The sequence below is a fragment of the Paenibacillus sonchi genome (assembly GCF_016772475.1).
Taxonomy (GTDB): domain Bacteria; phylum Bacillota; class Bacilli; order Paenibacillales; family Paenibacillaceae; genus Paenibacillus_AQ; species Paenibacillus_AQ sonchi.
Genome location: NZ_CP068595.1, coordinates 2,824,302 through 2,881,972, shown reverse-complemented (window position 1 = coordinate 2,881,972; position 57,671 = coordinate 2,824,302). Strand labels below are relative to the sequence as shown.

Genomic DNA, 57,671 nt, shown 5'->3' with positions numbered 1-57,671 from the left:
TCAAGTGTATTGTAGAGAAAATGCGGATTGACCCTGGCTTCAAGCGCCGAAATCTCGCTGTGCTTCTGCTTGATCTCCGCCTTAAACACCCTGTCGATGTACAGGTTCAGCTCGTCCAGCATATCGTTGAAGCTTTTGGAAATCTGGCCCAGCTCGTCTTCCTTCACATCCGCGATACGGGCATCGAGATCTCCGTTCTTTACCTTGCGGGTAAAGCGGATAATGTTATGCGCCCGGGTGGCAAAATTGCTGATGAACAGCGACGGGGTAATCACCGCGAACAGGATGCAGATCAGGCAAATGATCACAATCATGTTGCGCAGGCCTCTGTAAGTTGCGGCAAGCTCCCGCTCCGGCACCGCACTGAGCACGGTAAAACCGCCTTGCGTATGCGTCAGCTTCGTAATCAGCATGCCGTTCACTTTTTCACCATCCGCATAGATGGCTTCGATCTGCTCGGGATATGGATATTTCTTGCCATAGAATGTCCCGGAGCTGTCAAACAATACATCATTGTCCGCCGACAGCACGATAATATCGCCTTTGAAATCCTCCTTGTAATCCCCCATGCTCTTCCAGATATGATCTGCGTCGTAGAAGACCAGCAGCTGGCCGATATTGCGCAATGACTGCTTATCATTGATAGGCACACGGATGGAAAACATGGGGGAATCGGAGAGGGAGATGGTTTTGCGGACCCAGATATTCGGCAGCGTCACACTGCTGGCTTCCTCCAGGTACAACGCATCCGGCACCAGCGAATGCGCCGCGTTGGTGGAGATAATATTGAAATTCTCCCGGTCATTAAATACGTACAGCTGCTGTTTGACAGAACTGTAGAGCAGCAGCCTGCGGATATCGGGATCATCCTCCAGCTGGTTGCGGAAAAACTGTACGCTGTCCGTGGTAGTGCTCGTCTCATTAAGATACCGGTCGAGCCGGTAGGTGACATAATCCTGGTAGGGATGCTCCAGCAGGTAGGATGTATTGGCCGTGAGTTCACTGTCCCGGTACACATCGCGCATCATCGTCTGCACAGCATTGTATTTGCGCTGCATATAGTCATTTACGCTCTCCACGGTCCGTTTCTGGATTTCCAGCTGTCTTTGCACAACAGACTGCGACATCAGAAGGAACATCAGATAGGAGAAGGTAATTGTAGTAACCACAGCTATAATGGAGAAGATCAGGATGATCTTCATAAACAGATTGTTCTTCAAATGCTTTTTGTACCATTTCCCCGGGAACAGCATGATGTGTCTATTCCTCCTACTCATGCAGCCTCATGTTTAAATTCCAACACCTAAGCCCTATATTTTAACCAGATTGCAACATTATATCACGCAGGAAGAGCGGCCGGGCTGTTCTTGTGCAAGGACGGGTGTCTGCACTGGAGACTTGAAAGCTTGGCTTACTTCTATTTCAACAATAAGATAAGCCCAGAAGTGTAAACAGGTTACATTCTAAAGGTTTACTGTACAAATTAAAGATAAACGCTTTCAACTAATCTGCTGTGGTACAGCCGGACACGCCGGGATTTCCCAGGTTCAGACACGGCCAAGCCAGGAATGATCCTCCGCAAAAGTGGACACAGTAACAGCAGGTCTGAGAAAACTTGAGCAAATGCTTCCGAAGCGAGTTTTGCTTGGAGCAATATCAGGGAAGCAGATGCTCGCAAAACGTTTAGGAGGATGTCAATGGACACTCATGAGTTCGTGGAGAAGTTTCAGGAGAACATGAAGAAGGCGGAGAAAAACAAACGCCGCGGCAAAGGCTCACCGGAAGCCAGACTGGCCACCAAGCAGCACGGCACAAATAAATAGTCTAAATCATAAGGGGATGCCCGCAAGCCGGTCGGCTTGGACGGACATCCCCTTTTCACTGCTCTGTGCAGCAATTTGGTTATTTGCTTAGTTTGGCTACACCTGCCGCTACTTGTTCAAGCTGGGCTTTGCTCAGCGTTTTGTCCGGCGAGCTGAGAGTAACATAACGGTCATCCAGCTTAAAGGTCAGCATCGGGATATCCGAAGGCGTATACCATTTGCCGGCAGCCCCGGTCGAAAGCTTTACTGTCGTGCCATCGTACTCATAGGAGTAATCCCGCGGTGAAATGTCCACACTCATGTGGCTGAAGAGAAATCTGACGCCATCGGAGCCTCCGGCCACCTTCTGGAAGCTGTCCCCACTGGTCATTTGCAGCGGCGCATAGGCAGTTTCAAAGCCCTGGAAGGCGGAAAACGCCTTGGTGATGGCTTCTTTTTGGGCGGCACTGTATTGAACGGCAGCTAAAGTGACCGCTGAACCGCTACCCGGTGTCGTTGTTCCCGCTCCAGAACCCAGTACAACCTGATTGGTTGAGGGATCGAAGGTTACCGGCACCTTGAGCGCATCCGCCATCGCACGGACAGGCAGGTAAGTTGTGTCATTATACGTGATTGGCGCAAGCTTCTTGCCATTATTGTCTACCGGTGTGTACGCGGCTCCGTTTACTTTGAACCCGATGCTGTGGTTGAGGTAGGCGCTGATCTTCTGCAGGTTGGTCCCTGCATACACCCCCGCTGAGCCGGTGACTGCCATTCCGAATACCATGGTTGCTATGATCATTTTTTTGCTTTTCATTATTATCGTCTCCTTGTAGGTTCGTTTGTTGTGTATCCCTTGCTATAGATTCATTTAATCATGAACTTGTTTCCAACTTGTATCGTGATTGTAAAGAACTAATTCCAAGGATTAAGCACAATCCGCAGTTAACGGGGGCGGCCAGGATGCGGTATGTTATAGACTTCGCTGTAGAGGATATCCCGGAACCGCCGGAATTCCTGCTGCGCTGCCGGACGGGGATAGGTCATGATCAGCAGCGGCAGCTCCGCCTGCCCTTTCCGCAGTGGGGGCTGCACATAATCAAAGGGATTCAGGTGAAAGCCCAGCCGTTCATAAAAGCCGATTCTGCGCGCAGCCAGCTCATTCACCGGCGGCTCCACCTCCAGCACAACGGGTTTGTCCGAGTAAGCGAGATAATCCTGCATCAGCTTTTTGCCGATGCCGCCCCCGCGGATATCCGGATTGACTGCAAGATGCTCAACAAACCTCAGCTCCGGGAACTCCCATGCGGCCAGAAAAGCCAGGATGCGGTTATCCGCACTGCGCTCGGTGTACAGCCGGTAGCGGGGAAGGCTCAGCAATCCCTTTTGTCCGCTATAGGTTCTATACTCATTGTCAGGAAAGGAAGCCTCCATAATTGCATATATCTCGTCAAACGATGTAGAGTTCATAGTCTTTCCCTTCTTTCTGGATCGTTGCCGCTTCTTGGCTCAGGGTCCTAATATATTTTACCCTTAATTGGGCTTGGTAAAATCGCGGGGAGGTTAGCCCTGCACACTGATTCCATTATTATAGAAGGTTGCTCCGGACAAGTGGTTTCAGCACGAAAAATGAATCTGTTGCACTCTGTACAGCAGAATCGGGCGAAAAAGGTGTATTCCGCGCAAAATCAAAAAATCTATCCTGAAAATAAACCAAAGTTGCTTTAAAGGCCATACGAAACCAAGCCCCTCTACCCTTATTTTTAAAAAGGGGCTACCATAGAGAGTTAAAGCTGTGCTCAACCAACAGATTCGAGTGTAACCTTACAGCCCAAAGCTTCTAATCGTTTGACGGATCGTCGAATGGAATGCTCTCGTTGTCGCTCTTCGAAGTAGTTGGATCCGAGTTCTTTGTAATCTTGCTGCTTGGTTAATAGATGGTATGCAATGAACAGAATACGGTGAGCGACGGCGACCGCCGCCCGGTTGGCTCCGCGCCTAGCCGCCAGCCGCTTGTACATGTTCGACAAGTACGTGTCCTGGGTTCGAGCGGCGGCTCTAGCCGCCTCAATTAATGCACTTCGAAGCTTGGAATTGCCTTTTCGGGTTTTAGCGTTTTTCTGCTTTCCTGCGCTTTCGTTTTGACCTGGAGCGAGGCCTGCCCACGCACAAAGCCGGGCCGCCGAACCAAATTGCTCTTGCACGTTCACACCTGCTTCAGTCACGATATGTTCGGCGGTGCTCCGCCCCACGCCCGGGATGGTATCCAGTCGTTCCAGGTCTTCTTCAAAAGGGGACATGCGTGCTTTCACCTCCGCATTTAACGTCAGGATCTCAGCTTCAAGAAAATCAATATGTCTAAGCTGGATTTGCAGCATTTGCTTTTGGTGCGGACCCATCAGGCCGTGTAAGGCGCGCTGTAACTCGGCTTTCTTGCTCTTCATTCGTTTCTGAGCAAATTCAGATAGCACCACAGGATCCTCTTCCCCAGCAATCATCGCGTCCAGCATCGCGCGCCCCGATTTCCCGAGCACATCGCGGATCACGGAGGAGAGTTTTATATTCGCACCTTCTAGCACTTTCTGAATCCGGTTTGCTTCTCGGGACCGTTCTTCAATTAAACTGCGGCGGTAGCGAATGAGCTCACGCAACTCCCGGTGCTCCCGGGTGGGGATATAGCTGCCTTTCAGCAAACCATGACGGAGGAGACTGGCGATCCATTCAGCATCCTTCACGTCGGTTTTACGTCCTGGCACATTTCGAATATGTTGGGCGTTGACCACGAGTGGCTGGATCTCCTCCAGTTCCAGTAGATTAAAGATGGGTTTCCAGAACGAGGCAGTGCTTTCCATGGCGACCACGGTACATTTTTTGTTTTTGAGCCAGTCAATCAGCTGCAATAAATCGTCGGTCAGGGTAGCAAATGTACGAATTTCCTTCCCTTCGGGAGTGAGGACACAGGCCACGACGTTTTTTTTATGGACGTCCAACCCACAGCAATGGCTATACACAACATCCATCGGGTTACCTCCTTCTACGGCGGTGTAGGGTGGGGATGGGGCTGGTGCAGCAACATGAATGAAGCAATCTATCCTTCGTGCTTCCACAAGTGGAGCAACAATCTGAGGTGCACCAGAGTTGCTGAGGTCTGTCTATTGCACGGGCTCAAGGCACCAAGATTACTCGACCCCTCTTCGCCAGCCGTAAAAAGAGACTTCGACACCTACCCATTTTCATCCTTCTTGGGTGCCGCGCGGCGGCATGGATGTCTATTGCACGAAATACAACTGATCGCGATTCGCCGCAGATTGCCCAGCTTTTATTGCACAAAGTGCAATCACTTAGAACGTATACTCCTTCAAAGGCACTTGAGGAGCCGTATCTTCATACAGCCGAAAAAATAGACACAGAACATTCTCTACTATGATTCCTCCAGTTTAGCATCTGGTACTAGGATAACGTGCTATACTATACCTATTGAAAAAAACCATCACGTTTACATTAGGAGAGATTCATTTGGACAATCAGCAGTGGATTGCACCTGAATTCTACAATCTCACTTCGGAAATGGAGCATCATCCAGCCGATAAGATTGCGCTTAAGTGGCTGCAGGAGAACGGAAATTACGAAGAAATCACTTACGGTGAGCTCATGAAGCAGGCCAACCGCCTGGCGGGCGGAATGTCCGGGCTGGGCCTTACGCAGGGCGACCGTGTGCTCGTTATGGTCCCGCGCCGCATTATTGCCTACGTTATTTATCTGGCCTGCCTGAAGCTGGGGCTTGCCGTCATTCCTTCCTCCGAAATGCTGCGGGCCAAGGATTTGGCCTACCGGCTGCGCCATTCTGAAGCCAGAGCCGTCATTGTCTGGTCTGAAGTGACCGGGGAAGTCAATAAAATCACCGAGGATCTGCCTGCGCTCGATTACCGTCTCGCTGTTGGCGGCAATGAAGAAGAGCTTGGCAGCGGATGGGCCGGCCTGGAGGGCCTGATGGAAGGCCAGCCGGAATCCTTCCCAGCCGTTGCCAGCCGCCGCGACGATATCGCCATTCTGGCGTATACCTCAGGCACCACGGGCAATCCCAAAGCTGTGGTACACACGCACGGCTGGGGATATGCCCACCTGAAAATTGTGTCGTCCCTGTGGCTGGATATCCGGGAATCCGACACAGTCTGGGCCACAGCCGCACCGGGCTGGCAGAAATGGATCTGGAGTCCTTTCCTGACCGTTCTCGGCAACGGTGCAACCGGCTTTGTCTACAATGGGCCGTTCCACCCCGACCGTTATTTGCAGCTGCTCCAGGATCAAGACATCCAGGTATTGTGCTGCACGCCGACCGAGTACCGCCTGATGGCCAAAACTGAAGGTCTGGCGCGTTATGATCTGTCGAAGCTGCGCTGCGCCGTATCTGCAGGCGAGCCGCTGAACCAGGAGGTCATCAACACCTTCCGGGAGCATTTTGACATTACCATCCGTGACGGCTACGGGCAGACGGAGAGCACACTGATCATCGCGGCGCTCAAGGATCAGCCGATCCGGGTCGGCTCCATGGGCAAATCCATCGCTCCAGGCATTGTCGAGGTCATTGACGGGGAGGGAAACCCCCTGCCTGCGGGCGTCGTAGGAGATATTGCCGTACACTTAAGCATGCCAGCCTTGTTCAAGAACTACTACAAGGACCCTGAACGCAAGGTGAACTGCTCCCATGGCGAATATTTTGTCACTGGAGACCGGGCGCGCAAGGATGAGGACGGCTATTTCTGGTTCGAAGGCCGGGGCGACGATATCATCATCAGCTCAGGCTATACCATCGGGCCGTTTGAAGTGGAAGAAGCCCTGATGAAACATGCACTGGTCAAGGAATGCGCCGTGGTAGCAAGCCCTGACGAAATTCGCGGCTCGGTGGTTAAAGCCTTTGTTGTATTGAAGGACCACAGTGCCGGTACACCTGAACTGGTAAAAGAGCTGCAGTCCCATGTCAAAGAATGGACCGCGCCTTACAAATACCCGCGCAAAATTGAATTTATCGCGGATCTCCCCAAAACCGCCTCCGGCAAGATCCGGCGCGTGGAACTGCGGGAGCAGGAAAAGAAGGCTGCGCAGGAATAACAGCTGCGGCAGACACGGAGAATACTCAATAAAACGGGTGCCATCCTCTGGATGACACCCTTACTTATGCCTTTTTATATTTCTGAATGGCTCTAATTAACGAATTGAAATTTTCGTCTGCTGCGTTCGTCCGCGCTGCTTCATCACAGGCACCAGCAGCAAGCCTGCACAGATTGCGGTACTTCATAAACTACTCCGACCAATAGTGTGCCGACGGATTCAGTGCCGCCCCAACTTCCCCTTCCAGCACCAGATCGCAGTCCAGATAACCTTCCTCATCCAAAAAATAAACTTCCTGCTTGTAGAATTCACACAGAGTCTCCAGGAACTTCTCCGGGGAATCGTACATCACAACCAGGTCGCCGTAGTCATGCAGCAGATCGCAGATCCGCTCTGTTCCGTCCTCGCTTTGGTAATAACAGATAAAATCACTTCCGTAATTGGTCAGAACGGGCAGCACAGTTCCGCCGCCGCTGTAGCCCTTTTCCTCCAGAATACTTTCCAGCACCTTGATTTCCTGCGCATACTCCTGAATATGAATCAGCCGGTAGCCCGGAATGAACTCGATCAGACTAGGCTCTTCTTCGTCGCTGCTTGTACCGGAAACCTGGCTGTAAATGGCCTGCAAAAGCTTCGGCGCATCCGGCACGATGTCGCTGACCGCAGGCTGCCCCTCTCCTTGCCCGCTCCCTAAGCTGGCGGTATAGCCGGGGCGCAATCGGGCAGACAGTTCAAGATATTCCTGAAATAACCGCGTTAATGATTCAGTAGCTGAAGATTTATACATGTGATCTCCTTTGCTTGCTTGGATTTGGGAGTCATTTAAAAAAGCGGAACGATAGGGAATTTCCCCGTCACTCCGCTCTATTGCATGACCTATTTTGTGGCCGAAGCCCATAATTTGTGCAGCCAGGCGTCAAAGTTCTCGCCTTTCTCGCCTTCGTAAGCGTCGTAGACGTCGATCCGCATCTTCTTCAGCTTCTCCTTGAACTCTTCATACGAATGGTCCCGCGGAAGACTCTTCTTGATGCGCAGCACAATCTTGGAAATGCCTCTGAACAGCTCGGCTTTGTTCTTCGACGGCACTGTAACCTCTTCACCGAAGGCCTTCAACTTCTCGTATGCAGCTTCTTGAACGGTATATACAGGATCGCTGACCATCAGGCGATTCAGAATATCAATAATTTGTTTGTGGTTGAAGCGGCCAAGCTCCTCCACGGCCTCAAGACGCGCTCTCCAATCGGCGGAGCGTCCGGCAGCCTTCTTCAGTTCCTCATAATTCTCCGGCAGCCCGTTGTTCAATTCTTCATTATTCAAACGTTACAATCCCCTTCTTGGTTAAATCTGCTGGTTGTATCGCAGGCCCGGGATTATGAACCAACCAAGGCGCAGCTTATAAATGCAATTCTACCGTACCGGACTCCTTCATTTCAATCTTTTGGACAAAATATTACTGTCGGTTCCCGGATACCACCGGGGAATATATATCCGGAAATTATCATAATCCTTCAGCGCAAGGCGGCAGCGGTCCATCATGTCCTGAATATCGGCTGCGCCGTAGGGAATCGACCACTTGATGGAATACAGTGAAGTATACGCCACGTACAGTGCCTGTCTTTTCCAAAAGGCCTCCGGCGGCGGTCCGCCGAAATAGCCCTCCAGCTTGCCTGCTGCAAACGGGATGCTCCACTCTCTGTCGAATATCTGCAGCTTATAGAATTCCTCCGCATAATCTCCAATATCCCAGCGGTTGAAATCGATCACACCTATCTTACCTTCAGGGGTGTAGATCAAATTGCCGACATGGAAGTCGCCGTGATGGTACACCTTCTCCACGTTATGGATCAGGCCGATATTCTCTCTGACGAAGGCGGTCACTTGCTGATCCCCCTCCAGGTGATAGGGACAGTCTTCGTATTCCCTGATTCTTGAGAGGATTTTGGATTGCATGTCTGCTTCCCAATGAGGCAGTTCCTCTTCAACCGGGATTATGTGCATCTGCTTCAATATTCTTCCGGCCTCTGCACCCAGACGGTACTGTTCCTCCGGCGGCAGTCCAGGCAAACACTCCTCCAGCGGAACGCCATCCACCCATGTAAGCAGCATATAAACGGACTGTTCCCCGTCTTCGCCTACACCGCATAATCCAAAATCGACAGCCCGGGACATCGGAAAATCCAGCCCGTTAAACCGCTGAATGCCTTCATATTCCTGCTGTTTACGGTGATACGTATTGCCTGCCGAGAGTCTCAGCAGCAGCCTGCGCCCCGCCTGGTCCTGAACGTAGAACTTCCGGTCACTCGACCAGCCTTTCAGCACCGGCTCCACCGTTGTCCACGACTCTGCTCCCGGTATTCCGCTTAGATCTTCCATAATTATGTTCTGCCTCCTTGCATTTCACTGCTTTGCGTCCGGTTCCGCCGGCACAGGTTCACCGGCTTTTACCAGCACTTTGCTGCCCAATAGGAAAAAGCCCTGAATGAACATGAGCAGCCCCGTGAGCATTAGCATCCATTCAATTTTCACCACATCGGCCAGCGGTCCGAAGATCAGCATCCCGAGCGGCATCATGGAGCTTGAGATCATGCCCAGCACGCCGAATACCCTGCCCAGATAATCGGGCTCCACCTTTTCCTGCAGCAGCACGGTGGACGGGGTATTGAAGAATGGCATCGCCAGACCAACCAGCCCCATAAAGAGCAGGTAAATCCAGAACACGGGAATAACGCCCAGTGCAAACGTGAATACTCCAATAGCGAGTGAAGACATCGTCATCGTATACACTCTGTTGCGGAAGCCCTGCCAGCCGGCCAGGATCAGACCGCCAAGCATCATCCCGATGGAGAACGCGATTTCGATCGCCGTAAGCCGCCAAATATCATCGCCAAAGGTCCGTGTGACCTGCAGCGGGGTCAAAAAAGCAACCGGGGCAGCCAATACAAGGAAAAAGGCCATGAACATAAAAAACGTACGGATATAGTTATGCTGCTTAATATAGCTGAAGCCCAGCCGCATGTCGTTGAAATAGCTCAGGGTCTGTTCTCCGGCAGCCTTGGCATGCAGCGGCACCTTCACAAAGAGCAGCATCGCAGCCACCGCCAGCGCCGCCGTAATCACGTCGATGAAAAAGATTACCTCGATGGAAGCCACGGTGAGAAGCGCGCCGCTCAGCATCGGGGACAGCAGCATAATTAGAGCTTGAATACTCCCATTGGTTCCGTTTACCTTCGTAAGGTGCTCCTCCGGCACAAGCTGGGGCAGCATTGCACCTACAGCCGGTGTCTGCACCGCAGTTCCGAGTGCCCGCACCGCAGACACCACAAACAGCAGCCACATCTCGTCATAGCCCATCAGGAACAGCAGCGCCAGAACCAGCGTCGCAGCCGCAATGCAGGAGTCGGAGAGGATAATCAGCAGCTTGCGGCTGTACCGGTCTGCCCATACTCCGGCAAACGGAGACAGCAGAAACGTCGGCACAAACCCGCAAAGAATCGAAATCGTCATCATAAGACCGGACTGGGTATTCAGTGTGATATACCAGAGGATCGCATACTGTACCAATGAAGAGCCGAATAAAGAAACTGTCTGGCTGGTCAGAAAGAGCACAATGTTCTTTTTCCAGTTCGAAGGCATGGGCAGAGGAACACTCCTATCTCCGGATATTTTGCAGCTATTTTAGCATAGATTGGGGAGTTTTGGAAAAGGAAACGGCTCTTCCGGACTTCAGGATATGAGGGGCTGACCAGGGTATGTGTAACGAATGTTGAGGTTGCGGTGTGAACTTAAATATTTTCATTAGGGACTTCGTCGGGACTACGGAGAATGTTTGGACTTCCGGCCGCTGCCCATCTGCAGATTTCTTGATATAAACCGCTGTTCGCGGTGGAAATCCGCAGACTGCCTATGCTGAAGATAGAGAGCTTTCCTACGGAAAGCTTTTAGGCGGACGCATTCGCTCCTACAGTTCCAAACTTCCCCTCCATCCCTTTCCCTTTTGTTAGTTTTTCAAGTTCGCTTTATATAGTTAGAATTTTTCTTAGTACTATCCCTTCGTTGCCCCCGGTTCTCCGTCTCTCGTCGAGCCTGGGGGCAATGAGCTATTTCATCCTCCTATTTCCCGCAGCATTTCTTATACTTTTTTCCGCTTCCACAAGGGCATGGGTCATTACGTCCGGGTTTTGGGTCGACCTTAACTGACTTTTGTTTTAACAGATCGCCTAGCAATTCTATTTTCCCTGAGCTTTCCGGTTGAAAGCACACCCAGTTTTCCATCTCGGCATGGATATCATTAATGTATTGATAAGACTCTTGGGTACTTTTGCGCTGCATCGCTTCGGCTTGACTCATTTGCAGGGTGGCCTTCACCTCATCCAGAAGGATGACATAGGGGTCAAGTGCCTCATCTTTATACAGCTTTTCGATATCTGCGTATACTTCTTCGGGATACAAATCAACTGCAGCGCACACAATTTCCGCATTAAAATAGTAATCAGAATCCACACGTTTACTTGTCAGCAGCTCTTTCACATAGCCTATTGCCGTCTCCCTTAAGATTTGGCCCTCATATACGAGGATAGTAAGCGCCCGAAGCCCTTGCCCCGGGCATATTCACTGGCTTCTCCATTTTCGATCAGCCTCTTCAACAAAGAAAGGTCGCCATCGTAGACTGATCCCAGCATCCTTCCTCCGGCATCCGTCAGAATGTCGTTGAAGATCATATCTAATAATTCCTCCGGGAGCGAGAAAAGCTCAACCAGAATAGGGAATAATGCCGTGACACGTAACTGCGAAAGCAGATAAGCAGAGTACATAAAATCTAATCGCGCCGGGTCCTCCGCCAACTGAGGATGTGCCTGAAGTTCACGCATAATCTCCAGCAGATGGGGAATGGCCTCCTCTTTTCTGCTGATGATCTCCTCAAGCTCTTCGCGGGGAAACCGGCGATCCTTGTTGTATTTGATAGAATCTAATAGATGTTGCATATTGATCCCTCCAGGGAAAAGATATATTGCCTATCCTGGTATTCTAAGTACTCTTCCTAGTCTATCAACCACGCTGCCTGCGTCAATAGTCTATCTGTAATGTTATATACTTTCTAGAGGGATTCCGCAGGAATTCAGGATGTTAAATTTGGCATCAGCCGGGAAATTGACAAATTTCGGGTTTCGATGGTACGCTCACAGTGCGTTCTTTAAACCGAACATTTTTTTGAAGGAAGCTGTACAAATCCAAGTAAGGAGATTTCCTATGACTGACGGGTATGCCCTGGATAAAAAAGGCTTTTCCAAGGAACTGAGGCTTCTTCTTGAAGTGCTCAAAACTGATGACATCGATGAAACGGCAAAACGGAATCCGCAATTATTCACGGATATCGACTGGGAGCTATGGGTACGGTTGTCCCTGCATCATCGTGTATTTCCTTATATATATCCTAAGCTTAGCCGGATGCGTGAAGAACATGTGCCGTCTGCGGTTACCCAGCGCCTGAAATGGGAGTACCGGAAAAACACCGTTCAGATGCTCCAGCTCAGCGGGGAAATGGGCTATCTCGGGGAAGAGCTTGCCAAGCTGCAAATACGCTCCCTGTTCCTGAAAGGACCGGTGCTTGCCCAGGAGCTGTACGGCGATATTTCTCTGCGGACCTCCCGTGACCTTGATTTTCTGGTGCCGATGGCACAACTGGCCGAAACCGAAGCGCTGCTGGTCCGTCTCGGCTATGTGAAGGAGGAAGATTTCGAAAGTATACTGGGGGACTGGAAATGGCGGGAGCATCATACCACGTTCAATCACCCGGACAAAGGAATTAAGGTGGAGGTGCATTGGCGCCTAAGCCCTGGCCCTTCCAAGGAACCGGAGTTCGACGAGCTGTGGAAATGTGCGCGGACCAGCAGCCACTTCGGGCAGAATGTTCATTATTTGGGCAGCGAAGACCTGTTTCTTTTTCTGGCGGCCCATGGCGCACGCCACGGCTGGTCGAGGCTAAGATGGCTGCTGGATATCCGTCAGCTGCTGCTGCAAAAGCCCGACTCCGGCAAACTGGCCGGACTCATACAGCAGTATAATTACGCCGATGTTGGCGGCCAGACGCTGCTTCTGGCTGCCGATCTGCTGGCAGCGCCGGTTGAGCCCGCCCTGGAGGGCTTCACGAAGCGGCCTAAGGCCCGGCGGATTGCCCAGCTGGCACTTTTCTATGTGGCGCGTATGATCAATCTCCATAATCCTCCCCTAGAGCCTGAGGCCGAGCGGCATTACAAATATTATCAACCGGCAATTCTGACGCGCTGGCATCAGTTCTTGTATGTAGCCGGCTTCCTGTACCCTTATGCGGTGGATGCCAAGACACTGCCGCTGCCAAAGCCGCTGCATGTGCTTTATTTCCCTTTGCGCCCCTTTCTGTGGACATGGCGCAAGGTGAGCGGCCAGGAGAAATAGGCGGCTTCAGGGGTAGAAGGCTGGAGCGGCCTGGGCTTAGCCGCTTCGAGCGCGGACGACTGGCCTTCGTGGCTTCGAGGCCGGGTGGGCGGGACATACTCCGCTGTCAATCGCGTCGATGCCCTTAGTAAGTGGTTGAATTGCACTTTGTACAGTTAAAACTTCACTTTATTGAGGCAGCGAGGCTGTAACTGCATTCTGTACACTTACATAGGCTGATACCGACTAACCGGCCTCATTTCATCGTTTTTAATTGCACAAACTACAACTATATCTTGAAATAAGCCTTTACAGCTTATTCTAACTGTAGAAAATACAACTATAGCGGAAGGCAGGCGACTGGCGCGTGGAAATCGGCACGCGGATCGCGGAAAATGCAGCCAGGCGGACGTCCCTGCCGCATCTATTGCAGAATGTGCAGCAGATTTCAACTTTCCGCACGCAAAAAAGGATTCTATTGCACTTCGTGCAGCAGAATCCTTTACTTTTGCCTTTTTGAGGCCATTTGTCCTCATTTGATTGTACAAAGTGCAATAGAATGCAATTTCTGCTCCCTTTGAAGCGGAATCTATTGCACAAAATGCAATCAAGGACCAGCTAAGCCGGCCCTTCTAATATCCATTACATAGGCTACATCGCCTCTTCCTGGCTGCTGAGCAGGCGGCTGAACATGCCGCCTTTTTCGGAGGCCAGGCCACTATACACTCCCTGCTGGATGACCCGGCCCTGGTCGATGACCAGGATCTGGTCGGCGCCCCGGATGGTCGACAGGCGGTGCGCAATGACGATGACCGTAACTGTTGCTTTCAGGCGCTCCAGCGCCTCCTGAATCCGCTTTTCGTTCTCGGTATCCAGCGCACTCGTCGCTTCGTCCAGCACCAGAATCGACGGCTTGCGGATAATCGCCCGCGCCAGCACGAGGCGCTGCCGTTCTCCGCCGGAGAGGCGGACGCCGCGGTCGCCAAGCAGCGTATCGAGTCCTTGCGGCAGCTTGCGGACGAAGTCAGCCGACGAGGCGAACTCCAGCGCCTCCCACAGCTCAGCCACGCTCGCATCCGGCTTGATCATCGTCAGATTGTCACGGATCGTCGCGTTGTACAGAAACGGGTCCTGCGCTACATAGCCGATGGAACGCCGGTAAGGCAGAAGCCTCTCCCCTGTAATCGGCTCTCCGTCTGCCAGAATCTCACCCGATTCCGGCTGCATCAGTCCCATGAGCAGGTCCACAAGCGTGCTTTTTCCCGCACCTGAACGCCCTACAATGGCTGTCATGCGGTTCGCCGGGATCACCACGTCCACACCGCGCAGTGAATAATTCTCCTCCTGCGGGTTGTAGCGGAAATTTACATCACGGGCTTCGAGACCATGCTTCAATGTCATTGGAGCAGCCACAGCACCGGATTCACCGTGTGCGCCATGCTCCGCAGCCTGCAGACATTCCTCCTGCAGCTGCTGCAGGATCTTGAAGGAAGGCAGCACGGAAGCAAGCTGCTCCAGCAGGGTCTGAAGGGAGGAGAAGGTTGGCCACAGACGGGCGAACACCAGAATGACCAGGAGCAGATAAGGTCCCTCCACATGCAGGAAGCGGAACGACACGAAGATGAACATCGCTATCAGCAGCGTGGACGACATTTTGTACAACAGTTGGGAATTCGTGCGCAGCCGCGTATAATCCAGCTGCTCTTTTTTGACCTCATCGGTGAATTCATGCATCCAGCTCAGCCGGGAACCCTCCAGATTGTTGCTTTTGATATCCTTGATGCCGTTCAATTGATCCGTAATCCCGGCCAGATACTGTTTGCCCAGCTCGGAGCTGCGGCTGCCCAGCCTCTTCGCCTTGCGGATGAAACGACGGGAGAATACGGACAATAGAACGGCGCAGACCAGGACGGCCAGAGTCATTTGGGGAGACAGCCAGAACGCAAAGCCGATCTGTACGAGCGTGAACAGCAGCGAAGTCAGGAACTGCAGAAAGCTGCTGATTCCCGCAAGCACCCTCGCGAGCTCAGTCGTCATTACATTAATGAGGTCCGAAGTACGCTTTTTCAGAAAAAAGGACCACTCGGCCCGCAGCAGTGCGCCGTACACTTCATATCGCAGCTGCCGGCTGTAGCTCTGCTGAATGTCCACGTTCCGGATGGCGACAAAACGGGAGATCAGATTCTGGCAGAGTACAATAAATACATACGCGCCAAGCACCAGTGCAAGCGCAGAGGTCTGCGGCAGCTCCGATATGAAATCTAACATAGGGAGATCGATGCCTGCTGCGTTCCCGCCAAGCTGAATCCCAGCCATGCCCAGCATGGGCACCAGCAGCAGTACGGCAGAGCTCTCCAGCAGGCCGCTGATCACCATACCGAGCAGATTCAGATACAATTTGACTCCGGACAAGCGCTGAAGCTGCCGGATGTAATACATTATCGCTTGCATGGAACCACCTCGATCAATCGGCATGTAACACTTTGGCGAATTTCTCCACCACTACAAAGCCCTTCATGGCATCATCGCCCGAGACATAATAAGACCCGCTGCGCAGCCAGGCATGGGCAATCATCCGGCCCTGCTTGTCCTTGGCAACCCCCATGTACAAAGTGCTCTCAATCCCGCGTTTTTCAAGCATTTTGAGTCCCGCTACCGCTCTGACCATGCAGGTGCTTTTCCAGGGCGTAAAGCGGCTCATGACACGGATCGCCTTGGTGACATGCCGAATGCGGGCGGCATCGCCCTCCTTGGATATCATAGGCGTTTCCTGCGCCTGTATGCCCAGCTGCGGAGCTGTTTTGGCGAACGGGAACAACAGTTGAATCCGAACGAGAAAAAGCCTCCAAAGCGCCTCGGGAATGAGCGCCAAGGCGGCTTTATCTACCGTCAGCAGCAGGCGTATGCGCCGTAAGGTCATCATGGCTGGCTTACAATACCCGCAAGATCCTCATCCAGCAGGCTCTGCAAAAAAGCAAATACATCCTGGCGGGCAATCTCCTCCGGAACCTCAAAAGTCTCCCGGATGATCTCCACCACCCGGCCAGCGGTTACAGGCGACGCCAGCGCCGTCCAGATTTCTCCGCCAACCTCACCCAGGTTGTAGTACTTGCCGTTTTTTACATTCAGCATAACCTTTTCGCCGTCCATATTGCTGGCAATATTCCCCTCACGCTGTACCAGCACTGATTCGAGGGACAAGACATCCGCCGTATTCATATTCATGAGTTCATCTCCTTCACTTGTTGCTGCTGCAATGCTTCAAGAATAAGCGACGTTTGCTGCGGAGCGCTGAAGCCCTGCTCAGGCCGGGTCAGCCGGTACATGGGCAGCCGGCCCACAAAAGAAGCCAGCATGCCGAAATGCCACTCGCGGATTCCGATCCGGTCCACAATCGCTCTTTGATAGGTATGATGGTACAACGTGTGAAACCGCTCCATGCCTTGAATCGGCTGCAGGCTGACCGGAGCCTCCGGGGCCGCCGATAATTCGAACAACCCTGCAAGCTGCAGAGGTTCACCGTGGAAGCGGTCATGCACCGGTACGGCAAACTTGGTTTCCCGCTCAAACAGCGGACGGTAGAGGGACGAATTCATTCCCAAATAGTCCAGGCTCTGCTGCCACAGCTTCTGCTGCGGATAACCTGGAACGGCAAATGGATAGCCATTGTGCACCATAACGGGAATAACGTCGTCACTGATCAGCGGATTTCCCTGATCCATCAAATAGGAGGCCAGCGTGGATTTGCCTGCCCCTGAACGCCCAACCAGTGCATAGGCCTTGCCATCAATAACAAGCGCGCTTCCATGAAGCGGAAGAATCTGTTTCTGCATCAGCAGAATCCCCATGCAGCTTCCCAGAATGAAGAGACGGATACAATCCGGATCTGCACCGGGTGCCGGTGATACTGTAATCGTATTGCCGTCCTGAATAGCAAAGATGGCTGTATCCTTAGACTCGAACATGACCTCATGCCCGGATACCCCAAGACTCGGCGTGATCTTCGGAATAGCTTCCCAGCGTTCTTTCAAATCTCCCTGAATCACCGATACACTGCCAATAAGCCCAGGCTCACCGGTAAGCGGAAGTTCCGGCAACGGGAATTCGCTGTGGATGTGCAGACCAAATGCTTTGTAAGCCAAACCTTGAACGGTACTCGCCATGCGATTCACTCCATATCTTCGATTTGCCCGGGTTCGGGAGACTGCTGTAAAAGGATAGCCCTGGTCCCCCTCAGCAAGCCTAGGGAGACGAGGGCCAGGCGAACAAAACCATCCTAGGAGTAGTGTTGTACTTCATCCGGATCATCTTGGAACGCGTCGACGATAGCAACACCAGGTCCAGCCATAGTCATTTTCACATCGAGTACTTCCAATGCAGGCTTGCTGTATTCCTTTTTCATATTTTCACCCCCTTTCAAGCATTCCCTCATCAGGACAAACGCTTCAGAAAACGGTAAAACACAAGTCCACGTGTCAGAAGGCGAAAATCCGAGTTGAAAATCATATTTGGTGCGGGCTCACTACCCAGCCGGTTCAAACATCCGGCGAGCCCGGTATTATTGAGGTAAGCAGAGGTGCGGGGGTCTTGGATCATCTCTCTAAGCTCCTGAATAAAAGCGTCCCACTTCGGAAGCATCCGGTAAATCCCGTCCGCCCCCTGAACACCGCGCCGTTTCCGGTTCAGACGCACCTCGTCCGGCAGCAGTCCCTTCATCGCTCTGCGGATCAGCGAGCGGTCCACCCCATGCTGCACATACTGGCTTTCCGGCACGGACAGGCAGAAACGGATAACACGCAGATCATTCGTGGGATCACGATCCCACACCCGGTATTTCAGTGACAGCTTCGTCGCTATCGTCCCATTCACATTCCAGACATGCGGCTGTTCAAAATGCTTGCGCCGGATATCGTAGATGGTCTGGGAAGAGCCACTGTTAATCCCCAGCGCCTTCAGCCGTTCGTCCACTTCTGTACGCCTTGCGAAATCAGGGTGAATCAGATCAGGCGGAGCTTCGTGCTTAGCCGGCAGCAGCCCAGTCAGCGACGGGAAGGCTTTTTTGCCGACAATTTGAAATACTTTTCTGCGGTTTGCCCCCATCGACTCATTGTACTTCCGGTTTTCCCGGTAAAAGGAGATCCAGCGGAATTCACGAATCAGCTTAGCCTGATAATCCAGTGCAGGGCCCCAGGAAATGGTCCAGTTGCCTCTCTGTCCGCTGAGCAGCACACCGATGTTCTTCATCTGCGCCTGCTCAAAGATCCCTTTGAGCCAATAGGAATTTTCAATAAATTTATAAGGCATCTCCATAATATCCAGCCAATCATCAATTTCACTGTAAGGGCTCAGATCGGGAAAATTCAAAAAGTTAGGCTGAATATTCCCGACATAATCGATGGTTTCCTGGATATAGGGACGCTCATCGGCGATACGTTTGCCGATGTTGAAATCGACAAAGTTATCCACCGGATAGGAACTGAAGGTATGCAGCGGCTGGCCCTGGCGGCGAAGCTCTCCAGCGGCGAAGCTGACTACCGATCCGGAATCGAGGCCTCCGCTAAGGTTGGCTCCAACCGCGCGAAACGTCCGGAGCCTGTCCCGGACCGCTTGCCCGAACACCTCACGAAAGGCTTCCTCATACTCCTGATCTGACCGCAGCCGCAGCTCGGGCGGAGCCTGCAGTGTACAGTAGCGGGAGAATAGGATATTACCGCCGCTTACGGAAATCGAATGGGACGGCGGCAGTTGTTCGATGGACTGATAGACTGTGGAGTACTGGTCCGAAACATCGGTACGCGTATGGATCGCCAGGAACTCGGAGGCCCAACGTTCATTCAGTGTCCGGTCTGCCCCCGGCATCGACAGGAGCGGATGAATGACAGTACAAAAAGATAACAGCCCTCCGGACCGGAGAAAGTACAACGTGCGGTTCCCCGAGAAGTCTCTGGCCCCGAACAGCGCCCGCTTCCGTTCATCCCAGATCATAAAGGCAAAGTCACCGACTAGATAGACCGGTGCCTGCTCGCCCCATTTCTCATAGGCCAGTAAAATAAGCAGACTGTCCGGCATAGAGACCCTATCCCCGCGCGGCACCTGAAGCCGTTCGAACAACTCTTCACGGTTATCAATAATAGCGTCGGCCGTAATAGCCAGCTTCCGCATAGAATCATAGTAAGGAAGCGTCTCTCCGAGGGATTGTGGCGTAACCCACTGCGACAGGCAGCCCAGGAATACATCCGTGCTCTGCCATGTCCTGATCTCATCGGCCGGATAGCGGCTGAGCTGCTGCATAAGATCAGGTCCCTGCTTAGGGTCCAGAGGTTGATGCTGTAAATGATAGATTCCCGCAATCGCGCTCATGGCAAGCCCCCACCTGGTTCAAAAGCCTTCTCCGGGCTGCTGAAAAGCACCCATTAGAGCTTTTTTACTGGTTCTTAATTAAGAACGTTTCTTTATATATAAGATAACGCCCTTCCCTAAAATTGTGAATAACACCACCGACTACTTTTTGGTATCCTTTAGCGTATTGACAATATATTTTATATTTGTTATGAACATAGGCAGAAAGACTATAATCTATTGAATTGAAAACCCTTTCCAGGAGTTGAGACCATAGAACCAGATCAGATGGAGCCAATTTTATTGAATATTCCCGGAAGCTTCACAAGCAGCCGTTTGCTGATCCGTGCAGCACAATGGGGAGACGGGGCTGCTGTTAACGAGGCCGTACACGAAAGTCTTGCAGAATTGCGTCCATGGATGCCCTGGGCACAAATAGCCCCCACTGCTGAAGAATCTGAAGCCAGCATCCGGCGGTCACATTTGCAGTTCCTGGAGCGTAAAGATCTTAGACTGCTTTTATTTAATAAGGAAACGGGACAGCTTGTGGGCAGCAGCGGCTTGCACCGGATAGACTGGCAGACGCGCAAGTTCGAAATCGGGTATTGGGTACGGACATCGTGCAGCAGACAAGGGTATATTAGCGAGGCGGTAGCTGCGATTGCAGAATACGCAATTAGGGAGCTGGGGGCTAACCGGATCGAAATCCGGTGTGACTCACGCAATACACAGAGTGCACGCGTAGCTGAGCGTCTGGGCTTCACCCTGGAGGGCATTATACGTAATGACAAGCGGGATGTGGCGGGAACACTGAGAGATACCCTGCTTTTTTCCAAGGTCCGGGGAGTGGAGTACTAAAGCGTCATAAACTGCCCCTGCCGTGCGAGAAAAGCCTCCTTCTCCTTGTAATCCGGCATCACGCTGCCGAGGCGGCGCCAAAAGGACCGGTCATGATTCATATGCAGCAGATGGCACAATTCATGAATGATTACATAGTCAATGACTTCCATCGGCGCCATGGCGAGCCGGTAGTTGAAGGTCAGCTTTTTATCCGCGCTGCAGCTCCCCCATTTGGTCCGGGATTCAACGATTTCAATGGATTTGGGCTTCACCTTCAGCACCGTTTGATAACGGGTGATCCGCCCGGCAACAATCTTTTTCAGGCTGGCAAAATAGAACTTTTTCAGCTCAAGCTTCAGCTTCTCCACGTCCTGCTCACTCGTGTTAATCAATTCATGCAGCAGATACTCCTTCCCCAGGTACAGGAATTTATCTTCCCTCTGGTACTCCTTCGGAGCCGGGAGCCGGCGGGCCGCCGCATTCCTGCGCAGACTCTCCAGAATCCATTTACCATGCCGCTCTACTGCGCTGCGAATCATTTCTTCACTTGCACCTGTAGGCGCCTTGACTATAATAAGCCCCACCATATCGATCTGCAGGGAAATCTTTTTCCGTCTGGCGTATTGAACATGAAGCTGCAGGGTCTGATCCCCAAGTTGAATCTGCATAGCCACCATCGTTTCTGTAAGATTGATTCCTTAAGCTTAGCATGAATGCTATGTAGATATGAAGTCCAGCCTTGAGCTGTCCCATGTACAAACGACCAAAAGGGGGTGTTCCCGCAGCCGGACAACGGCTTCAGGAGCATCCCCTTTTTACATTAGTTATGCTTTCAGATAGATTAAACCGGTACTACGAAGATGCCAGCGGAAAATGGCAGGCTACCCTTCGTCCGGGTTGCAGTTCTTCAAGCAGCGGCTCCTGCTGGCGGCATTTCTCCTGGGCCAGCGGACAACGGGTATGGAACCGGCACCCGGACGGCGGGTTCGCCGGTGAAGGAACATCACCCTGCAGCACAATCCGGTCCTGCTTCCTTCTTGGGGTCGGCTTGGGAATCGCCGAGAGCAGCGCTGCCGTATACGGATGCAGCGGGGCGGCAAACAACGCCTCCGTCTCTGCGACCTCAACCAGCTTGCCCAGGTACATGACGCCTACGCGGTCCGAGATATGGCGGACAACATTCAGCCCATGCGCAATGAACAGAAAGGTCAGCCCAAGCTCTTTCTGCAGCTTCATCAGCAGGTTGATGACCTGGGACTGCACAGATACGTCCAGCGCAGATACCGCTTCGTCGGCAACAATGAACTGCGGATTCAGCGCAATCGCGCGCGCGATCCCTATACGCTGGCGTTGTCCGCCTGAGAATTCATGCGGGTAGCGGTTTCTCCGCGTAGCATCCAGACCGACCAGCTCCATCAGCTCCACGACTCTGGCATCGATCTCACTTGACGTCATGTTCCGGTGTATCCTCAGCGGCTCACCAATGATATCCTTGACCAGAAACCGCGGATTCAAGGAACCGAACGGGTCCTGAAAAATAATCTGCATCTCCTCGCGCAGCTTCCTCAGCTCCTGATGGCGCAGCGAATGGATATCCCGGCCGCCAAACAGCACCTCTCCCCCGTGGCGCTTTGCAGCCGGAGCAGCACCCGTCCAAAAGTGGATTTGCCGCAGCCGGATTCGCCAACCAGGCCAAACGTTTCCCCTCTGCGGATAGACAGGGAAACACCATCGACGGCCTTCACCTGGCCAACCGTCCGGTTAAGCAGGCCTTTGGTAATCGGGAAATATTTTCGGATCTCCTTCACTTCCACCAGAACTTCGGCGGCGGAGGCAGCATTATTCAACGGTTTAACTGCGGTCTCATTCGTCATGCCTGTCTCACCCCATCTTTGTTGTCAGCTTGGACCGGCTTCCCCTGAAACAGCCAGCAGGCGGTACGGTGATCATCCGTAATCATGAAATCCGGCGGCTCCTTCATGCTGCAGACCTCCATCGCATGCGGACAGCGCGGATGAAAGCGGCAGCCCGGCGGAAGCTGGCCGATCGGCGGAATCGTTCCTTTAATGGTATACAGCTCTCCGCCGCGCCCTCCCTCAAAGCCGGGAATGGATTGCAGCAGACCAATCGTATACGGATGGCTCGGATGATCAAAAATCTCTTCTACTGTACCTTCTTCTACAATAGCTCCCGCATACATAACAGCGATACGGTCCGCAATCTCGGCAGCCACCCCCATATCATGGGTGATCAGCAGAACAGACATGCCAAGCTCTGCCTGAAGCTTGCGCAGCAAATCCAGAATCTGCGCCTGAACCGTAACATCGAGGGCCGTTGTCGGCTCATCGGCGATCAGCAGCTCCGGATTGCAGGCCAGAGCAATAGCGATAACAATCCGTTGGCACATTCCGCCGGACAGCTCATGCGGATACTGTCTCGCCCGGATCTCCGGCGCCGGAATCCCGACCAGCTTCAGCAGATCAATGGCCATTTGCATAGCCTCTTTGGGGCTTTTCTGCTGATGCAGCTGCAGGCTTTCGGCGATCTGTTCGCCAACCGTAAATACCGGATTCAGCGAGGACATCGGGTCCTGAAAAATCATCGCGATCCGGTTGCCGCGGATATCACGCATCTCTTCCTGCTTTTTCACAGCCAGATCTTGTCCATGAAAGTTAATATTGCCTTCAAGAATCATTCCGCCGGCGTAATCAATAAGCCGCATAACGGCAAGCGAGGTCACGCTTTTACCGCTGCCGGACTCTCCGACAAGACATACCGTCTGTCCTTTATCCACATTGATGGAGATTTGGTCGGTCGCCTTCACGAGCCCCTTTTCCGTTACAAAGCCGGTGGTCAGTTTCCGGATTTCGAGTAATTTTTCCGCCATTTGTCCAGCCTCCTCCGGGATTTGGTCAATTGCTGTCTGGGATCCAGTCCATCCCGGATGCCATCGCCGATAAAGTTTACCGCCAGCACCACGAGCAGGATGCACAGACCCGGATATACGGCCTGCATCGGATCTATCAGCATGAATTCCTGTGCGTTGCTGAGCATCAGTCCCCAGCTTGTAGCCGGAGCCTGGATACCAAGACCCAGATAGGACAACGCCGATTCACTTAAAATCGCACCGCCGACCATCAGAGTCGCATTCACAATAATCGGGAAGCTTGCGTTACGGAGCAGATGGCGGAAAATAATCCCCCAGCTCGATACCCCGATCGCTTTGGCCGCCTCGACATACTGCATTTCCCTAAGCTGCAGGAAGTTCCCCCGGACCAGCCGGGCAATGCTCATCCAACTGGTCAAGGCCAGAATCATGATCATATACTCCATCCGGGAGCCGAATATCGCCAGCACGAGTATATTCAGGAACAGCGTAGGAACGGAGTTCATCACGTCCACAATACGCATGAAGACGGTATCCACCCAGCCGCCAAAATAACCTGATATCGCCCCGATAATCGAACCGATGGCTACTGACGCAAAGGCTACTGAAAACCCGATCATCAGGGAGATTCTCGCACTGTACAGCAGTCTGGTGAGTATATCTCGTCCCAGCTCGTCTGTTCCCAGCAGATGCCCGTCCACTCCGGGCTTCAGGTTGGCGAACATCAAATCAATGGCTTCCGGCTTATATTTAGTGAGAAAAGGAGCGAGTGCAGCAATCACTATGAAAAAAAGCAGCACGGCAAGTCCGCTCATGGCGTATGGGTTGTGCGAGAACTTGTTCCACAAGATGGCCCAGGGACCCGGAGGTTTTTTCAAGTCAGCCGCTTTTTTCGTTTCCATTGAAGACAAGGCATCAGCGGGCAATTGTGAAGGATTAGTACTCATGCTGCTTTCCCTCCTTGCTTGCCGAGCTTGACGCGGGGATCTACTATCGCATACAAAATATCTGCGAGCAGATTGCCCAGCACAACCATAACCGCCGTTACGATAGTTATAGCCATGAGCACTGAATATTCGCGCTCGCTTGCCATTTGCACGAACCAGCGTCCCATGCCCGGCCAGTTGAATACACTCTCCGTCAAGGCGGCCCCTGCCACCAATATAGGAAGATCCAGGCCCAGAATGGTAATGATAGGAATAAGCGCATTGCGCAGCGCATGATGGAAGACGACTTTCCGTTCTTTGACACCCTTGGCGCGTGCAGTACGGATATAATCCTGGTCCAGTACTTCAAGCATGCTTGCCCGTGCATATTTCATGTAAGACGCAAGAAAACCCAGTGACAGCACCGTTACCGGCAGCACAAGGTGCATGAGCAAGTCGCCGATATCCCCTTCTTTCCCTCTTGTATGCATATCGGATAGAGGAAACCAGTTCAGCTTCAGGGAAAACCACTGCTGCAGCAGTATCCCGAACCAGAACGTTGGCATCGCAAAGCCGAGATAAGAGATGAAGGAGGCCGACTGGTCGGACAACCCATATACTTTGGTGCTGTTATAGATCCCCCAGGGAATCGCAATGATTAGGGATAACAGCCAGGCTGCCCCCATGAGAATGAAGGTATTGCCGATACGGGGCCATAGCAAATCCGCAACCGGCAGGTGATTTTTAAAAGTATAACCCAGGTCTCCCTGCAGCAAGCCGCTAATCCAGCGCACATACTGCACAGGGACAGGCTGGTCCAGGCCGAGATTATGCGCTTGCTGCTTGAAGACTTCCGGTGAAAGTCCCGGAGACAGCATCATCTGGGTCGGCCCTCCGGGAGCCGCATGAATTAGAAGAAAGGTAAGTATCGTAATCAAAAAGATCACCAGCACCGATTGCAATACGCGACGAATCAGATATTCTGTCATCAAATGTCCTCCTAGAGATGGTAAGGCATAGGATCACGGACCTCTTCAAGACAAAAGGAGAAGAGGAAAGAGAATTCTCTTTCCTCCCCCGCGATTCTATTTCCTGTGTCTGTTCATTTAGTCGGTTACCCACCATTTGATCGCATGGAAGTACTGTCCATAACCCAGTGAAGGTTCAGGAGCGTCTTCCTCTGCCCAGTGGACTCTAGGCCCCGTACCAATGGCTTGCCCATATTGATACAGGAACACGTAAGGCAGGTCGGTAGAGATTTCTTTACCTACTTCTTTATAAATTTCTTTGCGCTTTGCCTGGTCAACGGTAGAATATCCGTCTACCCACAGCTGATCCAGCTTCTCATTCTTATACCAGCCGCTGTTCTGTCCGGCAGGCGGGAAATACTTGGAGGAGAAGACGCTCTCTGAATCCGGGTCAGGAGTGTTCAGGGACCATGCTAACAGCAGGGCTTGGAATTTGCCCGGTGTTACGTTCTGGTCAATCCAGGCCGCAAAGTCAATGGCCTTCGGTGTAACTTCAATGCCGACTTCCTTCAGGTTCTGCTGAATGACTGCAGCAACCTGCTCACGGCGGCTGTTGCCCGCATTATATTGCAGTTCAAAGGAGAAACGGTGCCCATCTTTGGTAAGAATGCCATCCTTGCCGGCAACCCATCCGTCTTCCGCCAGCAGCTTCTTGGCGGTTTCTGCGTTGTAATCATAGTTAACGGCTGCATCGCCCGGATCAGCCCAAGTGTCCGGCAGGAAAGGTGCATTCATCAGTGCGCCGACACCCTTCAGAATGTTGTCGACCATCCCCTGACGGTTCAGTGCATGGGCAATGGCCTGTCTGGTCTTCTGTCCGGCGAACAGACCGTAATTATCTTTGAAGTTCTTGGAATCAAAGTTGAACATTATATATTCATACTGGGCGCCCGGCTTTTGGATGATATGAATGTCTTTGTTGGCGCTGACGGCTTCAACCTGCGTGACCGGAATGGCACTGATCTGGTCCGTGTCACCCTTTAGAAGGGCTTGAACCTCGGTATTCTGGTCAGCATAGATTTTATAAACCAGCTGTGCGATGTGAGGTTTAACTTCGCCCCAGTAGTTGGGATCAGCATCAAGGGTGTGGCTGTCTCCCTGTTTCCATGAAGTCCATTTCCATGGTCCGTTTGTAACGGTTTTAGCCGGGTCGGTACCATAGGGATTAGTTTGCATTTCTTTCGGCTTGACATCCTTCAGAACATGAGCCGGTACAACAGCCTGAACCAAGGCGTACAAGAATGGCGCATACACTTGCTTCATTGTGAACTTCACTGTCTTGTCATCGACTTTCTCAACGGTCTTTACCTTGTCGAATTGACTTGTAAGCGGTGATCCGGTTTCCGGATTCTTCGCCATATCAACCGTAAATACCACATCGTCTGCAGTGACCGGCTGGCCATCGCTCCATTTGATGCCGTCTTTCAACTTCACAGTATAAGTCAATCCATCCGCAGAGATTTCCGGCACATCCGCTGCCAGAGACCAAGGCTCTGCCTTTACATTTCCTTCGCGGTCCAAATTATAAAGTTTGGAAAATACGAATTCCGCTATATCACCGGAAGAAGTGTCGTTAATCATAAGAGGATTAATATTGACGATATCGGAAAATGAGCTCATAACCAGCGTGCCGCCGTCCACCGGGGCGCCTGCAGCCGGTTCGGAAGCTGCGGGAGCTTCACTTGCGGCAGGGGCAGAACTCTCTGCCGTAGCATTAGGTGAATTAGTTGCGGTGTTATTTGTACTGCAACCTGTGAATAGAACCCCTACTAGAGATAAAACCAGTAATCCAGACCACCATTTTCTCTTTTTTGCCATTCGATGTACTCCTCCTTAGTTAGATCAAATCAGAAGTCCAACAGCCTTCAAGGTATGTAACAATACCTCACAAAAAATTCTTTTACGATTAAGTCGTCATCCCCTGAAATAGACCACAGGTCAATTACCAACAGAAACAACTCAGGCCGGGAAGCTAGCTTTCCCATATAAATTATGGTTTATATTACATGTTAAATTTTCTTACGTCAATATCTTTTTTAACCGTTATTTACCTTGTCTTATTTCTATTTAATGTAGTATAATTCCTTTTCATTCCAATGTATTTCCTGACTAAATCATTAATACCATTAAAAGTTAAAATAAAGAGAGTTTAGATAACAGCCGTTTGATTTAACTGTGTTAATTACATGTGATATTTTTATGGATATATATATTCATATCACACACAAAAAAGAAGCGAACAGCCGCTAGGGTATCTCCCTTCTCCGCTGTTCGCTTTATCCCCTTTTATTTGCTCACACAATTCCTGCCCTTTTTCTTCGCGCGGTATAAAGCAGTGTCTGCCGATTTCATCACGGTTTCCGTGGTTTTGTATTTCTCATTCTTTTGAGAGACACCGATGCTTACGGTTATGTATATTTGCTTGGAGGTCCTAGTACTGGAAGACCTTTTTGAAGACTTGTTTTTGGATCTGCCCTTGGCGCGTATGGTGAAGGCCTGTTTGGATATTTTCTCCCGCAGCTCTTCGAGATGGGGAAGCACATCACTTATGGTTTTACCCGGAAAAAGAATAGTAAATTCCTCTCCGCCATAGCGGAAGGCTCTCCCTCCGCCCGTAACCTCCTTTATGTTGGAAGCCACCAGTCTCAGTACTTCATCACCCGTGTCATGTCCATAGGTATCATTGAATTTTTTGAAAAAATCAATGTCCAGCATGGCGATTGTATAGTTAAAGCCCAGCTTCATCATATCCTGCTTCAGCGCCCGCCGTGAAGGCAGACCCGTCAGCTCATCGGAAAAAGCCATCGAGTACGAATCCTGTATGATCGAAATAATGAAAACAATCCCTGAAGCAGCAAATATTATTGAATACAGCAGCGGGTTATTGTTCTGGTGCAGCACGTAAAATATGGCTAATAAGACACTTATGAATGAAATTTCCTGCGAAGAGGACCGGTATACGATTGCCCTGACCAGCAGGATGGCAAAGGCAATCACAAACGTAATCACAGACAGCTGCGGTATGGGAGTTACGGCGTAGAGATCTACAGGCACCACCTCTTTATTAAACAGGTGCAGCCATTCTCTTTCTCCCGACTCCATCTGCCAGAACAGAAACAGGCATTGCCCCAGGATCAGAGCCATCCGCAAGCCCCCCCATAAGCTGATGATGCCCCTCTCCTTAAAAAAGGAAAACAGCGCAATGTTCAGCGGAATCACCATACAGATAATGGAATAAACATCTCCGCTCCGCAGGGCTGTACCTGAAATCTCCGGCAAATAGGCCATGGACGCGATACAAAGCGCAAGAATCAGCAGAATGTAAAATTCCCGGCTCCGGTTAAATTTCCAGGATAATACGGCCCCTACAAAAAAAATCGCATACGGGGAAAAACCTATGGCCTCTACCTGCGGATTGGACATTTTATTAATTTTTGTGTACAAAAAGTAGGCTGCCGCCATCACTATAAATGGCAGAGTTCTGGATAAGGCTGCTTTGATCGTAGTCTTCAAGCTCAATAATTCCTTTCATGGAGTTTTCTCAAGGCTCCATATTAATATCGGTTGTATTGAGCTGCTAAATAAAGTGAACCAGGCACTCTGGATTTATTAATAAATTACAGCGCGCCAGCTTGACCAGCGCATGGCATTCCCTGTTAACGCTGCTGGCCTCTGCCAATCCCGAACACATAATATCCGGCAATGACCATTAGAATAAAGACTGCGCCGACAATCAGGGGAGTGCGGGTATCCGGATTAAACCACATGCCGACCAGCACCAGCGACAGAAAGATTACCGTGATATAGTTGCTGACCGGAAAGAACAGTGACTTGAACGGATGCGCGCCCATTTCGCTTCGCCATTTCGCCCGGAACCGGAACTGGCTGACCGCGAGTGCAAACCACGGCACCATTCCCGGAAGAATACTGGCACTGTATATGTACAGAAACAGCTTGGAGTCAGGCATCAGATAGTTGAACAGAACACCCAGCAGCAGCAGGGCGATTGTCGTGATAATACTGTTCCTCGGTACACCGGTCTTCGAGACTTTGCCAAAAAACTTCGGGGCCTGTCCGTTCTTCGCCAGCGTATACAGCATTCTTCCCGCACTGTAAATTCCGCTGTTGCAGCCGGACATGGCGGCGGTCAGCACCACAAAATTAATGATGCCCGCCGCAGCCACAATCCCCACCTTGGCAAAGGTCAAAACAAACGGACTGCCGATTTCCCCCACCTGATCCCAAGGATAGATCGTGACAATCACAAAGACCGCGCCCACGTAAAAAATCAGAATGCGCCAGATGATGTTTTTGATCGCTTTTTGCAGCGTATATTTCGGATTCTCGGCTTCTCCGGCCGTAATCCCCACCAGTTCAATCCCTTGATAGGCGGCCGTGACGATGCAAAGCGCAAACAGAAAACCCTTCAAGCCCCCGGCAAAAAAACCACCGTGGCTGTATAGGTTGGAAAGGCCTATGGGATGCCCTCCATTACCCAGACCAAAAAAGATCATCCCAGTGCCCAGCACGAGCATTACCGCAATGGCCACCACCTTGATCATGGCGAACCAGAATTCAAATTCTCCATAGAACTTCACCGCCGCCAGATTAGCCGCCGCGATAATCCCTACACCTGCCAATGCCGGCAGCCATTGCGGAATCCCCGGAAACCAGTAGCCCACATAGATCCCGATTGCCGTAACTTCCGCCATCCCTACCGTAACCCACAGGAACCAGTAGCTCCAGGCGGTCATAAAACCCGCAAGCGGATGAATATACTTGTGAGCAAACGTAGCGAAAGAGCCGGTCACCGGTTCCAGCACCAGCATCTCCCCCATAATGCGCATAACAAAAAACATGATGATTCCCGCCAGCAGATAAGCCAGCAGCACTGAAGGCCCTGCCCATTTGATCGTGCTGGCCGATCCCATAAAGAGGCCCACACCAATGGTCCCCCCGAGTGCAATCAGTTCAATATGCCTTGTCTTAAGACCCCTGTTTAATTGCTTAGCTTCCAACAAGAACGCTCCCCTTCATATGTCTCTCTTATGTGCAGCTATCATACTATGTAAGTAAGCTCCAACGCTGTGATATTCATTAACGCGCTGAAGGATTACCTTGTAGAATTGTACGGGAATTCATGTGGAATGACAATAGCGAACAACAGCGAGGGGGCATCCAATTAAATACAGAAAAAGATGCGGCTGCCGCATCTTTTGGACTACAGGATTATTAATCGGGTTCACTCCAAACCGCTGCCCTCATGCGCCCGCTTCAGAGCGGCAATGTCCAGCTTGCTCATTTGCAGCATTGCCTGCATGACTCTTTGTGCTTTGACGGGATCGGGATCGTTCAGCAGCTCTCCCAGAATAGTCGGGAAAATCTGCCACGATAAGCCGTATCTGTCTTTCAGCCATCCGCACGGCCCTTCCGTGCCGCCTGCGGACAGCTTTTCCCACAGCTCGTCGACTTCCTCCTGCCCCTCGCAGTTCACCAACAGGGAAATCGCTTCCGTAAACTTGAATTCAGGGCCGCCGTTCAGCGCGGTGTATACTTGTCCGTCCAGTTCAAACGTCACCGTCAGCACCGTCCCGGCAGGACGCCTGCCGCCTTCACCATAATATGCGGTATTTGTGATCCGGGAATTTTTGAAAATCGAGGTGTAATATTTCGCCGCTTCTTCCGCTTCCGTATCGAACCATAGATTCGTAACAATTTTCGGCATAACAGATCCCTCCTGAATGTTCTATTGCAGCTGGAATGCTCCACTGCCAGACGTTCCTCTTCATTATAGACCAAATAGCCGGCTTAATTTCTTATGGATTGCTAAAAAAAGGGACCGGAAATATATAACTTTCTGATATGCCAAAAAAAGCCCGGGCGCAGGCCCGGGCTTTATGGTTTAATCTTATCTGATTAATTCTGGTCCATCCATTGAAAATGGAAGCTTCCCGGCTGATCCAGCCGTTCAAAGGTATGCGCTCCAAAATAATCTCTTTGCGCCTGCAGCAGGTTGGCCGGAAGACGTTCCGAACGGTAGCTGTCATAATAGGCCAGTCCGGAGGCAAACGCCGGAACCGGGATTCCTCTTTTGACGGCAAGCGCCACCACATCTCTCCAGGCTTCCTGGTAGTTGTGCACCACGCTGCTGAAGTACTCATCCAGGAACAGGTTCTTGAGTTCAGGATCGCGGTCATAGGCGTCCTTGATATTTTGCAGGAAGCCTGCGCGGATAATGCAGCCCCCGCGGAAAATCATCGCAATGCTGCCATAGTTGAGGTTCCAGTTATACTCATCCGAAGCCACTCTCATTTGGGCAAAGCCCTGGGCGTAGGAGGCGATTTTGCTGGCATACAGCGCTTTGCGGACCGCCTCGATGAACTCCTTGGCATCGCCGTCATACCCCTTGACCGCAGGCCCCTTCAGGCGTTTGCTTGCAGCCACACGTTCTTCCTTCATCGCTGAGATGAACCGGGCAAAGACGGATTCGGTAATGATGGACAATGGAACACCCAGATCGAGGGCATTTTGGCTCGTCCATTTGCCTGTTCCCTTTTGTCCGGCGGAATCCAGGATTACATCAACCATCGGTTTGCCGGTATCCGGGTCAGCTTTGGCAAAAATATCTGCCGTGATTTCAATCAGATAGCTGCTTAGCTCCCCGCGGTTCCATTCCGAGAAAATCTCATGCAGTTCAGCGGTATCCAGGCCGAGTACATCCTTCAGCAGTTGATACGCTTCACCGATGAGCTGCATGTCGCCGTATTCAATGCCGTTATGCACCATTTTGACATAGTGCCCGGCACCATCTTCGCCGATGTAGGTCGAACAAGGGTCCCCGTCCACTTTGGCCGAAATGGCCGTCAGGATCGGTTCTACCAGCTCGTAGGCGTCCTTTTGCCCGCCCGGCATGATGGCCGGTCCTTTCAGCGCCCCTTCTTCACCGCCGGATACCCCGGCCCCGATGAAGCGGAAGCCTTGGGCCTGAAGCTCCTTGTTCCGTCTTTGCGTATCCGGGAAAAAGGCGTTGCCGCCGTCAATCAGGATATCCCCTGGCGACAGATGCGGCACCAGCTGCTGAATCGTATCATCTGTCGGCTTGCCGGCCTTGACCATAATCATGATTTTGCGCGGCGTCTCCAGGGACTGGACAAACTCTTCGATGCTGTAGGCACCTGTGAAGTTTTTGTCTGCTGCTTCCGCAAGCAGTTCATCCGTCTTCTCCCGGGAACGGTTGTAGAGGGCCACTGAAAACCCTTTGCTCTCCATATTCAAGGCCAGATTCTTCCCCATAACGGCTAATCCGACCACACCAATCTGCTGTTTCCCCATCGTTCATAACCTCCTATGATATGTGCTGAATTAAACCTGCGGCGCTTTTTTCCAGTCGGCAGCGAATTTCTCCAGCCCCTGATCGGTCAGCGGGTGCTTGGAGATTTGCTCGATTACGCTGAACGGAATGGTGGCAATATGCGCACCAGCCATGGCTACGCGGGTTACGTGGTCCGGATGGCGGACCGAAGCTGCGATAATCTGCGCGTCCAGGTTGTGAATGCGGAACAGCTCGGCAACTTTTACGATCAATTGGACTCCATCCTCGGAGATATCATCCAGACGGCCCAGGAACGGCGATACATAGGTAGCTCCTGCACGGGCAGCGAGCAGCGCCTGGTTCACAGTGAAGATTAGCGTAACGTTGGTTTTTACACCTTTTTGAGTGAGGTAACGGCAGGCCTCCAGACCTGCGAGCGTCATCGGGAGCTTGATCGTGATGTTTTTGTCATAGTTGTTGATCTTGATCAGCTCATTCGCCTGTGCGATCATCTCTTCAGCGGTGACAGCATCCGGCGTCACTTCGGCAGACACAGACTCCACCTCAGGCACGGTGCGCAGAATCTCTGCAATGCGGTCTTCGAATTTCACGCCTTCTTTGGCAACCAGGGATGGATTCGTTGTGACTCCGGACAAAACACCGATTTGGTATGCTTTTTTGATGTCTTCCACATTAGCGGTATCGATAAAAAATTTCATATTCTTAATCCTCCATTTTTAGTTGAACTAATTGTAGTATTAAAAATTTGAAGCAACAGGCAGCGCAAGCTCGCTTTCTTCATCCACGGCAGAGTCAAGCCACCAGTGATGCCCGTTCTCTGCAAGCAGCTGGTCTGATTCGGCAGGTCCAAACGTCCCGGCTGCATAATGATAGAGAGGAACGCTATTCTTGGCAAAAGCATTCAGGATCGGCTGCACCCATTTCCAGGACAGCTCCACCTCATTCCAATGCGCAAAGAACGACGGATCTCCGTGCAGCGCATCATAAATCAGATTTTCATAAGCCTCCGGCACTTCAATAGAGCTGGTATGAAAATCAATGTGCATCGCTTTGAACTTCCCTTTGTGCTGGGGATCTCTGGCCTTGAGCTGCAGCGTTATTCCCTCGTTCGGACTGATCTCGAACACCAGCAGATTAGGAATATCATCCTCGGCGGCTGACGAGTTCTGCTTAAGCGGCTCTTTGAACTCAATGACAATACGCGTCGATTTCTCTTTCATTCTCTTCCCGGTCCGGATATAGAAAGGCACACCCTTCCAGAAGGGATCGTCAATCTGCAATCTGGCGGCAATAAAGGTATCGTTCTGTGAATCGGCCGGAATTCCCGGTTCAGCGGTGTAGCCCAGCGCCGGCTTGCCCTGGATGGTACCTGCGGTATACTGCCCGCGGATTACATTGAACTGGACATCGGCTTCTTCCAGTGGCTCCAGGGACTCCATCACTTCTTTCTTTTTGAAGCGCACTTCGTCTGCTGTGCTGTCTTTCGGCAGGCGGATCGCCAGCATCATCAGCAGCTGGAGCATATGATTCTGGAACATGTCTCTCAGCGCACCCACGTGATCGTAGTACCCCGCTCTTTCTTCCACACCCACCGTTTCGCCTGCGGTAATCTGCACATTGGCAATGTAGCGGTTGTTCCAGAGGGCATGAAGCACCGGATTCGTCTGCTGGAACACATCCAGCTCCTGCACCATCGGTTTGCCCAGGTAATGGTCGATCCGGAAAATTTCATCCTCGGTAAAAGCCTCGCTCAGCTTCAGATTCAGCTCCTGGGCTGACTGCAGATCATGGCCGAAGGGCTTTTCAATCACCAGGCGTTTCCAGCCCTTGGCGGCACCCAGACCGCTCTCCTTGATATTCAAGGCAATGGGTTCAAAAAACTCAGGGCCGACGGATAAATAGAACATCCGGTTCGGGGAACTGCCCATGTCCGCTTCCAGCTGTTCAACCCGCTGCAGCAGCTTAAGATAATCTTCTGTGTGCCCCACATCCAGCACATTATATCGGAAGGCCTTCAGGAAGCCGCGCACGGACGCAGAATCATTCACTTCCCGCCGGGAAAAATCCCGGATCGACCGCTCCACCATAGCCTGAAAGGCTTCATCAGCCACTTCTCTTCTGCCAAGACCAATCACAGAGAATGAATGGTGCAGCTTGTGGTCGAGATATAAATTATACAGCGCAGGATAGATCTTTCTTCGGGCCAAATCTCCTGTCGCTCCAAACAAAACAAATGTAGTTGCCTCCATCTCCATTCTCCTTCTGCTCTGGTTTATCTTTCCTGAGTACACTATAATACAAATACGAACCATGCAAGTAATTAATATATTTCACAGGAGCTATAGACCATGTCTATGAACAACTTTGAGCTGTATAAGGTTTTTTACTGGGCAGCAAAGACCGGAAGCCTGACCCAGGCCGCCAAATCCCTCTACATTACCCAGCCCAGCGTCAGCCATGCGATCAAGCAACTGGAAGACAGCTTTGGCCTGACCCTGTTTACCCGGAATTCCAAAGGCGTGGTACTGACACCGGAGGGGGCCACCTTGTACTCCTATATCGAGCAGTCGCACATTCTCATCACCCAGGCCGAGAAGAAGATGGCCGAACTCAAAAACCTCGACAACGGCGAGCTGCGGATTGGCGGCAGTGATTCCCTGTTCAAGCATTATCTGCTGCCCTTCATCGAAGTCTTTCACCAGCGCTACCCCGGCATCCGGCTGCATCTGATCCACGGGACTACACCCGAAGTCATCTCTTATTTAAAAGAGGGCCTCGTTGACCTGGGCGTGGTGCGCATGCCGATCGCCGATCCCCAGCTTGAAGTGCGGCAGGGGCTTCAGCTCCAGGACTGCTTCATTGCGGGCAGCCACTATGCCGGGCTGAATCAGAAGGTGCTCTCTATTGAAGAGCTGCTTCAATATCCCATCATCCTCTTCTCCCGCAGCAGCCGTGCACGGATGGCCATTACAGACTTGTTCCGGGGTTACGGCTACGAGCTGAAGCCGGAATTCGAGGTAGGCAGCGTGGGCCTGCTGATCGAATTTGCCCGCAAAGGACTCGGCATCTCCTTCGTCACGCGGGAATTCGTGTCCAAGGAGCTGGAAGAGGGCTCCCTCTTCGAAATTAAGCTCGACGTACAGCTCCCCCCTGCCCAGGTGGGCATGATGACCATGCGCAACATGCCGCTGACGACTGCGGCCAGCAAGTTCATTGAGCTAACAAAGTAGAGCGGCCCGGGGGAGGCGCCGGGGGAACAACGGCGAGGTGCCCGGGCGGAATGCCCGGGCGGCTTCAACAACGGCACTTTTGCCGTTGTTTCCGGGCATTACGCCCTGGGGCGACACAACAACGGCACTTTTGCCGTTGTTTCCGGGCATTACGCCCTGGGGCGACACAACAACGGCACTTTTGCCGTTGTTTCCCGGCATTCCGCCCTGGGGCGACACAACAACGGCACTTTTGCCGTTGTTTCCGGCATTCTGCCCCCGGCGGGGGAGCCAGCGGTCCTATTGCCGCAGGTAAGACTTTAATAAGCCGCCGCCCTTAAAGCGGCTATGCTCCGAGAGATGTGTTTGCCGCACGGCTCTTTGTATTTGCCCTCTTTTCCACCCAGACTGTCTGTCTGACTGCCCTGAATCTAGATGCTCCCCCCACTATTCAAAAAGCAGATACCAGTACACCGCAACCTCACCGCTGACGGCGGGGATTCCTTTATACACATATTGATCAAACCCGCCAATTACAAACCCGCAGCGCTCATAGAACCTGCATGCCTGCACATTGATGTTCTGCGTTTCCAGCATGATTCCAGGCAATCCCCGTTCCTGCGCCCAGCGCTTGGCCTGTTCCATCAGTTGTCGGCCGATCCCATACCTTCTGAATTGCTTGTCCACCTGGATCATCTCAATAAGCGCATAACGGTTCCAATTCTTTTTCAATACCATTCGCCCCACCGCCTGTTGTTCCGCAAAAGCCAAATAAACCACTTGATCGGGGTTATTGATGTACTCAGAATCCTCTGTTACGTCTGCCTGCTCAGAGGTTTCTTCTGAGTATCTTTTCTCATAGATTGGAATGTCTTTTACGGTGTATGTGAACTGATTCTCTATGTATGAAAGGACAAGAGCTGAATCTACAAAAAAAGAATCGTCCATATCCGTCCAGCGGCCCTGATCCTCAGCCGTCATTTCCCGGATGGAGATATCCAGAAACTCTGAGGACTCTGCATCAAGTTGTTTCCATGGTTCCTGCTGATTCATGTTGCACCCTCCTTATATTTTCACAATCCATTATCTGATTAAGCCGTTTGCGGTCCTGGTGTTTGTTGTCCACTGGTTCAATCCGCTGATGTGGATTTCTTTTCACACTGATGAGTCTGGGCCGATGCCCTCGTCTCCGTGACGGTCATCCCCGCTATGAGATGATGTCGGCAGCCACGAAGGGACCATTCAAGCAAAAGCAAGCCGCCAGAAGCGGAGAGAATTGGAGCTATAACATCTGCGTATCCGGTCTATTACCAAACAGAAGAGAGCCTAACCTTCGCGGTTGAAGACGGGGGACTCGTAGTTGCAGAGTATTATACTGTTTATGAGGATAGGCCTTTTAATGCAGAGGCTAATATTTCTTCCTTTAACTCCTTGGTTAGGGGCCTATTATTATATGATAAAGCGTAGGGGCTTATTTCCACTTCCTTGCCTTCTTCTCCCAGCTTCTCAGCTAAATAGAACAGCGCATTTAATGGGTTCGATGGTTCATTCAACAGATGAACAATTAGTTCCTCGAGTAGTTGCTGTCCGTTGACCGCCGGAAACTCCAGCAGACCTTGTGTGCTCCGGAGTTGTGCAGCATAATCACTAAACTTCTCATTAATATCCCAGCCGGGCCATTTATTCTGAAGCTGACTGAATAAGCCGGAAATCACGTCAGCATGCCAAAATTCTAATCGTTTTTGAGGAATATCAAGATGGAAGCCACCCAGAGGAAAGTCTTTCTTCCATTCGCTAAGAGCAAGCTTTTGATAGCCATATGCTTTATCGATCTTATCAACTATTTCAAGGCCGTGAAGCAAATACTCTTCAATCCCTCCCCCTAAGGGGAATATTAGCATTTCATTTGCTGAGAATCTTACACTTGCCACCGTTTCAACCCAGTCTTTCTCTTCAGGAGGCGCTAAACAGATACTATTCAAATCACTATCACCAACGGTTAACACCTTTTCCTTGGGGTAGCCTACATAAGAAGCTAAATCTGCAATACCTCCATAAGCCCACTCGATCTCCCAGCCGTTCCACGTCTTTTGCATAAGCTGTATATATAGATTTCGAAGCGGAATGTCAAACCGTATATCTTCGCCGCCGTAAATCAATAATTTCTTAATGTCCAGATCAAGGACAGCACCGCCTTCAGCCCATATATCATTAAGCCAACCGGATTCATCTACCTTTGTTTGAAGTTCAATAAATTCGACGGCATATTCAGGACCCCAGAACAAGTCCCGTGGCAGTGTATTCGCACACCAGTGGCTATAATACAGCTCATAAGACCGATTTCTTACAATTAGCAGATTTGCCCTCTGTCCCATTCTATCCTCCGTTTAATCCACATTTTCTAATATCTCGCCTTTACTACCCTTAACTTACACCCTAGATGCCCTTCCATCGACATTTCTTCCTGCCACCATGCAACATCCAGTATTTCAGAACAAAAAGGGCAGGCCACATATTCGGAGTCCCCGCCCTGATCAATAAACTGTAACGAATCAAATACATGAATATCGCAAAAGATCGAACGATCATCCAGAAGACGAGCCAAAATTAGCTTATAGTTGCCTTCAGGTATCAGCCTTATGACGTTTCCGGACATTTGACGCTCCCTTCGTTCAGGGCAGTTACCATACTCGAGACTTACTGCTGCTCCCGTTGTCTGTCGATCATCCCCAAGTAACGATCCAACTGCTGCTCCTCCAAAGAAGCAATCATATCAGCAAAAGGCTCCAGATCCCGATGTACAGCGTAGGCTTCCAGGGCATTAAAATAATCCAGTCTGCTTTCTTTCGCAATAGAGATGGGTAAGAAGCCGTTCGCCAGCAGCTGGTAGTTCATAATCAGCCGTGATGTTCTCCCGTTCCCGTCCGAAAACGGATGGATGCGCACAAACTCCGCATGCGTCCACGCCGCGAGCTCAATGATGTTAACAGGCTTTTTATCAGCCAAATCAGCATAAAAGTTTTGCACCTGACGGTACATCTCATTTGGTATTGGCGGTGTATGTGCAGCTCCTGAAATATATACCTCTACATTGCGGTAGACACCACCCACCATAATATTCTCCATCAGGATGGCATGAATGTCCTTGATGATGTTTTCGTCCAGCAGCAGCCCTTGCTCAATACAGGCTTTTACATGCTGGTAGGCTTTGTTGTGGTTAATGACCTCGTAAATTTCCCGCAGCTTCTTGCCACCTACGGACAGCCCTTCCTCCAGTACCACCTTGGTTTCCAGAAGAGTAAGCGTGTTACCTTCAATCGCTGTGGAGTTATGCGTATACTCCAGTTCAAACGCCTGTACATAACTTTTGACGGTTACTTCCGGGAGTGTATGTTTGGCCTGCTCGTATAAGGCTTTTTTACGCAGTAATTCGGGGTAGTCCAGACTGCTCACTCCTTCCCTTTTTATTACCTTTTTCATAATTATGATTTTATAATACGATATGTATGCGTATGACCAACACCGGGTACGTTTGAATCTATTATAATATGCCGTTAGTCTACAATACCAATATTTTCATACAGCATAAATTGAACCCGAAAGCTCGGGGAACGCAATGAGACTACTGGCCATTTAACAATATTAAGATAAATATGACATACTGCTGTCACTGAGCTATGCTATAACACAAGTAGAAACGGCTACGCCGTCCTTATTAGGACGGGACCCGTTTCGGCGAGAAATAGGAGGTGCACCGCTATGGCAAGCTATGAATATTCGTCCAAGAAAGATTTGTTAGAGGCCATCCACAGCAAATATGTGCTGCTGGATGCGGAATTTGAAGATGTCGATACGAGTCAAAAAGATGTGAGGCTTCCCGGGGTGGATAAAACGCCCGCCGAGATTATCGCCTACCAGCTGGGCTGGCTTCAGCTTGTGATGGGTTGGGACAAGGATGAACGGGAGGGCAGAGCGGTTATTATGCCTTCTCCCGGCTATAAATGGAATCAGCTTGGAGGACTGTACCAGTCTTTTTACGAAGCATACGCAGAGTATTCTCTGCCCGAACTGCGGGACTTATTCCGGCAGACAGAGCAGCAATGGCTGGACTGGGTCAGCACGCTGACGGAAGAAGAGCTGTTCATCCAGGGAATCCGCAAATGGACAGGCAGCAAGGAGAACTGGCCGATGGCCCGGTGGATTCATATCAATTCGGCGGCCCCGTTCACAAGCTTCCGGGCAAAAATCAGAAAGTGGAAGAAACACCTTCATCTTGTGCCGATGGACCCACCGTCCGCCCCTTGACCGCCGTCAGTCCCCTGACCGCCGTCCGTCCCTTGACCGCCATTCCTTTGCGTTCCGCCATTCATGTCCGGTAAGCCGCCGTTCCTTTGCGTTCCGCCGTTCATGCCCGGAAAGCCGCCGTTTCCGTTGCCTCTGCCCCCGCCGTTAAAGTCCGTGCCGCCATTTCTTCCCGGGAAACCGTTCATTCTGGAGCCGGAGTCCGTATCCGTGATTTTTTGGGAGGTGATGGCGTCACAGGAGGCCAGCAGCATGGAACAGCTGAGCACTGCGGTCAGCAATGAGATATAGCTTTTTTGAGTCCGCATCCTAAGTCCCCTCTTTCCAAACGTATAATCATATACGTCCTTAAATCCAATATAAAAAAATACAATCAGCAGCGGATATACCGGGTAAATGTAACGGGACTTGATTTCCCATAACAGATAGAACCCGATGAACCCCAGAATGACCAGAATCAGCGGGGTTTCCGCATACCGTTTTGCTTTTATGCCACTGATTAAGCGCACGAGAATACAAGCATACATGAGGATATTCAGGACATACAGCATCCAGAGCAGCCCGCTTCTGGCATTCGAATCCCCCTTGAACCAGTCCGAAGCAAATGTAGTGTATACATAGCGGTCCATCACAAAGCCCATTCTGCCACCGCTGCTGGACGAACCGTCATTTCCAATGCCGTATCTCTCCATCTGGTACGTGCCTTCGGTCCAGGTCCATATGAGCTTTTTATAATACATATTCGCTAATTCGCCTGCAGTGGCCTTCGAGAACTTATCGGCAATGGACGCCTTGAACAGTCTGGCGCTCTCCGCCTTGTTATAGCCCGCATCCTGCTGATAAATACTGTAGCTCTCCCGGTTATCCCAGAACCCGAATGTCTCCAGGTTGACGCCCATATTCAGCCACATGTAGACAGGCGCTGAGTTTGTGTTCACTGATTCCTCCACGGTATGCGTTCCCTGCAGCACAGCATTTTGCGTCCAGCCCGGAACATTGAACAGCAGAACCGTTAGGATTACTGGGGGGATGACCTTTTTCCATCCGAGGGTCCGCATTTGAAATAGAAGGGTAAGCAGAACCGTTATCAGAAAAATAACGCCGATGCTGCGGAAATAATTCCCGGCCGCCAGCAGAATGGCTGTAAGCAGGACGTCTTTATATGAAGTGGTTCTGATGAATCTTACAGCAAAATATAATGCACTGGTCAGAAAAGCGGTAGCAATCACGTCATTATAGATGAGATTACTCATGAACAGCGAAGGAAGGTAAGTGGCAGCAAAGACCAGGACCCCATAGTCATTTTGTTTGGATTTGCTGTTAAGCTCTTTGTATAGCAGGTAGATCATTAATGTAGTAACCAGCGAAAACAGAATATTGAAGCTTTTGATGACCAGATAATTATCCGGGAACAGGTACAGCAGTGTCTTCAAGTACAGGACGATTGAGAATTGGAACGGGAACATGTGAAGATAACCGCTGGTGTCAAAGGAGGAATAATCGTTCCGGTACAGCATATCCCTGGCCAGCGACAGCACTGTCTGTGAATCATCCGTCGGCAAGCGGGTAAATAGAAAAATGATTACGATTTGGATCGCACAGGAAAATAACAGCGTGGCCGGAATAACCATCCTGGGGCTGTACTTATCCAGCTTCAGGCACATTCTGTACAGAACGGCGCTTAAGGCGAGGACGGCTGCGATCAGCACCATAAAAAGAGCCAGCTTTTGCTTTGCCAGAACCGGCGTGTCGCCGTAAGCGAAATAGTTATACTCCGCCCGGAGAAAAAAAGACGAAGCGATAAAAAGCCCGATGAAAAAAGCCAATATCACATACAGTGTTCGTTGAATTCCCTTTACCATGGACAAACCTCCATCCGGCAGTGCTTCGTTCGGATCATCACATGCCTGAATATTTAACAGCAGTATAAGGGTCCAATCTGAAAATTTGATGAAAATCACGCAGGAACGAACAGGAACGGCGAAGAAGGAACTTACGTAAGAGATGATACGATGTTCAATACAGACGATGAAGGAGTGTATCCCATGAAAGAGTCATCCTACACAGCCAGACTTGAATTGTTTGCTCAAAATGCACAGAGAGTCAAAAAAGATTTTGCCTGGAAAAATGCGCAGGTCAACCGCCTGGCAGCACTGCTGTATACTGCCGAGAACAAGATAGCCGACAGTGACGCGATCCGCGCCAGCTTTGAACTGATTAAGGAGCATACCGGAAGCTTTTCTTCCTTCCGGAGCACTTCCGCAATTGGCCTTGCTGCCCTGCTCTCCCTGTCTGCTAGTCAAGAGAAGCAGCTTGTGGACACATTGGCTGTCTATGAGCTGCTTAAGGACGCCAAGTTCAGAGGATCAGATCATCTCGTGATTGCCGCCTATCAGATTGCTGTGAATACAGCATCGGATCAATACCTGCAGACGGTAGAACGGGCAAAAGCATTCTATGACGGCATGAAAGCCAGACATCCTTTCCTTACGGGACGGGACGACTATATCTTTGCTGCCCTGCTCGGCCTTTCCGGTATTCCTGTTGAGAGCGGACTTCAGCGCATGGAGGAGCTTTATGCTGCGCTGAAACCTGAGTTTCTGTCCGGAAACAGTGTGCAGGCGCTGACGCAGGTGCTGGTGCTTGGGGATAATGCTTCCGAAACGGTGTCCCAGGTCCTTGCACTCCGGGATGCCTTCCGGGCAAGAGGGCTTCGGCTGGATAAAGAGTATACCTTATCCTCTCTGGGCGTATTATCGCTGCTGCCTTGCGTTCATGAGGACATTGTGAACGGTGTGTCGGAAACTTATGAATATCTGCGCACCCAAAAAGGCTTCGGCAATTGGTCCATTACGAAGCAGGAGCTGCTGCTGCTGTCGGCTGCCCTGGTGGCCTTCAATTATGTAGATGAGGCAAAAAGCGGTGTAGTCACCACGATGCTCTCCACCAACATTACTAATATTGTAATCGCGCAGCAGGCCGCGATTGCCGCTGCTGCCGCCGCATCGGCTGCGGCGGCTTCTTCCTCCAGCTGACAACTTTGGTTACGCATTCAAAAGTTCAATCGATTGTAACAAAAAATATTGGAATTCCGGTTGCTGGCTGCCTGTTAGTGATATAATCACGTTGATTTGTTCACTCCTTCCTGTATGGCAGGGTGAAAGAACACGCAGAAACAGGTGATCAGATGTTTGAACTAAAATGGCTGTGGCAGAATCTGGAGGGGAACCGGGCCCGGTACATTATGGCGCTATGCCTGTCGGTGGTTGGCTCCTCTCTGACGATTGTGAATCCGTACCTCAGCCAGCGTATTGTGGATACGTTTATTGCCGGAGACCATGCCGTGCAGAATCTGACGGACCAACGGGGGCTGCTCATCGCGCTCTGTCTGGGGATGATCGGCTTTTCTCTGCTGCGCACAGGTCTGGCCTATTTTACGACCATGCAGTATGAGCGGTCTTCCCAGAACATGCTGTACCGCATCCGCATTTATCTGTACAACAAGATTCAAGGGCAGGACCGGGAATATTACGATCATAACCGGACCGGCGACCTCATGACGAAGATGACGGGGGATCTGGACATGGTCCGCCACTCGATGGCGTGGATTTTCAAAACGATCATTGAATCGTTGACGATTTTTGCGGCGGCCGTGATCTATTTCTTCAGTATCGATACCGGCCTGACGTTGTGGATGCTTACCCTGTCCCCGCTTATTTTTATCGTGGCCTACATATTTGCCAAGCATGTCCGCCCCATGTATGTGGATCTCCGCGAGCGGCTGTCCCAGCTGAATACAACCACACAGGAGAATATTTCCGGCAACCGGGTGGTCAAGGCATTTGCCCGCGAGGCGTACGAGATCGAGAAATTTACGGAAAAGAACGTCAACTACTCGACAGCGAATAAAAAAGCCGCACTTGTGTGGCTTGATTACTTTCCTTATCTCGAAACCTTTGCTCAGGCCTTCAACGTCATTCTGATGCTGGCTGGCGGGCTGTACCTGATGGACGGCCGGATCACCTTTGGTGAATTCGCAGCCTTTTCTTCCCTGGTCTGGGCTGTATCGAACCCGATGCGCAACATCGGGATCATTATCAACGACATTCAGCGCTTTTTTGCCAGCTTGACCAAGATCGTCGAAATCTATTACGCCCGGCCCGCTATTGTCAACGAGCATCAGGCCACGACCAAGCGGCGTTACGATGGCCGGATCACGTTCGAGCATGTCACCTTCAAATATGACAGCGCTACAGTACTGGACGATGTCAGCTTTACGGTGGAACCCGGTGAAACGATTGCCATTATGGGCTCAACCGGAGCAGGCAAAACCACACTGATTAATCTGATTCCGCGCTTCTATGATGTATCCGGCGGACGTGTGCTGGTAGACGGGATTGATGTCCGTGAGCTGGAGCTTGACGAGCTGCGCGGCAACATCGGCATGGCTACCCAGGACGTTCTTCTCTTCTCCGACACCATCGACGGAAACATCGCCTATGGCGACCCTGAGCTTCCGGAAGAAGAGGTCGTGGCCTATGCCGGGCTTGCAGCCGCCCATGACTTCATAGTCAAAATGCCTGAAGGCTATGACACGGTGGTCGGGGAACGCGGGGTCGGCCTGTCAGGCGGCCAGAAGCAGCGTATTGCGCTCGCACGAGCCCTGGCGGTCCACCGGTCCATCCTGATCCTGGATGATACCACCTCTGCCGTCGATCTGGAGACCGAGGAGCACATTCAGCAAAGTCTGCGCGGGCTGGATTACCCCTGCACGAAGCTGATTATTGCGCAGCGGGTATCCACTACGGCAGAGGCTGACCGCATCCTGATTCTGGATAACGGACGGCTGATCGAAGAAGGCACCCATGCCGAGCTGCTGGCTAAGCGGGGGTATTATTATGATGTGTTTATGCTGCAGAACGAGGGTATTGGAAGGCAGGTGATGGCTCATGGCCAGGAATAAATTCGACGTCGACGAGAATCTGGAATCGCCTTTTGACATCAGGCATTTCCGCCGGGCAATGATCTATATCAAGCGGAAAAAGAAACCGATGATTATCGCGTTTATCCTGAGCGCGCTCTCGGCAGCCATCGCCTTGTCGGCACCGCTGATCATGCAGCATGTCGTTGACGTAACCATTCCCTCCAAGGAGAAGCTGGCCCTGCTTGGCTGGTCGCTGCTGATGCTGCTGACCATTGTGGTCAGCGTTATTCTCGCTACCATCCGCTCGCGTATCATGACCCGCGTCGGACAGGATATTATTTTTGACATCCGTACGGATTTGTTTGCGCATTTGCAGCAGCTGCCATTTAAATATTACGATGACCGTCCGCAGGGCAAAATTCTGATCCGGGTCGTAAACTATGTCAACTCCGTTTCGGATGTGTTATCGAACGGTATCATTAACTTTATTCTGGAAATTGTCAATCTAATCTTTATCGCCGCCTTTATGTTCGCTGTGGATGTAAGGCTGTCCTTCGTCATTCTTGCCGGACTGCCTGTTTTCCTCGGCATCATGCTGCTGATCAAAACCCGGCAGCGGCGCGCATGGCAGGCCGTGTCCAACAAAAGCTCCAATCTGAACGCCTACATGCAGGAGAGCATCACCGGTATTGGCGTGACCCAAATTTTCTCCCGCGAGCAGCAGAATGCAGGGATTTTCACACGCCTGGCCGGCAACTTCCGCAAGGAATGGATGCGGGCGGTGTCTTATAATATGCTGATTCCTTTTTCGGTAGACAACCTGTCCACCATCGTTACGGCTCTGATTTTCCTTGTGGGACTGCTGACTCTGGACCCCGTGGATGCAACCCTTGGCGTCATTCTGGCCATGAGCAGCTACGCCGCCCGCTTCTGGCAGCCGATTCTGAATCTGTCGAACCTGTACAACAGCTTCATCAATGCGGTAGCCTACCTGGAGCGCATCTTTGAAACGCTGGATGAACCGGTGACCGTCAGCGATATTCCGGATGCGCGGGAGCTTCCGTCCGTTCAGGGCCGGGTTACTTTTGACCATGTAACCTTCGCCTATGACCCGGGGCTCAACATCCTGGAGAATATCTCCTTCGATGTCCAGCCAGGGGAGAGCATTGCCCTGGTAGGACCGACAGGAGCAGGCAAAACCACTGTCGTCAATCTGATCTCGCGCTTTTATGACCTGACCGGGGGCAGAATTCTAATTGACGGCCAGGATATCTCACAGATTACGCTGAAGTCCCTGCGCAGCCAGATGGGGATTATGCTCCAGGACAGCTTCATTTTCTCCGGCACCATTCTGGACAATATCCGTTACGGGAAGCTCGATGCCACCGAGGAGGAAGTGATTGCCGCCGCCAAGGCGGTGTGTGCCGACGATTTCATCCGTGAATTTGACCAGGGCTACCTGACCGAGGTCAATGAGCGCGGCTCCAAGCTGTCGCAGGGACAGCGGCAGCTCATCTCTTTTGCCAGAACCCTTCTGGCCGACCCGCGGATTCTCATCCTGGACGAAGCCACTTCTTCCATTGATGCGAAGACAGAACGTCTGCTGCAAAAAGGCTTGAACGAGCTGCTCAAGGGACGGACTTCCTTCATCATCGCGCATCGGCTCTCCACCGTTAAGAACTGCGACCGCATCATGTATGTCTCGAACAAAGGCATTGCCGAAAGCGGCTCGCATGATGAGCTGATCGCACGCCGTGGCCTTTACCATAAGCTCTATACGGCGCAGAAGATGGAAGCTTGAGGCACATATTTGGATAAGGCAAACAAGCACAGGCCGTGATACAAGGCCTGTGCTTGTTTGCGCTGAAAGCTTGCTTTTCATTGCCTCATTGCTTAAATATACGGAATCTTAACGGTCACCTTAGTGCCTTCACCCAGCTGACTGTGTATCTCTACGCCGTAATCTTCTCCAAACAGCAGCTTGATCCTGTTGTTGATATTGGAAAGACCGATATTTTTTCCGTCAAGGCTGTTCTTCACTCGCTCCGAATGGTCCATATTCAGCTTCGCTTTGATGCTGTCTAGCTCCTCTTGAGCGATCCCTTTGCCGGAATCGGCTACTTGAAAACATACATCTCCGTTGGCATCGATATGGCCGCTCACATGGAGATATCCTCCTGCGTCGATGCTTTCAAGCCCGTGATACACTGAATTTTCAACAATGGGCTGCAGGATCATTTTAGGCGTCCCCCTTTCCAGCAGCTTTTCATCCACATTTACTTCCATCGAGAACTTGTTTTCGTACCGGATGGAGATAATATTCATATATGCCTTAATACATTGAATTTCTTCACTGATCTGAACCAGCTCGTCTTTTTTAATGCTGTAGCGAAATATTTTAGACATGTATGAGGTGATCTGCGCGATTTCCTTGCTGCCATATTCAAGCCCGATGCTGCTTATGCAGTTTAAGGTGTTATAGAGGAAATGCGGGTTAATTTGACTCTGCAGGGCCGAAAATTCAGCCTGCTTTTTACTCAGCTCCGACTCATATAATCTGGCCTGGGTGTTAAAGACATCCCTCGTCATTTCCTCCATCTTGTCAATCATGTTGTTGATATCATAGGCCAAAGCCCCAACTTCGTTGGTTGAGCGCACCTTTACCCTAAAGTTCATATCTCTTTTGCCGGCTCTTTTCATATCTGCTACCAGCCCCATGACAGGCCGTGTCAGATTGTTCAAGAAAAAATACACCAGAATAATCATGCTGAGGGTGATGCCGATTCCGGCAATGAAGCTGATGTTTTTAATGTCATTCATATCAGTGGTCAGTTCATGCACCGGAATCATGCTTAATATACGCCACCCGACCGCCTGCTCCAAGCCTTTTTCCTGAACGATGACGTCTTTTCCGTTTATTTTTGTTTTTACGCCATTGGCTAGACTATGCTGGTCCACAGAAAGGATTTCCTTGAATATATTGCTGCTGGAATTCGTATGGTTTGAGGCAACGACCTCATTTTGGCTGTTCAGGATATACAACGTAGAGTTAGGTGTTAATTCCGTATTAACAACAAGTCCTTTTATTTTCTCCATATTAACCATAACCGAGCAATAGCCCGTTCTTTGCGAGAAATGAACCCCGCCGATGGATTCGATAATAGGTACTATATAAAAAAAATATTCGCTTCCTATTTTTTCATTTTTGAAGAGCTTTGTGAACCTTCCTTTTTTGTCAAGCTCACTGTCATTTTTATACTTGCTGATAAACTCATCATATTGGTTCAAAAAAAAGATATCACCGTTGGCTGTAGCCAGGCTGTATACACTTCTTCCATGATTATCGTTAATCATAATTCCGTTCACGTAAGTATTAAAGGACCTCATATATTCCATTAAATCAATTACATAAGTGCCTATATCAAAATCCCTTTTATAATCATTACCTTCAACGGTAAATTCCTGTATCTTCTTATTATTGACCACAATGTTGGTACTGAGTTTGATTTCGTTGAACACGGAGTCTATCTTCTGGCGCGTTTGTTCAATGATTTGTTCCCGTAATTTGCAGCTCTTTCCTGTGTCAGATTAAAAAAGCTGTAATAGAAGTAGAATTCCATGACCGCAAATATGATTACCGGAAATAAAAAGATTAGTAGGATCTGATGTTTTAGCTTCAGTCTGCTGATCTTCTTCACTTTTTCCCCTCCGATTCCAGCGCCGTAGAAACCGCTTTCATTTTTATCTTCTCTCTTCTGTTGTGTTTCATGTTGTTAATAATATCTTCAAGAATTGGTGATACCATGTATTTTTCTTCGGAATTCCTTCGGAGAGCACAAGCCATCGCTCGTATAATAGCGGGGGGTCTTTTCATTCAAACAAGAAAGGACTGCCGCATTTCCGGCATGCCAGAATGATCGGATTCTTCGAAACGGGAAGCAGCGTTTGGCTCCGTTCCTGCAATAGCTGTTCCCATTCCGCATCATCAGCTTCCGGTCTTTTGAGCCTTTTAATATTTTGGAGAGAAGCGCCCGCCCTCCTTGGGCAATGATATCGCCGGCAGCCCGCAGAATAGCCCGCAATTCGTGCTCCGGCAACGGCTGGTTTCTGCCTTTCATTGCCTTGTCAGCTCCATGATCCGTTCTTCCAGAACATCCTTATCGGACGCGACCTTGTCCAACCCCGATTGGTACAAGCGCAAAGCCTCATCCTTACTGCCCGCTGCAGAAGAGTCAAATTGGGGATTATACATATCCCCCAGCCCACATATCCCCAGACCCATTCCGGATGCTCTTCAGTCAACTGCTTAAAAAGCGCATCAGCTGTGCCGGTTTCGCCCTTATAAAAGTGCGCTTCCGCATAGGAGCGGCGCAGGTTCAATCTGTTTTCCTCGTACATATCCGTCAAATATTCCATCATCTCCCGGTATAGCCGGATCAACCGGTCCCAAGCTTCGGGATCCTGCCGTTCCAGGCACTCCCGAACCATCTTAGCTTCCGTGCCGAAGAAGACAGCGTCCATCTCATAAGGAAAATCGAAACGCTCCGTAATTTGCGCAAATGAACGGTAGTTGAAGGGAATGATTATATGGTCCCTGATCGCCGTCCAAATGCCCCAAAACTGTTCCAGAATCCGCTCGCCTGAACTCTCATACAAATACTCCTTCAGCATGGCCCCCAAACGGTGCATGTTAAATTGGCTAGGATCATTTCTGCCTGCTTTCATGTTTCCTCCCAGATTTCTTCAGTAATTTAAGGGAATTATAACATACCCCTATGAACAAGTAATAACTGGCAGGAACTAATTCAGGCATCCAATTATTCCCTGGACCTGAAGGCCACCCGCCTCACCTGTGGAGCGGCACAAACACCGAAGCACAATTGGCCTAAGTTCAATTTATATATATTCCAAATCTTTACACCGCTAAGATTCCATGTTACAATCTTTACAGTGTTAAGATTGATGAAAGGAAGCATTTACACGATGAAGGAAAAACCCTATCACCACGGCAATTTACGCAAGCAGCTCATCGAAACGGGTATTAGCCTTATTAACGAAGAAGGGGTAAAAAGCTTTTCCCTGCGCAAAGTCGCTGCACAGTGCAATGTCAGCCATACCGCCCCTTACAGCCATTTTAAAAATGTCGATGAACTGATTGCCGCTATGGGCGAGCATGTCACAGAGCAATTTATGGAGAGACTGCGCATATCCATTATGGGAGAGGAGGACAGCCGCGAGGCCATTTCTTTATTGGGGCAGGCATACATAGACTTTTTCATAGAGAATCCGCAGTACTTTCAATTCCTCTACTATCATTCAGGCATAATCATTGATCTGGATAACTATAGTTCCGATAATTACCCGCCGTTCGCTTTGTTCCGGACAACGGCATTTCACATGTTCCGGAGCACCGGTCTGCCGGAAGCCTCTTATTCGCATCAACTGATTGCGCTGTGGTCCATGGTGCACGGCATCGCCTCGCTGCTCACGAATAACGGTGTCCGGTATTCCGGCAACTGGCGCGATTCTTTTTCGATCTTAACGGTACTCGATAAGGAGGATGACAAATGAAAATGATTATTCACGACCTGGATCAGCAGGAGTATGCAGCATGGGCGGAAGCTCCGCAGGAGGACGTAACAGTCATATCCGATAATGGCACCATCCGCCACTGCACGGGCTGCTTCGGATGCTGGGTCAGGACGCCCGGAGTCTGTGTTCTCAAGGACGGCTATCAGAATATAGGCGAACTTTTTTCGAAATGCGACGAACTGATGATTATCAGCAAATGCGTGTATGGAAGCTACAGCCCCTTCATCCTCAATGTGTTAAACCGGAGCATCTCCTACGTTCTCCCTTATTTCTCCACCCAAAGCGGAGAAACCCATCATCGGAAACGTTATGATCATCAGTTTGCCCTGTCCGTACATTTTTACGGGGAAGGCCTTACGGAAGCGGAAATGGAAACGGCCAGAAAGCTGGTCGCGGCGAACAGTGTGAATTTGTATTCTACAGGAAATACGGTATATTTCCATAATAGTCTGCAAGCCGCCAAGGAGGTATTGGCATGAAAATCGCCCTGATCAACGGAAGTCCTAAGGTGAAAAAAAGCAACTCGGCCATAATGCTTGGCATACTCGAGCCGCTTATCCGCACCGGGCATGAGATCACCACCTATCACCTGAACAAAAAACCGCTTACCCCGGAGCAATACCGCGAGCTGTGCCGCATGGATGTGCTGGTTATCGCCTTTCCGCTGTATGTAGACGGGATACCGTCACATTTGTTCAGGATGCTGGTTGCCCTTGAGGAATACATGAAAGCGGAGCGTGAGGGGGACATTTACGTATATGCCCTCATCAACAACGGTTTTTACGAGGGGCGGCAAAATCACATTGCGCTTGAGATCATTCAGAACTGGTGCAGCCGCTGCGGCCTCCATTTCGGGCAGGGACTCGGCCAGGGCGCCGGTGAAATGATGGGCTTTCTGGAGAAGGTCCCCGTTGGCCGGGGACCGCTTAAGAATCTGGGCCATGCCATGCAGGGCCTCGCAGGCAATATCCATTCGCGCAGTGTGGATGAATCCATGCTGTTCAGCCCCAATTTCCCGCGCTTCGCCTGGAAATTCACAGCGACACATTCCTTCTGGAATGCCACCGCCAAGAAAAACGGCCTGAAGAAGAAGGATATATTGAGAAGGCTGTAGAGTGGCAGAGTTTCGTCATCATACGGACTATATAAGGGGTTCATACGCACTGCTTCCGGACGCTCAACATCTTACATGTTTGCGTTTGAACCCAAGCTCCCCTTTACTTGCCGCCTTTTGAATACGTTCAGAAGCGAGCAGGAAGCTGCTTTTTTTCTTGTCCTTTTGAACTTCAACAGGACCCACTGTCTTTGCGGTTTCGACCGCTGCCTCATGGAGCGGCACATAGGATACCCCAACGGTGTAGATAAAATTATTCATAGCGTACTTCGTCCGCTCGGGAGAATCATGGATCGTATTCTTCACAATCTCAAGCATATGGGCAAGCTTCGTTACGGAAAATTCATCGTCCGGGCGGTTTCCCAAAAGCCAGCAGTAACAGCTCCAGCCCGCAGACATTCTCAGTTCTCCGCCGCTTGCGATCCATTTATCCGCTACTTCTTGCGCAATGTCCGCTTCTGCCAGGGTTACCGCAACCACATAATCAGACAGCATATAAAAATATGCCCCATCTATCCAACGCTCAAAATCGGCTTCAGTCATCGATTGCGGATCTGCAATGATTCCGGCAAAATACATGGCGTCGTAGTTCCCTGTAGCGTAGAGCTGCTCCGCCAAAGGCTGATTTATTTTTATTTTTTTGGCAATCGGCTTCATTTGACCTGTAGCTACGCCAAAAAGCGGTTCATGCGCGCCATTGGATTGATAGATTTTTTTGGTCCGTTCCTTGCCGAGCGCTTCAAGCTCCTGCATAACCATTTCTAAATTCATTCTTAACACTCCTTTTAGCCATTGAAGGAAGCTAACGCATAATCCAATTCCACGTCCTGTCCTTCAATAAACTTCATTTTAAATGTTTGCCCGTTCATGGGAACCGTAATGTCAGGCGTTACGCCTCCTTGTCCCTGTTCATCGCTGTCGCCTTGAATCTTGTGGTCTTGATTAAGGGATCTTCCGTCGGGGAACTGCACGACATATCCTTCCGGCATTTTCATTTCTATAGGAGCGGAGACTATGCCGAACGAACCATTCGTAGACGTAAAGCCGATTATCTTAACATTGGGCATTCCTTTTAAGAACAAAGGTAAGCCTTCCCCCGAGCTCGCGGTGTTATGATTAATGAGGACGGCTATTTTCCCTGGAAAGTAAATCCGCGATGGCTGAACGGTTCTCGTTTCGGCGCGGTTGATTTCAAAACGTCCTGTATTCCGGTTGTAGTAACTGACGTATTCAAAAATCCTTTTCCTGTTCACAAAATGTCCCGCCATTTGGGCAACAAGGTCATCATCGCCGCCCGGATTATCCCGCAGATCAATGATTATTCCCTTTACTTGTTTTTCCTGAAACTCTTTTATTGTGTCTTCCAGTGCTTTCGCGGGATCGGATTGCGTTGCACCAGGAAGGAAATATCTGATTTTTACGTAGCCATAGTTCTTCTTAAGGATCTGGCCTTCCACGGGCGGATCTTCTTTCTTCAGCTTTACCTTCGTTTTCTTCAAGGTTTCGTACTGATCGTCATAGGCTGTAAGCGCCGCAGTTATGACCGCCGGATCGTCCTGATTCCGGAATTTGACCTGGATGTTTTGGCCGATCGGGGCTCTTGCTAAGAAACGTCCTTGATTTAATATCCGGTCCCCTTCCGTTGCCGGCGGGTTCTCGCTCCAAGACGTCTCATCTAATGCCTTCTTAACGTCTTTCCCATTCCATGAAATGATTTCGGTTCCAAGCTTGATGCCGCATTGATCCGCCGGGCTGCCCGGTACCAGCAAGCTAACCAACACCTTGCCGTCATCCAATTGAATCGTACTGATTCCGACGCCGCCGCCAACTTCATTCTTAAATACGCTATTACCGTCATACAGATGTTCGTTCACGATTTGGATATGACCGTCACGGAAAGAAAAGAGGTAATCCCTTAAGGTTTTATAGTAGAGGTTCGGATCTTGGCTGATTTCCGCTTGGCGGAATAAAGGCCCGTATTTATTCTTCTTTGCTGCCCAATCGATTTTTTTCCAGTCTCCAAAAGGATATTCGGTGGACAATCGTTCGTTCATCGCGATAAAAGCTTGGGTATAGCTCTTATCGCTTAAATCGCTCACCGGATTGTACCGGACTTCACCCGCAATGCTTAAGGCAAGCAGCGTAGGCAGGAACCCTAGAACACAAACGATAACCATGATGCCCCGAATTTTGGGGGACAGCGGCTTAACGGCTGGTTTAAAGATTCTCCTAATGGTGCATAAGAAAAGTATGGCCGTTGAGGCATAAATCAGCAGCGCCAGTATAGAGGCATCGCCAAGGATAAGACTTATAATTGCAAGCATTACGCCCACGCCGGGAACAAAATAAAACCATCTATTTTTCTCAAGAAAAGCATAACCCAGCAAGACAAACAAGTACAGCGCGCACAAAATCATTTCCCAGCCAGTCAGCCATTTCAATGAATCGAATAGATTTAGCAGAAAGCTCATCGTTCCTATTCCTCCAATCGTTCAATGTGTTCCGCAATGAGCTTATGGGAGAAATATGAACGGAGCGTGAACTAAAAGACAGAATCAGAAGGAGCACCCACGGGGAGCGTCACGGTGAACGTTGTGCCCAGTCCGGCCGTACTCTTCACCGCTATGCTTCCATGATGAAGTGCTACGATCTTCTGGGAGATGGCCAGACCAAGACCATTGCCGCTACGGTCTTCTGCCCGCGACTTGTCCGCTTTGTAGAAGCGCTCAAAAATAAAGCCTATATCCTCCGGCGCAATGCCGGTCCCGGAATCGCTTACGGCCACGGCAACCTCACCCGGCTGGGGCTGGCTGATTGCGATGAAGACCTGTCCGGCGCAGGGCGTGAACTTGACGGCATTTCCGAGCAAATTCATCCACACCTGATTGAGTTGATCCTTGTCGGCCGTTATCCGGACAGCAGCACCGGAAGGGGATTCCATATCGACGCGGATGTCTTTTGCCGACCACTGGGGCTCGCATGCGACAATCACCCGCCGAAGCTGCTCATCAAGATTATAGGTTTCCGTCTTGAACGGATGATGCTCCGATTCGAGGGAAGCGAGCTTCAGCAGATTATCGCTGAGTCTGGACAACCTGTCGCTCTCCGTAACGATAATATCCAAGTATTGCTCGCGTTCCTCCTCCCCGATGTCAAGCTTCCCATCCTTCAATGCCTTCGCAAAACCGGAGATGGAAGTCAACGGCGACTGGATTTCATGAGACACGTTCGATACAAAATCCTGCCGCATCCGCTCCATTTGCCTGATTTCCCGGGCCATATCGTTAATGCTCCGCGAGAGTGTTCCCAGTTCGTCTCCATGGTTTATTTTCAGTTCAACCTCGAAGTCGCCTTTGGCCAGCCGCTTAGTCGCATCCGTTATTGCCTGGAGAGGCTTCACCACGTACCTGCCGGCAACGAGAATACCCAAGCTTCCGAGCGCGAGCATGAGAAGCAGGATGGTAAAGAACAGACGGATGAGCGCGGCTTCGTTCTTGGAAGAGCTCTGCACAAATAAGGCATAACGTTTCCCTTCAGATACAAACGGAAGGCCGATGAACGTTCCGTTATCTTGTCCTTGCGAACGGTACACCTCTCCCTGCAGCACCTTGCGGACAGATTCCGGGCTAATCTTCCCGGCCTGCCTGCCTTTGGCCGGTACATAGGAGTCCACCCCGCCATTGCCGTCGTAGAGCTGCAGGGTATAAGAAACCAATTCGGCCATGTTGTCCATAAAAGTAACCAAATCCGGAGGATTCGTTTGTTCATACACACGGATGATGCGGTTGCCGGCCGCGATCATATCGTTTTTACCCGTAGCGTTAAGCGCCTTCTGAAATAGGGCAAGGGAGATTAGCAGAGATGCGACCAGGCTGATGACGATAACGGCCAGAAAAGTCAGCACGACGCGGACGTATAACGTTTTCATCCCGGATTCACCGCCAGACGGTAGCCCACACTTCGTGCCGTCTCAATGCGAAAATGGCGGGCGTCCCCGGCAAAACGTTCCCGCAGCCGCTTGATATGAACATCGACGGTCCGGTCGTCTCCTTCGTAATCCATGCCCCAGATCTGGGTAATCAGCTGCTCCCGCGTGAAAATCTGCCCCGGATGGCCGGCAAGCACAAATAACAGCTCGAATTCTTTCAGAGGCAAAGTCAGTTCCTCGTCTCCCCGCATAACCTTGTACGTTTTCCGGTTCAGTACGATTTCCCCCAGCGCAATGACCTGGGAAGAGGCAATCCGGGAGCGCCGCAGTAATGCTTTTACCCTCATCACCAGCTCCACCGGATCGAACGGCTTCGTCATATAATCGTCGGTCCCGAGCTGGAAGCCTTTGATCTTTTGACCCGATTCGCCCTTGGCCGTTACCATCAGGAGCGGAATGTCGGGATCGCTTATCCGGATCGCTTGGCACAGCTCCCATCCGTCCATATGCGGCATCATAATATCGAGGATAACCAGATCGATGCCTGAACCTTTGACGACGGCATGCGCATCGATGCCGTTGTCCGCCTCGGCCAGATCGAACCCTTCATTCTTCAAGTACAGGCGCATCAGGGCGCGAATGTGCGGATCGTCGTCCACGATAAGAATTTTGACCATCCAAACCGTCCTCCAAATGGGAATGTATTGCCTAACTTATCTAATAATAACATGGGGTGACCTAAGACTTTCAAAAAAAGCCATTGGAAACTCCTTTGACAAAATGCACTCTACCTAACTATAATGTACTTATTTAATAAGTACATTGTAATACACTGTAAAGGAGGAGCCGTGTGGAAATCATCATCAGCAGTAATACGAGCAAGCCTATATATGAACAAATCACCTCACAGATTAAGGCCATGATTATGGGCGGAGAATTACAGACAGGCGACCCTATTCCGTCCATGCGTGCATTGGCCAAATCTATTCATGTCAGTGTCATTACCGTACAAAAGGCTTATGAGGATTTGCAGCGGGATGGTTTTATTGAAACGACTGTTGGGCGGGGGAGTTTTGTATCGTCGCAAAACAAAGATTTTTTCCAAGAAGAACAACAGCGAAAAGCAGAAGGACATTTGCAGGAGGCCGCAGATATTGCACGTACCAGCGGTATACCACTCAGCAAGCTGATTGAGCTTTTGACTATGTTTTACCAAGAGGAGGAATAACTATGGAACCTATTTTGCAGGTTGAGAACCTAACCAAACAATATCCTGATTTCAAGCTGGATCAGGTTTCCTTTTCTATTCCGAGAGGCACGATCATGGGGCTGATTGGTGAGAACGGTGCCGGCAAAAGCACCACCATTAACGCCATTCTTGAACTCATCCGAAAGGATGAAGGTATCGTCACATTTTGGGGTCAGGATCTGTCCTCTAATCCTAAGCAAATCAAAGAGGACATAGGCGTTGTGTTTGACGGTATCAACTTTTATGAAACCCTCACACCGGCCAAGGTCGGCAAAATTTCAGCGGCTGCCTATAAACAGTGGGACGAAGCCTTTTACCACAGTTATTTAAAAAAGTTCCAGCTCTCTCCCGACAAGGAGATCAAAACATTTTCCAAAGGCATGAAGATGAAGCTTTGTATTGCTGTAGCACTCTCCCATAAGCCAAAGCTCCTGATCCTGGACGAAGCGACTAGCGGACTTGATCCTATCATGCGTGACGATATGTTGGATGTTTTTCTGGATTTTGTACAGGACGAAAACCACTCTATCCTGATGTCTTCCCACATCACAACGGATTTGGAGAAAGTGGCTGATTACATCACCTTTATTCACGAGGGAAAAGTTCTGTTCTGTAAGGCAAAGGACGAACTACGTTACAACTACGGTATTATTCGTTGCGGGGCAGCGCTGTTTGAAC

52 protein-coding genes and 2 pseudogenes (2 of these 54 cut by a window edge) are annotated in these 57,671 nt (G+C 50.7%); 15 read left to right on the top strand and 39 right to left on the bottom strand.

The features are described from left to right. Positions 1 to 1,253 carry the 5' portion of a sensor histidine kinase gene (locus JI735_RS13150; RefSeq protein ID WP_039838286.1) on the bottom strand. Its footprint begins 574 nt before the window's first position, so 1,253 of the gene's 1,827 nt are visible here — the first part of the coding sequence; it begins with the start codon at positions 1,251 to 1,253; its stop codon lies beyond the left edge, outside the window. A 444-nt stretch (positions 1,254 to 1,697) separates the two neighbouring features. Here JI735_RS13150 and JI735_RS13145 point away from each other — a divergent pair, with 444 nt between their 5' ends. Then, entirely contained in the window at positions 1,698 to 1,823 is a 126-nt protein-coding gene (locus JI735_RS13145) for a DUF4023 family protein (protein ID WP_074084383.1), read from the top strand. A gap of 79 nt (positions 1,824 to 1,902) precedes the next feature. Here the strand turns inward: JI735_RS13145 and JI735_RS13140 are convergent, their stop codons facing one another. From JI735_RS13140 to JI735_RS13130, 3 genes are all read right to left on the bottom strand, one after another. Then, positions 1,903 to 2,619, bottom strand: coding sequence for a stalk domain-containing protein (locus tag JI735_RS13140; RefSeq protein ID WP_039838285.1), 717 nt, complete (start codon positions 2,617 to 2,619; stop codon positions 1,903 to 1,905). Between the two features lie 128 nt (positions 2,620 to 2,747). Continuing rightward, a complete protein-coding gene (locus tag JI735_RS13135; protein ID WP_039838284.1) occupies positions 2,748 to 3,272 on the bottom strand; it encodes a GNAT family N-acetyltransferase in 525 nt (174 codons plus the stop codon). 329 nt (positions 3,273 to 3,601) lie between these two features. Further along, positions 3,602 to 4,822: an IS110 family RNA-guided transposase gene (locus JI735_RS13130; protein WP_039838283.1), complete on the bottom strand. Its 1,221-nt coding sequence runs from the start codon at positions 4,820 to 4,822 to the stop codon at positions 3,602 to 3,604. Positions 4,823 to 5,369: 547 nt separating this feature from the next. On the opposite strand from JI735_RS13130, the gene JI735_RS13125 reads away from it, so the two are divergent. After that, positions 5,370 to 6,911 (top strand): acetate--CoA ligase, encoded by a 1,542-nt coding sequence (locus JI735_RS13125; protein WP_051052190.1) that lies wholly within the window; start codon positions 5,370 to 5,372, stop codon positions 6,909 to 6,911. 190 nt (positions 6,912 to 7,101) lie between these two features. Here the strand turns inward: JI735_RS13125 and JI735_RS13120 are convergent, their stop codons facing one another. The 6 genes and pseudogenes from JI735_RS13120 to JI735_RS35650 form a co-directional block, all read right to left on the bottom strand. After that, positions 7,102 to 7,698: a hypothetical protein gene (locus tag JI735_RS13120; RefSeq protein WP_051052188.1), complete on the bottom strand. Its 597-nt coding sequence runs from the start codon at positions 7,696 to 7,698 to the stop codon at positions 7,102 to 7,104. 89 nt (positions 7,699 to 7,787) lie between these two features. Further along, positions 7,788 to 8,228 (bottom strand): HEAT repeat domain-containing protein, encoded by a 441-nt coding sequence (locus JI735_RS13115; protein ID WP_020426152.1) that lies wholly within the window; start codon positions 8,226 to 8,228, stop codon positions 7,788 to 7,790. Between the two features lie 108 nt (positions 8,229 to 8,336). Continuing rightward, entirely contained in the window at positions 8,337 to 9,284 is a 948-nt protein-coding gene (locus tag JI735_RS13110; RefSeq protein WP_039838281.1) for a phosphotransferase family protein, read from the bottom strand. 24 nt (positions 9,285 to 9,308) lie between these two features. Beyond that, positions 9,309 to 10,544 (bottom strand): MFS transporter, encoded by a 1,236-nt coding sequence (locus tag JI735_RS13105; protein WP_202677455.1) that lies wholly within the window; start codon positions 10,542 to 10,544, stop codon positions 9,309 to 9,311. Positions 10,545 to 11,021: 477 nt separating this feature from the next. After that, the gene (locus JI735_RS37310) at positions 11,022 to 11,183 is read right to left on the bottom strand and encodes an SEC-C metal-binding domain-containing protein (protein WP_325175622.1); all 162 of its coding nucleotides are present in this window, start codon (positions 11,181 to 11,183) and stop codon (positions 11,022 to 11,024) included. Between the two features lie 36 nt (positions 11,184 to 11,219). Further along, a pseudogene (locus JI735_RS35650) lies at positions 11,220 to 11,893 on the bottom strand (DUF1186 domain-containing protein); the annotation flags it as partial. A 265-nt stretch (positions 11,894 to 12,158) separates the two neighbouring features. Here JI735_RS35650 and JI735_RS13090 point away from each other — a divergent pair. Beyond that, positions 12,159 to 13,343 carry a nucleotidyltransferase domain-containing protein gene (locus JI735_RS13090; protein ID WP_039838277.1) on the top strand — a complete coding sequence of 395 codons (1,185 nt, stop codon included), beginning with the start codon at positions 12,159 to 12,161 and terminating at the stop codon, positions 13,341 to 13,343. A 630-nt stretch (positions 13,344 to 13,973) separates the two neighbouring features. On the opposite strand, the gene JI735_RS13085 is transcribed toward JI735_RS13090, so the two are convergent. The 6 genes from JI735_RS13085 to JI735_RS13060 form a co-directional block, all read right to left on the bottom strand. After that, positions 13,974 to 15,773 (bottom strand): ABC transporter ATP-binding protein, encoded by a 1,800-nt coding sequence (locus tag JI735_RS13085; protein ID WP_039838276.1) that lies wholly within the window; start codon positions 15,771 to 15,773, stop codon positions 13,974 to 13,976. 13 nt (positions 15,774 to 15,786) lie between these two features. Beyond that, on the bottom strand, positions 15,787 to 16,245 hold the full coding sequence (locus tag JI735_RS13080; protein WP_039838275.1) for a lasso peptide biosynthesis B2 protein: 459 nt from the start codon (positions 16,243 to 16,245) through the stop codon (positions 15,787 to 15,789). Continuing rightward, complete coding sequence (locus tag JI735_RS13075; protein ID WP_039838274.1) at positions 16,242 to 16,547, bottom strand: lasso peptide biosynthesis PqqD family chaperone; 306 nt, start codon at positions 16,545 to 16,547, stop codon at positions 16,242 to 16,244. The genes JI735_RS13080 and JI735_RS13075 overlap by 4 nt, the downstream gene beginning before the upstream one ends. Further along, complete coding sequence (locus JI735_RS13070; protein WP_202677453.1) at positions 16,544 to 17,485, bottom strand: aldolase; 942 nt, start codon at positions 17,483 to 17,485, stop codon at positions 16,544 to 16,546. The genes JI735_RS13075 and JI735_RS13070 overlap by 4 nt, the downstream gene beginning before the upstream one ends. A gap of 113 nt (positions 17,486 to 17,598) precedes the next feature. Then, the gene (locus tag JI735_RS13065) at positions 17,599 to 17,724 is read right to left on the bottom strand and encodes a paeninodin family lasso peptide (protein ID WP_020426161.1); all 126 of its coding nucleotides are present in this window, start codon (positions 17,722 to 17,724) and stop codon (positions 17,599 to 17,601) included. 29 nt (positions 17,725 to 17,753) lie between these two features. After that, the gene (locus tag JI735_RS13060) at positions 17,754 to 19,682 is read right to left on the bottom strand and encodes an asparagine synthase-related protein (RefSeq protein WP_039838269.1); all 1,929 of its coding nucleotides are present in this window, start codon (positions 19,680 to 19,682) and stop codon (positions 17,754 to 17,756) included. A gap of 267 nt (positions 19,683 to 19,949) precedes the next feature. Between JI735_RS13060 and JI735_RS13055 the strand changes: the two genes are divergently transcribed. Then, the gene (locus JI735_RS13055) at positions 19,950 to 20,519 is read left to right on the top strand and encodes a GNAT family N-acetyltransferase (protein ID WP_039838268.1); all 570 of its coding nucleotides are present in this window, start codon (positions 19,950 to 19,952) and stop codon (positions 20,517 to 20,519) included. Here JI735_RS13055 and JI735_RS13050 read toward each other — a convergent pair. The 12 genes and pseudogenes from JI735_RS13050 to zwf form a co-directional block, all read right to left on the bottom strand. After that, positions 20,516 to 21,169 (bottom strand): M48 family metallopeptidase, encoded by a 654-nt coding sequence (locus JI735_RS13050; RefSeq protein WP_039838271.1) that lies wholly within the window; start codon positions 21,167 to 21,169, stop codon positions 20,516 to 20,518. The genes JI735_RS13055 and JI735_RS13050 overlap by 4 nt on opposite strands. A gap of 184 nt (positions 21,170 to 21,353) precedes the next feature. Further along, positions 21,354 to 22,375: pseudogene (locus JI735_RS13045) on the bottom strand (ABC transporter ATP-binding protein). Beyond that, complete coding sequence (locus JI735_RS13040; RefSeq protein WP_039838266.1) at positions 22,372 to 23,388, bottom strand: ABC transporter ATP-binding protein; 1,017 nt, start codon at positions 23,386 to 23,388, stop codon at positions 22,372 to 22,374. The pseudogene JI735_RS13045 and the gene JI735_RS13040 overlap by 4 nt, the downstream one beginning before the upstream one ends. Further along, positions 23,355 to 24,290, bottom strand: coding sequence for an ABC transporter permease (locus JI735_RS13035; RefSeq protein WP_051052186.1), 936 nt, complete (start codon positions 24,288 to 24,290; stop codon positions 23,355 to 23,357). Before JI735_RS13035 ends, JI735_RS13040 begins: the two co-directional genes overlap by 34 nt. A gap of 41 nt (positions 24,291 to 24,331) precedes the next feature. Continuing rightward, positions 24,332 to 25,303, bottom strand: a complete 972-nt coding sequence (locus JI735_RS13030; protein ID WP_020428793.1) for an ABC transporter permease — start codon at positions 25,301 to 25,303, stop codon at positions 24,332 to 24,334. A 117-nt stretch (positions 25,304 to 25,420) separates the two neighbouring features. Then, on the bottom strand, positions 25,421 to 27,160 hold the full coding sequence (locus JI735_RS13025; protein WP_039838264.1) for a peptide-binding protein: 1,740 nt from the start codon (positions 27,158 to 27,160) through the stop codon (positions 25,421 to 25,423). Between the two features lie 468 nt (positions 27,161 to 27,628). Beyond that, on the bottom strand, positions 27,629 to 28,855 hold the full coding sequence (locus JI735_RS13020) for a GGDEF domain-containing protein (RefSeq protein ID WP_039838263.1): 1,227 nt from the start codon (positions 28,853 to 28,855) through the stop codon (positions 27,629 to 27,631). Positions 28,856 to 28,998: 143 nt separating this feature from the next. Next, positions 28,999 to 30,360: an amino acid permease gene (locus JI735_RS13015; RefSeq protein ID WP_039838262.1), complete on the bottom strand. Its 1,362-nt coding sequence runs from the start codon at positions 30,358 to 30,360 to the stop codon at positions 28,999 to 29,001. Positions 30,361 to 30,584: 224 nt separating this feature from the next. Further along, entirely contained in the window at positions 30,585 to 31,067 is a 483-nt protein-coding gene (locus JI735_RS13010) for a VOC family protein (RefSeq protein WP_039838261.1), read from the bottom strand. 191 nt (positions 31,068 to 31,258) lie between these two features. Then, a complete protein-coding gene (gndA, locus tag JI735_RS13005) occupies positions 31,259 to 32,674 on the bottom strand; it encodes an NADP-dependent phosphogluconate dehydrogenase (protein WP_039838260.1) in 1,416 nt (471 codons plus the stop codon). A gap of 30 nt (positions 32,675 to 32,704) precedes the next feature. Beyond that, positions 32,705 to 33,373: a fructose-6-phosphate aldolase gene (gene fsa / locus JI735_RS13000; RefSeq protein WP_020428805.1), complete on the bottom strand. Its 669-nt coding sequence runs from the start codon at positions 33,371 to 33,373 to the stop codon at positions 32,705 to 32,707. A 39-nt stretch (positions 33,374 to 33,412) separates the two neighbouring features. Next, entirely contained in the window at positions 33,413 to 34,924 is a 1,512-nt protein-coding gene (zwf, locus tag JI735_RS12995; protein ID WP_039838258.1) for a glucose-6-phosphate dehydrogenase, read from the bottom strand. A 99-nt stretch (positions 34,925 to 35,023) separates the two neighbouring features. On the opposite strand from zwf, the gene JI735_RS12990 reads away from it, so the two are divergent. Both JI735_RS12990 and JI735_RS12985 read left to right on the top strand, forming a co-directional pair. Continuing rightward, positions 35,024 to 35,905, top strand: a complete 882-nt coding sequence (locus tag JI735_RS12990; RefSeq protein ID WP_202677452.1) for a LysR family transcriptional regulator — start codon at positions 35,024 to 35,026, stop codon at positions 35,903 to 35,905. A 37-nt stretch (positions 35,906 to 35,942) separates the two neighbouring features. Continuing rightward, entirely contained in the window at positions 35,943 to 36,200 is a 258-nt protein-coding gene (locus JI735_RS12985; RefSeq protein ID WP_202677451.1) for a hypothetical protein, read from the top strand. A 131-nt stretch (positions 36,201 to 36,331) separates the two neighbouring features. Here JI735_RS12985 and JI735_RS12980 read toward each other — a convergent pair whose 3' ends face one another. The 3 genes from JI735_RS12980 to JI735_RS12970 form a co-directional block, all read right to left on the bottom strand. Beyond that, positions 36,332 to 36,886, bottom strand: a complete 555-nt coding sequence (locus JI735_RS12980; RefSeq protein ID WP_039833133.1) for a GNAT family N-acetyltransferase — start codon at positions 36,884 to 36,886, stop codon at positions 36,332 to 36,334. A 377-nt stretch (positions 36,887 to 37,263) separates the two neighbouring features. Then, a complete protein-coding gene (locus JI735_RS12975; RefSeq protein WP_039833131.1) occupies positions 37,264 to 38,259 on the bottom strand; it encodes a hypothetical protein in 996 nt (331 codons plus the stop codon). A 322-nt stretch (positions 38,260 to 38,581) separates the two neighbouring features. Beyond that, entirely contained in the window at positions 38,582 to 39,364 is a 783-nt protein-coding gene (locus tag JI735_RS12970) for a Fic family protein (RefSeq protein ID WP_233476379.1), read from the bottom strand. Positions 39,365 to 39,643: 279 nt separating this feature from the next. On the opposite strand from JI735_RS12970, the gene JI735_RS12965 reads away from it, so the two are divergent. Further along, positions 39,644 to 40,189 (top strand): ClbS/DfsB family four-helix bundle protein, encoded by a 546-nt coding sequence (locus JI735_RS12965; RefSeq protein ID WP_039835254.1) that lies wholly within the window; start codon positions 39,644 to 39,646, stop codon positions 40,187 to 40,189. On the opposite strand, the gene JI735_RS12960 is transcribed toward JI735_RS12965, so the two are convergent. Next, the gene (locus tag JI735_RS12960) at positions 40,153 to 42,048 is read right to left on the bottom strand and encodes an ArnT family glycosyltransferase (RefSeq protein WP_202677449.1); all 1,896 of its coding nucleotides are present in this window, start codon (positions 42,046 to 42,048) and stop codon (positions 40,153 to 40,155) included. The genes JI735_RS12965 and JI735_RS12960 overlap by 37 nt on opposite strands. Positions 42,049 to 42,231: 183 nt before the next feature. Between JI735_RS12960 and JI735_RS12955 the strand changes: the two genes are divergently transcribed. From JI735_RS12955 to JI735_RS12945, 3 genes are all read left to right on the top strand, one after another. Continuing rightward, complete coding sequence (locus JI735_RS12955; protein ID WP_202677448.1) at positions 42,232 to 43,221, top strand: DUF4003 family protein; 990 nt, start codon at positions 42,232 to 42,234, stop codon at positions 43,219 to 43,221. A gap of 152 nt (positions 43,222 to 43,373) precedes the next feature. Further along, a complete protein-coding gene (locus tag JI735_RS12950) occupies positions 43,374 to 45,149 on the top strand; it encodes an ABC transporter ATP-binding protein (protein WP_202677645.1) in 1,776 nt (591 codons plus the stop codon). Continuing rightward, the gene (locus JI735_RS12945) at positions 45,136 to 46,911 is read left to right on the top strand and encodes an ABC transporter ATP-binding protein (RefSeq protein WP_020428842.1); all 1,776 of its coding nucleotides are present in this window, start codon (positions 45,136 to 45,138) and stop codon (positions 46,909 to 46,911) included. Before JI735_RS12950 ends, JI735_RS12945 begins: the two co-directional genes overlap by 14 nt. A gap of 92 nt (positions 46,912 to 47,003) precedes the next feature. Here JI735_RS12945 and JI735_RS12940 read toward each other — a convergent pair whose 3' ends face one another. From JI735_RS12940 to JI735_RS12935, 3 genes are all read right to left on the bottom strand, one after another. Further along, the gene (locus tag JI735_RS12940) at positions 47,004 to 48,629 is read right to left on the bottom strand and encodes a sensor histidine kinase (protein WP_233476378.1); all 1,626 of its coding nucleotides are present in this window, start codon (positions 48,627 to 48,629) and stop codon (positions 47,004 to 47,006) included. A 5-nt stretch (positions 48,630 to 48,634) separates the two neighbouring features. Continuing rightward, positions 48,635 to 48,808, bottom strand: coding sequence for a hypothetical protein (locus tag JI735_RS35645; protein WP_233476377.1), 174 nt, complete (start codon positions 48,806 to 48,808; stop codon positions 48,635 to 48,637). A 427-nt stretch (positions 48,809 to 49,235) separates the two neighbouring features. After that, positions 49,236 to 49,835, bottom strand: a complete 600-nt coding sequence (locus JI735_RS12935; protein ID WP_202677447.1) for a tetratricopeptide repeat protein — start codon at positions 49,833 to 49,835, stop codon at positions 49,236 to 49,238. Between the two features lie 258 nt (positions 49,836 to 50,093). Between JI735_RS12935 and JI735_RS12930 the strand changes: the two genes are divergently transcribed. The 3 genes from JI735_RS12930 to JI735_RS12920 are packed head-to-tail and all read left to right on the top strand — an operon-like array spanning position 50,094 to position 51,816. Next, a complete protein-coding gene (locus JI735_RS12930) occupies positions 50,094 to 50,681 on the top strand; it encodes a TetR/AcrR family transcriptional regulator (RefSeq protein WP_039835249.1) in 588 nt (195 codons plus the stop codon). Beyond that, positions 50,678 to 51,181 carry a flavoprotein gene (locus JI735_RS12925; RefSeq protein WP_039835248.1) on the top strand — a complete coding sequence of 168 codons (504 nt, stop codon included), beginning with the start codon at positions 50,678 to 50,680 and terminating at the stop codon, positions 51,179 to 51,181. The genes JI735_RS12930 and JI735_RS12925 overlap by 4 nt, the downstream gene beginning before the upstream one ends. Further along, complete coding sequence (locus JI735_RS12920; RefSeq protein WP_039835247.1) at positions 51,178 to 51,816, top strand: NADPH-dependent FMN reductase family protein; 639 nt, start codon at positions 51,178 to 51,180, stop codon at positions 51,814 to 51,816. Before JI735_RS12925 ends, JI735_RS12920 begins: the two co-directional genes overlap by 4 nt. A 63-nt stretch (positions 51,817 to 51,879) precedes the next feature. Here JI735_RS12920 and JI735_RS12915 read toward each other — a convergent pair whose 3' ends face one another. From JI735_RS12915 to JI735_RS12900, 4 genes are all read right to left on the bottom strand, one after another. Then, positions 51,880 to 52,587 carry a DNA alkylation repair protein gene (locus tag JI735_RS12915; RefSeq protein ID WP_039835246.1) on the bottom strand — a complete coding sequence of 236 codons (708 nt, stop codon included), beginning with the start codon at positions 52,585 to 52,587 and terminating at the stop codon, positions 51,880 to 51,882. 14 nt (positions 52,588 to 52,601) lie between these two features. Then, on the bottom strand, positions 52,602 to 54,287 hold the full coding sequence (locus JI735_RS12910; RefSeq protein ID WP_039835245.1) for a S41 family peptidase: 1,686 nt from the start codon (positions 54,285 to 54,287) through the stop codon (positions 52,602 to 52,604). A 71-nt stretch (positions 54,288 to 54,358) separates the two neighbouring features. Next, positions 54,359 to 55,744, bottom strand: a complete 1,386-nt coding sequence (locus JI735_RS12905) for a sensor histidine kinase (protein ID WP_039835244.1) — start codon at positions 55,742 to 55,744, stop codon at positions 54,359 to 54,361. Beyond that, on the bottom strand, positions 55,741 to 56,421 hold the full coding sequence (locus JI735_RS12900; protein ID WP_039835243.1) for a response regulator transcription factor: 681 nt from the start codon (positions 56,419 to 56,421) through the stop codon (positions 55,741 to 55,743). Before JI735_RS12900 ends, JI735_RS12905 begins: the two co-directional genes overlap by 4 nt. Before the next feature lie 173 nt (positions 56,422 to 56,594). Between JI735_RS12900 and JI735_RS12895 the strand changes: the two genes are divergently transcribed. Beyond that, positions 56,595 to 56,972 carry a GntR family transcriptional regulator gene (locus JI735_RS12895; protein WP_025703781.1) on the top strand — a complete coding sequence of 126 codons (378 nt, stop codon included), beginning with the start codon at positions 56,595 to 56,597 and terminating at the stop codon, positions 56,970 to 56,972. 2 nt (positions 56,973 to 56,974) lie between these two features. Next, on the top strand, positions 56,975 to 57,671 hold the 5' portion of the coding sequence (locus JI735_RS12890; protein ID WP_039835242.1) for an ABC transporter ATP-binding protein. It continues 164 nt past the right edge of the window; only the first 697 of its 861 coding nucleotides appear in the window; it begins with the start codon at positions 56,975 to 56,977; its stop codon lies beyond the right edge, outside the window.

Excerpts from the sequence above, each read along its gene's own strand:
- JI735_RS13145 (WP_074084383.1), top strand. The coding sequence starts at position 1,698 with ATGGACACTCATGAGTTCGTGGAGAAGTTTCAGGAGAACATGAAGAAG.
- JI735_RS13140 (WP_039838285.1), bottom strand. The coding sequence starts at position 2,619 with ATGAAAAGCAAAAAAATGATCATAGCAACCATGGTATTCGGAATGGCA.
- JI735_RS13135 (WP_039838284.1), bottom strand. The coding sequence starts at position 3,272 with ATGAACTCTACATCGTTTGACGAGATATATGCAATTATGGAGGCTTCC.
- JI735_RS13130 (WP_039838283.1), bottom strand. The coding sequence starts at position 4,822 with ATGGATGTTGTGTATAGCCATTGCTGTGGGTTGGACGTCCATAAAAAA.
- JI735_RS13125 (WP_051052190.1), top strand. The coding sequence starts at position 5,370 with ATGGAGCATCATCCAGCCGATAAGATTGCGCTTAAGTGGCTGCAGGAG.
- JI735_RS13120 (WP_051052188.1), bottom strand. The coding sequence starts at position 7,698 with ATGTATAAATCTTCAGCTACTGAATCATTAACGCGGTTATTTCAGGAA.
- JI735_RS13110 (WP_039838281.1), bottom strand. The coding sequence starts at position 9,284 with ATGGAAGATCTAAGCGGAATACCGGGAGCAGAGTCGTGGACAACGGTG.
- JI735_RS13105 (WP_202677455.1), bottom strand. The coding sequence starts at position 10,544 with ATGCCTTCGAACTGGAAAAAGAACATTGTGCTCTTTCTGACCAGCCAG.
- JI735_RS37310 (WP_325175622.1), bottom strand. The coding sequence starts at position 11,183 with ATGGAAAACTGGGTGTGCTTTCAACCGGAAAGCTCAGGGAAAATAGAA.
- JI735_RS13090 (WP_039838277.1), top strand. The coding sequence starts at position 12,159 with ATGACTGACGGGTATGCCCTGGATAAAAAAGGCTTTTCCAAGGAACTG.
- JI735_RS13085 (WP_039838276.1), bottom strand. The coding sequence starts at position 15,773 with ATGCAAGCGATAATGTATTACATCCGGCAGCTTCAGCGCTTGTCCGGA.
- JI735_RS13080 (WP_039838275.1), bottom strand. The coding sequence starts at position 16,245 with ATGATGACCTTACGGCGCATACGCCTGCTGCTGACGGTAGATAAAGCC.
- JI735_RS13075 (WP_039838274.1), bottom strand. The coding sequence starts at position 16,547 with ATGAATATGAATACGGCGGATGTCTTGTCCCTCGAATCAGTGCTGGTA.
- JI735_RS13070 (WP_202677453.1), bottom strand. The coding sequence starts at position 17,485 with ATGGCGAGTACCGTTCAAGGTTTGGCTTACAAAGCATTTGGTCTGCAC.
- JI735_RS13065 (WP_020426161.1), bottom strand. The coding sequence starts at position 17,724 with ATGAAAAAGGAATACAGCAAGCCTGCATTGGAAGTACTCGATGTGAAA.
- JI735_RS13060 (WP_039838269.1), bottom strand. The coding sequence starts at position 19,682 with ATGAGCGCGATTGCGGGAATCTATCATTTACAGCATCAACCTCTGGAC.
- JI735_RS13055 (WP_039838268.1), top strand. The coding sequence starts at position 19,950 with ATGGAGCCAATTTTATTGAATATTCCCGGAAGCTTCACAAGCAGCCGT.
- JI735_RS13050 (WP_039838271.1), bottom strand. The coding sequence starts at position 21,169 with ATGCAGATTCAACTTGGGGATCAGACCCTGCAGCTTCATGTTCAATAC.
- JI735_RS13040 (WP_039838266.1), bottom strand. The coding sequence starts at position 23,388 with ATGGCGGAAAAATTACTCGAAATCCGGAAACTGACCACCGGCTTTGTA.
- JI735_RS13035 (WP_051052186.1), bottom strand. The coding sequence starts at position 24,290 with ATGGAAACGAAAAAAGCGGCTGACTTGAAAAAACCTCCGGGTCCCTGG.
- JI735_RS13030 (WP_020428793.1), bottom strand. The coding sequence starts at position 25,303 with ATGACAGAATATCTGATTCGTCGCGTATTGCAATCGGTGCTGGTGATC.
- JI735_RS13025 (WP_039838264.1), bottom strand. The coding sequence starts at position 27,160 with ATGGCAAAAAAGAGAAAATGGTGGTCTGGATTACTGGTTTTATCTCTA.
- JI735_RS13010 (WP_039838261.1), bottom strand. The coding sequence starts at position 31,067 with ATGCCGAAAATTGTTACGAATCTATGGTTCGATACGGAAGCGGAAGAA.
- gndA (WP_039838260.1), bottom strand. The coding sequence starts at position 32,674 with ATGGGGAAACAGCAGATTGGTGTGGTCGGATTAGCCGTTATGGGGAAG.
- fsa (WP_020428805.1), bottom strand. The coding sequence starts at position 33,373 with ATGAAATTTTTTATCGATACCGCTAATGTGGAAGACATCAAAAAAGCA.
- zwf (WP_039838258.1), bottom strand. The coding sequence starts at position 34,924 with ATGGAGGCAACTACATTTGTTTTGTTTGGAGCGACAGGAGATTTGGCC.
- JI735_RS12990 (WP_202677452.1), top strand. The coding sequence starts at position 35,024 with ATGTCTATGAACAACTTTGAGCTGTATAAGGTTTTTTACTGGGCAGCA.
- JI735_RS12975 (WP_039833131.1), bottom strand. The coding sequence starts at position 38,259 with ATGGGACAGAGGGCAAATCTGCTAATTGTAAGAAATCGGTCTTATGAG.
- JI735_RS12970 (WP_233476379.1), bottom strand. The coding sequence starts at position 39,364 with ATGAAAAAGGTAATAAAAAGGGAAGGAGTGAGCAGTCTGGACTACCCC.
- JI735_RS12965 (WP_039835254.1), top strand. The coding sequence starts at position 39,644 with ATGGCAAGCTATGAATATTCGTCCAAGAAAGATTTGTTAGAGGCCATC.
- JI735_RS12960 (WP_202677449.1), bottom strand. The coding sequence starts at position 42,048 with ATGGTAAAGGGAATTCAACGAACACTGTATGTGATATTGGCTTTTTTC.
- JI735_RS12955 (WP_202677448.1), top strand. The coding sequence starts at position 42,232 with ATGAAAGAGTCATCCTACACAGCCAGACTTGAATTGTTTGCTCAAAAT.
- JI735_RS12950 (WP_202677645.1), top strand. The coding sequence starts at position 43,374 with ATGTTTGAACTAAAATGGCTGTGGCAGAATCTGGAGGGGAACCGGGCC.
- JI735_RS12945 (WP_020428842.1), top strand. The coding sequence starts at position 45,136 with ATGGCCAGGAATAAATTCGACGTCGACGAGAATCTGGAATCGCCTTTT.
- JI735_RS12935 (WP_202677447.1), bottom strand. The coding sequence starts at position 49,835 with ATGAAAGCAGGCAGAAATGATCCTAGCCAATTTAACATGCACCGTTTG.
- JI735_RS12930 (WP_039835249.1), top strand. The coding sequence starts at position 50,094 with ATGAAGGAAAAACCCTATCACCACGGCAATTTACGCAAGCAGCTCATC.
- JI735_RS12925 (WP_039835248.1), top strand. The coding sequence starts at position 50,678 with ATGAAAATGATTATTCACGACCTGGATCAGCAGGAGTATGCAGCATGG.
- JI735_RS12920 (WP_039835247.1), top strand. The coding sequence starts at position 51,178 with ATGAAAATCGCCCTGATCAACGGAAGTCCTAAGGTGAAAAAAAGCAAC.
- JI735_RS12915 (WP_039835246.1), bottom strand. The coding sequence starts at position 52,587 with ATGAATTTAGAAATGGTTATGCAGGAGCTTGAAGCGCTCGGCAAGGAA.
- JI735_RS12910 (WP_039835245.1), bottom strand. The coding sequence starts at position 54,287 with ATGAGCTTTCTGCTAAATCTATTCGATTCATTGAAATGGCTGACTGGC.
- JI735_RS12905 (WP_039835244.1), bottom strand. The coding sequence starts at position 55,744 with ATGAAAACGTTATACGTCCGCGTCGTGCTGACTTTTCTGGCCGTTATC.
- JI735_RS12900 (WP_039835243.1), bottom strand. The coding sequence starts at position 56,421 with ATGGTCAAAATTCTTATCGTGGACGACGATCCGCACATTCGCGCCCTG.